Below are 54,896 nucleotides of genomic sequence, written 5' to 3'. Positions count from 1 at the left end.
CCGATACCGGCGCTATCGAGGCCGTGATCGACCAGCTGATCGCCGATAATCCCGATCAGGCCGCGTCTGTGCGGGAAAAGCCCAAGGCCATGGGCTGGTTCGTCGGTCAGGTGATGAAGGCCATGCAGGGCAAGGCCAATCCTCAGGCCGTGAACGAAATTCTGCAGAAGAAGCTGCTGGGCTAGGGTGGTACGCCGCCCCAACCGGACTGTCGTGCTCGCCGGGGGCGTGGCGGCCTGCGTCGCGCTCCTTCGGGCCGTCACAGCACTGTCCGGACCCGGGGGCGTGCCAGCAGCTATCCTGGTTGGATTGTCGGCCGGCTTTGCCGTGATCTGGATGGCGGACTTTGCCCTCTCGACCTGGTGGGCGCGAAGGCTGGACCAGCCACCAAGCATGGCGTTCAAATGGCGGCGCTTTCTCGTCGGCGGACCGGCGATCGGGCTGGCCACGCTGTGTGGGCTGAGTGGAGCACTCCTGTCGGCAAGCGCCGCCAACGGCGCCTATGACAGTGCGGCCAGCATTGTCTTTTTCTCGTTGTTCGCGACGGGTATCGCCGGGGCGTGGTACGCTTTCCTGGCCAGCCCGATCTTTGTCGGCGTTGCCCGCCGCTACTACCGAGGGCGATAGCGGCCCGGACTATTCGGCTCCGGGCCGGTCCCGGCGCCGCTTCGACAGGGCGAACAATGCCAGCCAGGTCAGGCCCGCGGCAATCACCACCCACTCGACAGCAAAGACGACAGGGCCGATCAGGCCCGGTTGGACGTATTCAGCCATCAGCGGGCTGCCGACGGCGAGAAGCAGGGCGAGGACGATAAAGGTGGCGACCGCGAAGGTGAAAAGCCGGCGCCGCCACACGGTGCGCAACTCGCGCGCATGGAGAGTGGCCATGATGACCTCCCTTGTGGCTATACGGGTTGCAACGGCTGAAACCGTCGCCCGTTCCTTTCCGCCTCTGGTCCTGCGCGCGCATCTCGTGCTAACCCTTTGATCTCACCGCACGAGCCGGAGCGACAAGGCCCATGACACAGGATGATTCCGCTCTCGACGAACTCCTGCCGCTCGAAGCGTTTCAGGGCCGTTTCGGCGATATCCTGACCTGGCTCCAGGAAACCCTGCTGGACATCAATATCGCGATCCAGATCGGGCTGGTGGCGGCGGCTTTCATCCCGGCGCTGATCTTCGGGCCGCGGCTGCGTCATCTGGTCGAGGCGCATACGCGCGAACTGATCCGCACGGGTCTGGCACGGCGGCTTCTGACCGCGGCGATTGCCCTGGCCACACCGCTGGCGCTGCTGGCTGTGCTGGCGATCGAGCGTGTGGTGCTGGGCGCGGTCGACCGGCCCTTCCATCTCATCAACGCGGCGATGAGCCTGATGACGGCCTGGCTGGTGATCCGCGCCGTGACGCTGATCATCCGCTCGCGCTTCTGGTCGCAGGTCGCTTTCTACATCGCCTGGCCGGTGGCGGCGCTCGATGTGTTCGGTCTGCTCGACGATGTCGTCATGCAGCTGCAGGCACTGGCCATCCCGCTGGGCGAGACGGAGGAGGGCGATCCTGTCGATCTCTCCCTGTTCGACGTGCTGCGCACGCTGATCTATTTCGGCGTGCTGTTCTGGGCGGCCTCCTTTGCCGGCCGCGCTATCAATACCCAGCTGGAACGTGCCGACGAGATTTCGCCGGCCTTGCGGGCGCTGATCTCCAAGGTGCTCGGCTTTGTCCTGCCGATCGTGGCGCTGCTGATCGCGCTGCAGCTGACCGGCTTCAACCTGGCCACGCTGGCGATCTTTTCCGGTGCTGTCGGTATCGGGGTCGGCCTGGGTCTGCAGAAGACCGTGGCGAACTTCGCCGCCGGCTTCACGCTGCTGGCCGACAAGTCGATCAAGCCGGGCGATGCGCTGGAAGTCGACGGCCAGTTCGGCTGGGTGACGGGGATGCAGTCGCGCTATGTCTCGATGCGCACGCGCGACGGTACCGAGCATCTCATCCCGAACGAGCATTTCATCGCCAATGGTGTGATCAACTGGTCCAAGTCCGACCGGGTGGTGCGCCAGCACGCGCCCTTCGGCGTGTCCTACGACACCCAGGACATGGAAAGGGTCCAGCGCCTGGCGATCGAGGCGGCCAAGACGGTGGATCGCGTGGTCGCCGACAAGGAACCGGTCTGCAACCTGATGGAATACGGCGACAGCGCAGTGAATTTCGATCTGCGCTTCTGGATTTCCGACCCTCAGAACGGACTCTCCAATGTCCGGTCGGATGTCTATATAGCCATCTGGAAGAGCTTCCACGAGCACGGGATCGAATTCCCGTACCCGCAGGTCGATCTGCATGTGAAGGACATGCCGAAGGCGTAGCGCAGCGATGCGCCCTGCCGCACGCGCGGGGTTTTACGTAAGCGTGTACCGGCTCATTTTTATTACAAGCAATTAATGCCGCCCAGCTGTTAGGGTTTCATAAATACAACCACAGGATATTGCCCGGCGCTGCAGTCCGGGCGGCGGCACATCCGATCCGGACACGGCGTTCAAGCGAACTTGGCGGGGTGCGGACATGGGGGCCGCGCCCCGCTTCTTCTATCCTTAAGATACTTAGGAACATGTATAAGTTTTCGCTTGACGCGCATCCCGCCGTCTGAATAGCTAGGCGTATGCCTAACTATCAAATGCATCTCGATTCCACCTTTCACGCCCTGGCCGATCCCACGCGCCGGGCGGTGATTGCGCGCCTGATCCAGGGACCCGCCTCGGTCTCGGAACTGGCAGCACCCTTCGACATGGCTTTGCCCTCGCTGATGCAGCACCTGAAAGTGCTCGAGCGCGGCGGGTTGATCCGGTCGCAGAAGGAGGGTCGGGTGCGGACCTGCCGGGTTGAGCCTGCGCGTCTCACCGAGGCCCAGGACTGGCTCGCCGAGCAGCGCGCGCTCTGGGAGCGCCGCCTCGACCGCCTCGACGACTATCTCAAGGAAATGGCTGCAAAGGAGAATTCCGATGACCCGACAGCGTGACTGGGCCGCGTTCAATCCGGAAACCGATCTACAGATCCAGCGCCGGATCGACGTACCGGTCGAGATCGTCTGGCGCGCCTGGAGCGAGCCTGAGCATCTCAAGCAGTGGTGGTGCCCGAAACCCTGGTCGACGCCGGAATGCGAGATGGACCTGCGTCCTGGCGGCGCGTTCCGCACAGTGATGCAGTCGCCCGACGGCGAACGCTTCGACAATGCGGGTGTTTTTCTCGCTGTCGAACCCGAGGCCTGGATTGTCTGGACCAGTGCGCTGGAGCCGGGCTTCCGGCCGGCGCCGCTGGATGCGCCGGATTGTCATGGCCTGGCGATGACGGCGGGGATCTCCTTCGAGCCCGACGGAGCGGGAACGCTCTATACCGCATCGGTCCTTCATCCCAGCAAGGCTTCGCGCCTGCGCCATGAGGAGATGGGCTTCCATGAGGGCTGGGGCACGGTGATCGGTCAGCTGGCCGACTATGCCGAGAGGCTCAGGGAGTTGGCGCAATGACGACAGCAATCACCCATGACGATTTCACCCTGGAGCAGGTTTACGGCGCCGCCCCGGAGCGGATTTTCGCCGCCTGGGAGAGTGTCGAGGGACGGCTGCAATGGCAAAGGCCTGCCGACCATCTCCACATGGTCTACGACGCCTCCGATTTCCGGGTCGGCGGATGCGACGTCAGCCGGTGCTGGGCCGAGGGCGACGACGCCTACGAGGCGGTCGTGTATTATCAGGATATCGTGCCGGACCGGCGGATCGTGATGTCCGAAACCGTGTCGAAGGCGGGCAGGCGCCTGTCCTGTGCGCTGGCTACCGTCGAGATCGATCCTGTCGCCTCGGGCACGCGCATGCGTCTTACTGTCCAGATCGCGGCCGAGGAGGGCTCCGAGGTCTTCGCCGGCTATCGCGAGGGCTGGGGTGCGCTGATGGAAAACCTCGTTTCACACCTGACCCGGGAGGCCGTCTCATGACCGACCTCAAGACAGTCACCACCGAACGCCATTTCGAGGCCGATGCCGCGGATGTTTTCAATGCCTGGCTGGATCCAGAACATGCCCGGCACTGGCTGTTCACCCTGTCCGACAGCACGGTCGTGCGCTGCGAGATCGATCCGCGGCCGGGCGGCCGTTTCGTGATCGTGGACCGGCGCGCCGGCGGAGATGTCCATCATGTCGGCGAATTCATCGAGATCGACCGGCCGAGGCGGATCATCTTCCGTTTCCAGGCCGGAGAGAGTGCCGATCTCGACCCCGCTGATGGCGGGCGGGTGACCGTGACCGTTCTGCCGGAAAAGACCGGGTGCCGGCTCACCCTGGTCCAGGAACTGCCGCCGCAATGGGCCGAATACGAAGACCGGACCCGCGAGGGCTGGGAATTCCTCATTTCCGCGCTCGCGGCCCATCTCGGCGTGTGGGTGGAATCGCCCACCATCAAACCCTTCGACGGAGATATGCCATGACCGCTCGCAGCGTCCAGCACGACAGTTTCAGCATCGATCGCGACTATGACTTCCCGCCGGCCCGGGTGTTTGCCGCCTGGGCCGATCCGGCCGCCAAGAAGCGCTGGTTTGCCGATACCGAGGGTTTCTCCGGGATCGAGTACGCTCTGGACTTCAAGGTCGGCGGCCTGGAAAGCGCCTCGGGCCTTCACCCCGAGGCCGGCCGCTTCACCTACGACGCCGTGATCCATGACATCGTCGAGGACAAGCGGATCGTGCTCGCCTATCGCATGACCATGGATGGCCAGCCGATCTCGGTTTCGCTCGCGACGGTCACATTCAAGCCCACCGCGTCGGGCACGCGTCTGACCTACACCGAGCAGGCCGCCTTCCTGGATGGCCTGGATAATGCCGGTCCGCGGCGGGAAGGCGTGGCGGCCCAGCTGGAGGCGTTGGCCGCCCAGCTTCAACCGTCGACGGCGCAGGCCTAGGGAGAGTCCCCTGAAACGCCTTTTCATGTCAGCCGCAGCAATCGTCCTTGCGGGCGTGGCAACAGCCCAGGATGTGGCCGTACCGCCGTTGGACCCGCCGCCGGCCTCGCTGGAAACCCACTATCCGCACGACGACATCGATTTCGACGCCGAACTGATCGGACCGCAATGGCTGGACGTTGCGGCCTATCCCGCGATCCGCTTTGCATCCACCGATGTCACGGTAACCGGCGAACGCACGGCCGTCGTTACCGGGACGCTTTCCTTCATGGGCATCGAGCGCGAGGTCGATCTCGATGTCCGCTACAACGGCGGCTATGCCGGCATGCCGGTCTACGACCCGCAAGCGCGGATCGGGTTTTCCGCTACCGCTCAGTTCGACCGTTCGGACTTCGGGCTGGACATCGGCCTTCCGCCGCCCGGCAGCGAGTTCGGCGTCGGCGACCGGGTGGAGATTGTGATCGAAGCGGAAATGCTGGGACCGCCTCTTGCGGAGACGCCTGCGGACTGACACTCTGCGCTTTGGTACAAATCGGGAACATGGAGGCGCGGTCATGGCCATCACCGGCAGCTGTCATTGCGGCAAGGTCCGTTACACACTGGATGTCGATACGGACGAGGCGATGGCGTGCAATTGTTCGATCTGCCGGCGCAAGGGCTACCTGCTGACCTTTGCTACACCGGACAAGTTTGCCTTTACCGGCGCGGCCGAGGATCTCACCGTCTACACGTTCGGCAGCCACAATATCCGCCACCAATTCTGCAAGACTTGCGGCTGTGCGCCCTTCGGCGAGGGCACGGGACCGGACGGACAGGCGATGGTGGCGGTCAATCTGCGCTGCGCCGATGTCGATCTCGATGCGCTGAAGGTCACCCGGTTCGATGGGGCAAGCCTTTAGGAAGGCCTATTTCAGCAATCCGATCTCGCGCAGGCGCTGGTTCAGGTAATCGTTCGCCCGGATCGGTTCGGGATACTTGTCCGGATTGTCCGGCCCGGCACAGCCGGGCAGTGTTTCAATCATGTAATCGGGCCGGTAGTGCAGGAAGAAGGGCATGGAATAGCGCGAGTATTCCGTGCGTGCGCCGGCCGGATTGATCACGCGGTGCTGGGTCGAGGGCAGGACGTCATTGGTCGAGCGAGCCAGCATGTCACCCATATTGACCACCAGACAGCCCGGCGGCGGGTTCATGTCGATCCACTCGCCCTCGCGCGTCTTTACCTGCAGACCCGGTTCCTCGGCGCCCAGGAGAAGGGTGATCGTATTGATATCGCCATGGGCCTCGGCGCGGATGGATCCGCCGGGATCGGACCTCACCGGCGGATAGTGCAGAAGGCGCATCACCGAATTGCCATCCTTCACCGTGTCGTCGAAAAAGGTCTCCTCAAGACCAAGATCCAGCGCGATGGCGCGCAGGATCTTGACGCCCAGCGCGTCGAAGGCGGTGTAGAGCCCGTGTACGGTTTCGCGCCAGCCCGCGATCTCGGCCGGCACGATGTTCGGCGCCATGTCCGCCTCGTATTTGTGACCGGGCGGCAGGTCGCGGCCGACATGCCAGAACTCCTTGAGGTCGACATGCCTGGCGTCCTTGGCGATCTCCTTGCCAAAGGGCGTATAGCCGCGCGCGCCGCCGCCACCCTCGACGAAATACTTCATCTTCGTCGCCTCGGGCAGGGCGAAGAAGTCCGCCGCTTTCCGGTAGGCATCGGCGATCAGCGCCTGGTCCAGTCCGTGATCCGAGATCGCGGCGAAACCGTATTCGCGAAAACTGCGGCCCAGCTCGCGTGCAAAGCCGGCCCTGTCGCTCGCCTGCAGCGACATGGATACCGGGGGAAAGCGGGAGAGGGTGTCGGACATGGTTCAGCCGTGTGTTGCGTCGTGTCGGCACAGATACGGCTTTGCCCCTTCCGTGCCAAGCGCACTAGGGTCGCACGGGGGCTGTGATCGCAGTGCCTCTTGAATCAGGTGCGCCGGCCCCCATTTGTCGGCGACGCGCATGCTGCTGGGAGAGCCGAGAATGTCCGCACCGATAGAACTTTACTATTGGCCCACGCCGAATGGCTGGAAAGTCTCCATCGCCCTGGAGGAGATGGGGCTGCCCTATGAACTCAAGCCGGTGAATATCGGGACGGGCGAACAGTTCGAGCCGGGCTTCCTCAAGATCAGCCCGAACAACCGCATGCCGGCGGTCATCGATCCTGACGGGCCGGGTGGCCAGCCGATATCGATCTTCGAGAGCGGAGCGATCCTGCAGTATCTCGGACGCAAGTCCGGACAGTTCTACCCGGAAGACCCGCGCCAGCGGGCCGAAGTCGAACAATGGCTGTTCTGGCAGATGGGCGGCCTCGGCCCGATGGCCGGCCAGGCTCACCATTTCCGCTCCTATGCCCCCAGGATCGAGCCGGACGAAAGCAAGCTGGAATACGGCAAGACCCGCTATACCAATGAAGTGAACCGGCTCTATGGCGTCCTCGAACGGGCTCTGTCCGACGGGCGCGACCATATTGCGGGCGACTATTCCATCGCCGACATGGCGATCTGGCCGTGGATCCTGCCGGAAGGACAGGGCCAGAATCTTGACGATTTCCCCGGGCTGAAGGCCTGGGTCGAACGCGTGGGCGATCGTCCGGCCGTGAAGGCCGGCCGGGCTGTGGGCAAGGAACTTCGCGGCAATCTCGGCGAGGATACCGAAGAGATGAAGAAGGCCCGTTCCGTCCTCTTCGGCCAGACCGCCAAGGTCTAGGTCCGATCTGTTGCGACCGGTTCGCGGTCGCCGTTGAAGACGGTCGTCCAACTAGAACAGCGGGTCTCCGGGGCGGGCCGCAGCCTGGCGGATCCAGTGCGTCAGGGCGGCCTCGTCGAACGCGTTTTCCTCGATATGATAATAGCGAGCTTTCGGATCCTTCGAGCCGACCGGCGGAAGCGGGTCCAGCGAGCTGCCGCGAAGGAAGGTGAGCTTGATGTATTTGTTGAAGCAATGCAGGGACAGGAACCAGCCTTGACCGGCGACTCCGTAAAAGGGTGAATTCCACCGCACGGCCTTGCGCACGCCAGGGACAAGCCGCTCGACCAGCGCGTCCAGCCGGCGGCCGGCTGCGCTCTTCCAGCCCGGCATGGCAGCGATATAGGCTTGCACAGGTGCGTCGCCATCGCCCTTGGGGATCTGCGGATTGCCGCCGGAGAGGAGGCGGGGCCTTTGTTTGGACATGGCCAGCCTCCTAGGCCCGGCTGCGCCATCTGCTCACATGCGGCCTGAAGAACAGGTACAGGCCGGTGACCAGGAGCAGGGCCAGCGGGATCAGTGTGAGCGTGCCGACCCAAAGTGCAACGGTTTCCCGGCCCGTCACCGCGATATTCGCGACAATGGCGAGTGTGAAGGCAATGGCCAGCCAGCGATGGCTCTGCCGCACCAGCAAGTTCCAGTTCATTCCTGTCTCCCTTGGAGGTTTTAGTCCAACCGGGCGAGGACGTCTTCGAGATTGCCGAAGAAGGCCTGCCAGCCGTGCCGGGCGCCGCCGAAGGCCTGTTTCTGGTCGGGCCGGAAGCCCGACTGTTCCATGCGCAAAAGCGTTCCGGTTTCCGTCGGGGTGAGTGTCCAGGTCACCACGCTTGTCAGGTTAAAGGCCGGGTCTGTGTGTTCGAAGTTCCAGGTGTAGGCGAGCGTGCGCTCCGGCTCGACAACGAGCACTTCGCAATCCAGCACGCCGCCCCATTCGCCCTTCAGGTTGAAGCGGTGACCGGTTTCGGGCCGGAAATCATTCTTCATGAGCCACTCTTCGATGAGATGTGGCTGGGTGAGGGCGCGCCAGAGCTTTTCCGGCGGGTGGGGAAATTCGCGCTCCACGACCACGGTGCGGGCCTGCGTCATTGATCCATCCTGTTCAGCAGCACTTCAAGATCGTCCAGCCGCGCATCCCAGAAGCCGGCCATTTGTGTGGTCCAGTCGATCAGCGGGGCCAGGGCGTTGAGCCGGGCGCTGTAATGAGTCTGGCGGCCCTCGTGGCGGTCGCTCACCAGTCCGGCCCGTTTGAGCACGCCGAGATGTTTCGAGACGGCGGGCTGCGAGACGCCGGCCTTGGCCGTGAGCGCACCCACCGTCAGATCCCCGTCGCGGCACAGCCGTTCGAAAAGGGCGCGCCGGGTCGGGTCTGCCAGGGTTCGAAACAGGGTGTCGTGCGGCTGTGTCATCAAACTCATAACCCATCAGTTATTTGTTAAACGCATAACTGTCGAGTTATGGGTGTGTCAACCGGCCCGGTTTGACTGAACGGCTAAAACCGCAGAATTTCTCGCCCCATACGCGCAAGCGCTTGCCTCGCACGGTGTTAGCCGTGAAGTTGTCTCCGGGAACTGGGGGGCGACATGGCGGAGACCGTCCATGCGGAGCCATCGAAACGGCCGGACGCCGATGCGTACCGGCGCGCCGGCTTGACGGCGAGAGAAGCTGCGCGCCGCGAGCGTGCCGAGCGCTGGCGCGCCGGGACCCAGTCGCCCTGGGAGGCCTCCCCTGCGGGGCTTGCCGTGTGGCTGCTCTGGCGTGCCGTGCTGAAAGGCTTTCAGCCGCTCTGGTTGCTCGCCTCGCTGCTGCTGGCCGGCTGGTTCGGCCTGCAATGGCTGGCCAGTGTCGGCGGTGTAAGTGCGGTCGCCGGTCCGCAGCCCGGTGAGGCCGAACGCGTGCGGGCCGCCATCGCCGCCGCCGTTCCGGCCGGTATCGATGCCCGGGATTTCTGGACCGACCGGCTGGAAGCCGCGCTCGACGGCGATCGCCGCCGCCGTCCGGATATCGACCGGTTCCGCGCCTGGGCGGCACTGGGGCCGGACCTGATCGGGCGCGAACGCCTGGCGCTGGAGGCACTGGCCGGTCCCGTGGGGCCGCGTGCCCTGGATGCGCGATTGCGCGCCGGACCGCCGCAGGTGCGCGAAGCCCGCCTTTCACAAGCCTTCCATGCGCGGCTGGCCGAGGGCGAAGCAGGGGGGCTTGTTCCTCCCGAACTGGTTTTTGCCGGCGACGCCCTGCAACAGCGCTATGCCCGCTCCCAGTTCGAATGGTCCGTGGCGCAGACAAGTGCGGCCGCGTTCTTTCGCGGGCGGCGCGGAGGCGAGTTCGAAATGCGCAGCCTGTCGGGTCTGGTTGCCGAGGATGTTGCCGGACCGACGCGCCTCTATGGCGGCGTTCGTCATCTCGCGATGCAGGCCTGCGCCCACGCCGCCGACCGGCTGAGCGGCTGCGAGGCCCGGATTATCCCAGGCGAGCGTCCGGATGGTCTTCGCTATGGCCTGGCGGCGCTGGAGTCCGGGCTGGTCCAGCTGCACATTCCATCCAGCGCGGTGCGCACCGGCGCGGAAGTTCTGCAGGGCGCACGCCTGGCGGGCCGATTGACCCCTGCGCTGGAAGCGGAGATCGCGGCCGTGCTGGAGACCGCCCTGCCGGCTGAAACCGTGACGGCGCGCCTGGCCGGAACCGGCGCGCGCATGGACATCGCCTTTGCCGCGCCGGACCGGGCGGAGCAGGACCTGGTCGACGCGATAGACCGGCGGACCGCGGACGGGGCTGTGGCGCTGTCGGAATTGCTGCGCGACCTTGCCCGCATTCGCGATGACACCTCGCCGGCCGTCGCGATGCGGCTTGTGGCCGGACTGGACCGCATCGGGGATGTGCAGCGCCTGCGCCAATTGGCCGGCCTCCTCGGCGAGCGCACGCTGGCGGTTCGCGAACTCATGGGGGCCGATGCCCTGGCGCTCGTCGAACGGGAACCCGAACAGCCCGCGGGAGACCCGATAGCGCAGCGCAACGCCATGCTTGCCCTGATATCTGCAGGTTTGGTGCTCCTCTTAACCCTGATCCGCTTGATGACACCCGCCCCGATCCGCCGTGCAAGCCGGCTAAGTCTTGCCGATGCGTGGATATCGCGTTTAACGCTTGGTAGGAAAACCTAACGCACGTAAGTATTTAAGGCGCATTTTTCCGGATTTCCCTTAACCTTAAAGCAATCCTCTTCGCGCAACCTCGCATTATGTTCGAAAGGCATTCGGACAGGATGGTGGAGCGAGTGACAGGTCAAAATGACGGCGCTCGCGAGTGTGTAGTTAAGGGGAAGACCCATGGCGTTTACGGACGTAGAAACGGCCCAGGCCCATAAAGCAGCGTTCGCCGATCCGACCGGCGAGGATCTCTGCAAGCTCGGTATCCTGTATTCGACGGGACAGGGCGGCGAGATCGATTATGTCGAAGCCCACAAATGGTTCAATCTGGCGGCCCTGATGGGGTCGGAGCCGGCGAAATACTATCGCCAGGAAATCTCCGACCAGATGTCGACCTCCCAGGTCGCCGCGGCCCAGCGCGCCGCGCGCGAATGGTTGTCGACCCGTCACTAGAGACGGCGCGAACAACGCCAGCCAGTCCGGTCACGCCGGCGAATGGGGGCATTCGCCGGCAGGCCGTTTGTCCGGTTGACGTTCTGGCAGGGTTGGCAAACCTGTCTCCCGGCCGGGCCGCCGGGACATGCGCGCGTCCTCCGGGGCGGCGCACGCTCGATCTCCGGTCAGTTGCTGATCGCGTCCGCGATCGCGTAGGACATCGCCTGGTCGAACGGGATGATGCCCATCACGTATTGCTCCACAAAGACATTCACCTCGGCCACGGTCGAGCGGGGCACGAAGATGATGTCGTGGCGGCGGATCTGGATTTGGTCGGCGCCGGGGCGGGCGCGTAGTGCGTCGTGAAGATTGACCGTGTGCATCATCATCTCGCCACCCGGCGAACGGCGCAGTACGACGACATCGCCGCGGGCGGCGGTATTCTTGAAACCGCCTGCCATCATCACCGCCTCCAGGGCGCCGACGGGGCCGGACATCTCGACCAGGCCGGGCGTGTTCACCTCGCCGCCCACGATGATGTTCTGCGGCCCCAGTTCTGAGCGGCGCACTTCCACGATGGGGTCCACCAGAACATTGCGCGCATAGGCGTCGGCCACGGTATTGGCGATCTCGTAGTCGGTCTGTCCGGCCACCATCACATCGGCCAGCATGGGCAGGCTGATTCGTCCGTCCGGGCCGATAAGGGCGGTGCGCGAGAGTTCCGGAGCCGAATGCACGGTCACCTCGATCGTGTCGCCGGGATAGAATCGATAGGCCGGATCGGTCTGTTCCCAGGCGGCAAAGCGCGGCTGTCCCCAGGCCTCCGGCGGGGCCGTATCGGCGCCATGGCTGGCACATCCGGACGGGCCGGAAGCCAGCAGCAGGGCTGCCAGGAAAACGCCCGTCGTCTTCGCGCGCATGAAATATCCTTCCCGCAGAACGTTCAGTGCGGATAGTCGGCCGCCTTGGATAATAAATTTTTAAGCGCACGCAGTCTCATATGCGGGCATGACTCGCGCGTTCGACAATTCCGGTCACCCGGCCGGACCGTCCGGCCTGTCCGCGGCTCCGGCCCGGCGGGAGCTGGACCTGTTCGACGTGCTTGCCCTGGCCTGGTCCGAACGCGGTTTTATTGCCCTGGTCTTTGCAGTCCTGATGGCGATCGGCGTCGCCGCGTCCCTGTTGCTCCTGAAGCCCAGCTATCAGGCAGAGGCGCGCCTTCTGGTGCTGCTTAACGAGGATCCGACCCCGGCGGCCGCCGGCTGGGGCGACGGTTTCATGCTCAACCAGGTCATGCAGTCGGAAAGCGAGCTTTTGAGCTCCAATGCGGTGCGCGAGCTGACCTACGAGACGCTGGGCGCGGCGGCGATTCTGGGTGAAGCCGTCGATGGCGATGGCCGTACGGCGGCCATGAAGGCTCTGCGCTCGGGCTTTTCCGTCTCGCGCGAACCCAACTCCTCGGCTCTCAATGCGACGTATGAAACCGGCGAGGCCGAGCGTGCCGCGCGGATTCTCAATGCCATCGTCGATGCCTATCTCGCCTATCGCGAACAGGTTCTGGTCGAGACCGGCGTGAGCGGCCTTTCGGTCCGGCGCGATCAGGCCGATGCGGCGCTTGCCGGGGCGCAGGCCGCGATGGACGCATTTCTGCGCGAACACGATCTGGCGAATTTCGAGACCGAACAGCAGACCGCGCAGAATCTCGTTTCCAATCTCACCGACCGGCTGAACAGTGCCCGGGCCGCGCGCGATTCGGCTGCGGCCGGTGTCGAGGCCCTGCGCCAGCGCCTGGAACAGATCCCGGAACAGATCGAACTCTATGTCGAGAACGGCGTCTCCGGCCGCCTGCTCGATCTGCGGGCCGAGCGTGCCAGCCTGCTCTCGCGCTATCAGCCTGGTGCGCCCGCAGTAGCCGCCGTCGAGCGTGAGATCGCGGCGCTGCAGGCCTTTATCGCCTCCGGGGCCGCCGAAGGCGAGGGACAGCGCCGTTCCGGCGCCAACCCGGTCAGGCAGTCACTCGAATCCGAACTGGCAACGCGCGAGGCCAATGCCCGTGCCGAGGCCTCCCTGGCGGCCTCTCTGGAAGCACAGTTGCGCGACACGCGGAGCGAAATTGCGCGCCTGCGCGGTCTGGAACCGGAATACACGCATCTCGCCCAGGACCTGTCCGCCGCCGAGGCGGCCGCCTCCAACATTGCCGGACTGGAAGCCAGTGCGCTGTCGCAGCGCTCGCCGGCCATGGGCGCGGCCGATTTCGTGCGTGTGGTCGACCGGGCCGTGCCGCCGCTGGACGGTTCCTCTATGAAGAAGCTGGGCCTGGTTGCCTCGACTGTCCTGGCGCTGGGCGTGGCGCTCTTTCTCGGCCTGCTGCGCGGATACTGGCGCACCTATGTGCGCGCCGGAGCCCTGCGCATTCCGCAGGGCATGTCTCACGCTGCCGATGCGCATGATATCCCGGCGCCGGCCAATGATCCCTTCGACGGTCTGCCCGTCCTGGCGCGCATCGCCGATCGCTCTGCGTAAGCGGGGCGTTAACCACAGGTTTGGCAGTTTGATCCGGTAAAGACCGAATCGCTCCGGGCGCCCTTTCAGATGAATCTCACCGCCGATCTCTCCCAGCTGATCGATCAGCTCGAACCCCGTGCCCGGCCGGGCGGTAAGGGGCGCGCGCTGATGGTCATGGGCGCGAGCCGTAATGCCGGCGCATCGACCGTTGCACGCGAACTGGCGCGGCTCGCAGCGCGGCGGTCCCAGCGCGGTGTGTGGCTTTTCGATCTGGAATTCTCCGGCAACCCCCAGGCCAGGGCGGCGCGTGTGCGCGGTCAGGCCTTCGATGCCGGTTTCGGCCGCGACCCCTTCTGGTCGATCTCCGCGGGCGGTGAACGTGCCCGCATCGTGGCGCGCGAAAGCGTGGTGGGCAATCTCTTCGTGACCGAGCTGCAGGCCAAGTCCGGCTCGGTTGAACGTATCAGCCTGCGTCCTGCACCGGACTATTGGGCCGCTGTGCGCCAGTCGGTCGATCTCGCCATTGTCGATGCGCCGGGTAACAGCCGGGCGCCCTTGTCGATGGCGGCCGACATGGACGGCGTGATCCTGGTGGCCGATGCCCGCCTGTCGCGCCTGGACGGGATTGCAGCCCGCCGCGAGGCGATCGAGGCCCGCGGCGGTGTCGTGGCAGGTGTCATTCTCAATCGGGCAGGACCGGTGCGGAGCGCGGCATGAGCCTCGCCACCGCTCCCGAACCCGCACTGATTTCCGCCTGGCGTCATGCGCCGCCGCTGAAATTCGCCGGTATCATCGAGGGCGGGCTGACCGTGCTCTGCCTCTTCCTGTTTTCCCAGGGCCTGATCGGCCCGCTTTTTGCCGATCCGGCCGATCCCGAGAGTTCCGCCGTGCTGCGGCTGATCTGGCTGCCGGTATACGCCATCACGCTGGGCCTTGCGGCCGTGCGGCCGGGTGCGATTTTGCGGACACTGGTGAGCAACGGGCTGCTGCTGGCTGTTGTCGGCCTGGCGCTGGTATCGGTGATGTGGTCGATCGATCCCGACACCACGCTGCGCCGCGCCTTTGCCCTCATCATGACGACATTGTTCGGCCTCTGGCTGGCTTCGCGCTGGCACTGGCGCGAGATGATCCTGCTGATCGCGACGACGTTCGGCATCCTGGCCGCGCTCAGTACGTTCATGGCGCTCGCCGTGCCGTCTCTGGGCGTAGACCATGCTGTCCATGCCGGGGCGTGGAAGGGATTGTGGTGGGAGAAGAACACGCTGGGCGCCGTAATGGGCTGGGGCGCGATCAGTGCCTATGCGGCCCTGCGCTTCGATCCGGAGCGGCGCTGGCTCTGGATGGGAATGGCGGTGCTTTGCACAGCGCTCATCCTGCTGTCGACATCCAAGACCGCGCTTCTCGCCTGGATCCTGGGCACGGGCAGTGCGATCGGCATTGCGCTGTGCCGCCGGGGTTTCGGCTTCGCTGCGCTGATGCTGTTCCTGGCCGTCACGGGCGGTGCCTTGTTCGCCCTGATCCTGGCCATCGCACCGGTGGAATTCCTTGCGCTTCTCGGCCGCGATGCCACGCTGACCGGGCGAACCGACATCTGGGTGATCCTGGCCGGACAGGTCGCCGAACAGCCCTGGACGGGGTATGGCTACAAGGCGTTCTGGACCGTGGACGACGGGCCGGTTTTCTGGGTCCGGCAGGGCACGTCCTGGCCGGTACCGACCGCGCACAATGGCTGGATCGAGGTGGCTTTGGCCGTGGGTCTTCCGGGCGTTGTCCTGATGGCCATCGTGTTCCTGCAGGCGGCCTTCCAGGCGGCCGGACGCCTGTTCGCCGGCCGGGAGGCCTATTGGGCGATACCCTATATCGCGCTGATCGCGGTCGTTTCGGTGTCCGAGAGTAATCTCATGCAGCAGAACTCGCTGGGCTGGCTTCTCTTCGTCGCAACCGCGGCGAAACTGGCTGACCGGCGCGCGCGGAGCTAGCTCGGAGCCGCTACGTTCTGGCCGTAGAAGCGCGGTTCGAAGGCTTGGATCCAGAACAGTTTTCCCGCCCCCTGGATGCAACGGTCGATGAGGCCTGCGGCGCGTCCGGGCGAGGCGATAGCCGCCAGCGCGGCAAGCGGTCCATAGACCAGAAACTGGGCCAGACCCACCGCCATCCAGAAGGCGATCCCGCTCCAGCTTCCGGCGTGACGGGCCGACTGGGTCGCGCCCTGGCCGAAGGCGAAGGCCCGCGCTGCGAGATAGGACCAGCTTGTACGGCTTGCGCCGACGGTCTCGACCCCGTGCGCCTTGACCGACCAGGCAAAGCAGGCGCCCTGGCGGGCGAGCATGGCGAAGAACACGTCATCCTCGCCGCCGGACGCATTCATGCGTGGATCGAACGGTGCGGCCGGCAGGTCGAAGGCGGCGCGGTCGATCAGGGAATTGCCGCAGCCATAGGGCTTGTCCAGCACGGTGTCGGCTTCGGGCCCGATGCGGGAATAGAGCCGCCGTGCCAGATCGCCGCGGATGCCGCCGACATCCAGCGCCTCGCCCCGCAGCGGTCCGAAGACGACATCGGCATCCAGCGCCCGGGCTGTTTCCATGAGTGCGGCCAGCCAGTAGCCATTGGCGATCTCGTCATCGTCGAGAAAGGCGATGAAACGGCCGCGGGCGGCGCCGAATCCGGCATTGCGGGCATTCGACACGCCCGGACGCGGCTCGTGCACATAGACCACGTCACATTTCGCGATGGCCTTCGCCGTGGCCACCATTGTCCGTGCCGATCCGTCCGGATCGTTGTCGACGACCACGATCTCGTCGGGCTGGCGCGATTGGGCGATCGCGCTTTCCAGGGCCCGGCGCAAGCCGTCCGGACGGCGGAAGGTGGGGATTACGATGGAGATGTTCATGTGTCGGCCTCCAGTGCGCATGTCGCGGCGGCCATGGTCATCACGCGCGCACCCGATGCCTCGACGGCGCGGCAGACATGTTCGAACTGTTCCGGCGTGCAGCCCCAGGGTGTCGGTTCGGCCTGGATGTCGTGGGTGTAGTAGATCAGCCAGCCGGGATGGGCCGCCAGCGTGCTGGCCGCTTCCACGGCCCGTGCGATCCCGGATTCTCCGCCATCGATGGGCACGGATTTGAGCAGCGCCCGGTCGGCGGTGCCGCGATTAATGTCGGCCTGAACGCCGCGCAGCGTGGCAAAGCGCTCGATCAACGCGTGTTTGGCCGCCGGGGTCGCCTCGCCATAGGCGAAGGCGAAATTTTCGAGATCCGATTCCAGCCCCATCGCGGCCAGGGCGCGGGCATTGCGGGCGATATCGGCCATCAGTTCGGAGGTGCGCACCTGGGCGGCATCGATATGGCCATAGGTGTGGCAGCCGATCTCGTGTCCCCGGGCTTCCAGGGCGATGATATCCCCGGCATCGAACATGCGCCCGTGATGCGTTTCGCCGCCGGCAAAGGCGGCCGAGGCATAATAGGTCCCGTTCCAGCCGCGTTCTTCCAGTGCTGCAGCACCGAAAGTCGCGGCGGATTTGGGGAAGTCGTCGAAGGTGAAGGTGACAATGGCGTGGTCGAGATCGACCCGCATCGGCGCGCGCGCGGCGAAGCGCGCCCAGCGCCGGTTGAGGCCGGCCAGAAGGCCGGAAGCGGGCATATAGGGCATCGTCATCGCAGCGCCTCCGCAGTCCAGCTGGCGCGCCAGAGTTTGAGGGCCAGTGTGCGCAGGCGCAGGGGCAGCGCGCCGGTGCAGCACAGCCCGGCCCACAGGCCGCGCAGCGCCGCCTGGAAGGGCAGGCGCGACAGGGCGCGGGCAGCGCGGGCGCCGGGTAGTGCGGCGAGCTCCGGGTGCCGGTCAATAAGACGCCGGTAATTGGTTGCGCCGATGCGGAATTTCTCCAGCAGGGCAGCTGCATCCTGCAGCCCGCCATGGCGGGCAGGATTGTCGCCATGGATCAGCGTGAAGTGTTCGGCTGCGCGCACGGCCCAGTCGACATCTTCCCAGCCCCAGCCGGCAAAGCCGGTGTCGTAGGGGACCGCCTGCATCACTTCGGCGCGCACCAGCACATTGGAGGCGCAGAAGGCCGTCGCGCCGACCGCATTGCGGGCGGCGGCGTCGTGCTGGTCGCTGGTCCGGGAGAGGGCAGCGTGCAGTTTCAGCGCGGGATCGCGGGGCCAGTCGGTCTCATACCCGCCAAAGACGGCGTCGCAGCCGCCCCGTGCCATCAATGCGCGATAGGTTTCGAGAAAGACCGGCGAGCCGGGCGTCATGTCGGCATCGAGATAAAGCAGCCAGGCCCCGCGTGCCTGTTCCGCAAGCAGATTGCGCCCCGCCGAACGGCCGCGATTGCGCGCCGAGGTCAACAGGCGCGCCGGCAGGCTCATCGCGGCGAGAATACGGGTCAGGCGGGCATTGAGGTCGGGGTCGGGTTCGCCGTCATCATGCAGGACAATCTCGACATCCCCTCCCGCCTGCTCGGCAATGGCGCGGACGAGATCGGCGGGATCGTCCCGGTAGAAGGGCACCAGCACCGACAGGCCGATCCGGCCGGCGTCCCGGCTGGCCTCGTTGGTGTATTCGCGTACCGGATTGTCGATCATGGCGTTCATGACGTGGCCTCCGCCGGGCGCAAAAGGGCGCGGGCATCGCGCACCCATTGCCGGCATCCGGCAATATCGAGCAAATAGGCTGAAATCCCGTAAACCGATGCACCGACAAGGGCTTGGGCCGCCAGGTTCAGCCATGCCAGGGGCAGGTCGGGGACGGTGAAGACCGCCGCCGCCATGATCGCGGTGGCGCTGCCGGCCTTGATCCAGTCGGTCCAGGGCAGGGGCAGGACGAAATGGCGCCGGCCCATGACGGCACAGATGCCCAGGGCGATGGCGTAGGCCACAACCGTGGCCAGCGCGGCACCCTGCAAGCCGAAGGCGGGAATAAAGAGGACGTTGAGGCCGAGATTGAGCAGCGCCGATCCACTCATGATCGCGGCCATCACGCCGGTGCGGCGTTTCAGGGTGAAGGCCTCGTGGAAATAATAGGTCATCATGCCGTTCATCAGCCCGGACAGCGCGATCCAGGGCAGGATGCCGGCGGCCTGGTCGCGCACGCCTTCGCCGACCAGCACCGTGGTCAGCGGTTCCGCAACGAGGGCGAGGCCGGCGGCGGCGGGAAAGCAGATCAGTCCCATCAGGCCGGCGGCGCGTCCGGCCATCGCCTGGGCGGCGGCGGGGCCGTCCTGTTCGAACGCCTTGATGGTCAGCGGCCAGACGGCGGCGCCGAACCAGATGAAGATCACGTCGAGAAGCCGGTCGGCCAGCCCGTAGCCCGCGGCATACATGCCCACCGCGCCCTGGCCGAGAAAGCCGGCGATCAGGAAACGGTCGCCGACGGACAGCAGATGCTCGAAGATCAGCGACATGGAGATGGGCAGGCCGTATTTGGCATAGGCCGCCGCGCGCACGGGCTGGCGTTTGCCGCCCTTCAGCCGGTTCAACATCACGGGCAGGTCGAAGACCAGCATGACGGCCGCCGCGATGGCCGTGCCCACGAAAACGCCGGCGGCGCCCAGCTGGGTTGTCAGGATGATGCCGACGCCGATGACGAAGCCGAGCAGGAGATAGCTGGCTTCCAGCGCCGAGAAGCGCGAGACGTCGCCGCGCGCGCGATGGGTTTCCATGCCGATCTGCATCAGCGCGCGCAGCAGCAGCGAGGCGGTGGCGAAGGAGAGTGCCGTTTTAAGACGGATATCGAGCGGCAGGAGCTGGAGCAGCGCTACGAGGACAATCCCGCCGGCAATGGCCGCGGCGCCGTATAGGCTGTAGGCAGTCATCAGATGATCGCGCACACGGCCGCGGCGCTCCGCGCGGGCGTGAAAGCGCGCCACGGCGGCTTCCAGCCAGGTAAAGACGAGGATATGGATGAGCGACAGTGCGGCGAGCGCGAGGGCGTAGCGCCCGTACTCTTCCGGCGGCAGAATACGTGTAAACACGGCCACTGCGCCGAAACCGACCAGGGCCTGAGAGATCTGAACCGGCAGATAGCCCAGAAGATGTCGTCCCAGCATGCAACGCTCCACTCGCCTTGCGGGGGAAGCTTGCAAGTTGGATGCCGCCCGGCAGGCGACAGGCATCATGACCGCCCTGCCGCGTTCACATGATGCTAAGGCATTGAACCTAGGTTGTATGCGGGGACTTGAAGGACGGACACAGGGTCATGCACGTCGAGTTGAAGAAGCCGAGCGACCTGTCGGAAGCAGAGCGGGACGCCTGGCGCGAATTCGTGTCAGCCGATCCGGCGCTCGGCAGCCCGTATTTCACCATCGAGTTTGCGGAATGCTGCGAGGAGGCGCGCAGCGATACGCGCGTGCTCGTGGCGCGCGAGAGAGGCGCGATTGCCGGATTCCTGCCGATGCAGACCGGGCATTTCGGCTATGTCCGGCCGCTGGCGGGCCCGCTGGGCGATACGCACGGCGTGATCGCAGCGCCGGGGCGCCAGGCCGATCTGCAGACCTGGCTGCGCCGGGCACACATCCCCGTGTTCGAATTTCACGGCGCGCTGGCCACGCAGACCCCCTTCCGCGAGCATGCCTCGCATCTGGAAGGATCCTGGGTGATGGATCTCAGCGAGGGGTTCGACGCCTGGATGGAGCGGCGGAACTCGGTCGATGTCAAAGCCATGCGCAATATCCGCACGCGTTACAACCGGCTGGACAAGGCCGGGGCCCGGCACGAATTCGTGATGAGCGACGAGGATCCCGAAGCGCTGGCGGCCATGATCCGGTGGAAGCGCGAGCAATATGCGCAGACCGGCGTATTCGACGTATTCTCGGTGCCCTGGACACGGCGGTTGCTGGACGCTGTGTTGCGACGGCGCGGCGATGAATTTTCCGGGATCTGCTCGAGCCTTCGGGTCGATGGCCGGATCGTCGCCGTTCATGTGGGTATGGCCAGTGCGCGAATGTGCCAGTTCTGGTTTCCCGCCTTCGACCGTGACTTCGCCCGGGTCAGCCCCGGCTTGTTGATGCTGGTGGAAACCGCCCGCAGTTGCGCCGGTCTGGGTCATGAAGGCATCGAGCTCGGCCAGGGGGAGTTCCGGTTCAAGAAGGAGCTGTCGAGCTATCAGATTCCCGTCGCTGCAGGGCATTTCACCAATCCCTCGATGATGGGGCTGATGCGGCGGGGTTCGGCGGCGCTGATGCGGTCGATGGAGGCTGCGCCCGAGGGAGCGGTGGCGCGCCTGACCGGCAAGGCCATGCGCAAGATCGACCGGCTTGCGGGTTTCTACGCTGCGTGATCCTTATGGGCGCGTCCGGCATAGGCCGGGCTGCGTGCTCGCGTAGCGGGGTTAGCGAATGTTGATCTTGTCGCCCAGCAGGGCGGGCAGGGTGCGCGCCATGATCCACAGATCGAACCAGAGACTGGCCCTGGCGATATAGTCCAGATCCCAGCGGACCCGTTCTCGGGCGGCTTCGGGGGAATGCAACGGACCGCGCGACCCGTTGATCTGGGCCCAGCCGGTAATACCCGGCTTGACGCGATGACGGTGCGCATATTCGGCGACGAGCTTGGATGTTTCCTTGCCGCCGGTACGCATGCCCGGCGCGTGCGGGCGCGGACCGACAAGCGACATGTCGCCCATGATCACATTCCACAGCTGGGGCAATTCGTCGAGCGACGTCTTGCGCAGGAAACCGCCGATACGGGTGACGCGCGGGTCGTCGCGCTCGACCTGGCGGATCGGCCCGTCCTGCGCCTTGGGATCGTCCCGCATGGTGCGGAACTTCAGCACTTTGATAGGGCGGCCATTGAAGCCTTCGCGGGTCTGGCGGAACAGGGCCGGGCCCGGGCTTGTCAGTTTCACGGCCAGGGCGATCAGTCCCATCAGCGGCAGGGCGGCGACAAACAGGAGCGAGCCCAGCACGAGATCCTGCATCCGTTTGGCCAGAAGATGGCCGAAACGTTCCTCGGCCCCGCTCATGCGGGCGGCCTGGACGCCGACAATGTCGTCCAGGGAGGTCTCGGCCGGATCGAAATTGTCCAGGTCCAGCAGCAGGCACACCGAATGGGGCAGGGCGCGCAGCTTGCTCAGCAGCATCTGCACACGCTGTTCCGCCTTGGGCGAAACCGTAAGGATGATGCGGTCGACCTCGTGCAGCAGGGGCCAGGAGAAGAGGTCGTTGGTGTCGCCCAGATAGGGCGCGCCGCCCAGGGCCGAGGGCGAGCGCGATTTCCGGTCATCGAAAATGCCCACGACATTGACCGTGCCCGAACCGGCATTGGACATGATCAGTTTGCGGGCGTTCGGCGTGGCTCCGACCAGGACGACATTACGGGCCAGACGGCCGGCCCTCGCCCAGTGTCGGATGAATCCGGCATAGATCACGTGCAGCAGGGTCAGCGCCCCCACGGCGGTCAGCGCGAACATGGCGACGAGATCGGTGGCGGCCGGCGCTGTGAGGTGCGCAAAGGCCGTCACCGCCGTGCCGGCCAGACCGGTGGCGATGAACGCGCTCAGCACGCGATACGCACTCACCTCGCGCGCTTCGATGCGATAGAGCCGCGCCACGACAAGCAGTCCGGGGGCCAGGGCGGCGAAGGCCAGAAGGGGCAGGAGTTCGCCGGCAGCGACTTCGGTGACCTGTCCGCCGGACAGGGCAAATGCCCCGGCGACGGTGAGAATCATCGTGGCAAAGATGTCGACGGCCTGGAGGATATGGCCCAGCGCCTTGCGGTTGACCCGGTTTTGCGGAGCCCGCGCCTGGGCCTTCAGGTGCGCGCGCGCCTGGGCAGCCGTGTCGGAGATGACAGGGCGCTGAATTTCCGAGGTGTCGTTGGCCGGTCCTGTGGTCACCGTGCGTGTCGAGTTGGAATAGTCCACGTCTCTTCCCCGTCGATATTAGGGCAAGAACACCAGATCAGGTAAAAGAATTCGTTGAGAAGCATGGTTAATACCACCCTGGCGCTCAATTTCACCGGCCGGTGCGCTCAGAGGGTGGCCAATTATTGCAATGCAGCATAAGACGCGGCTGCCCATGCTGCAATCCAGGTAGGACCTCATGATCCGGACTTCGCTCGCCGCCTTTACGGAACGCCTCGCCGCGAGCGTACGCGATCGCGGGGAACTTCCCCCACTGACGCCAAACCGGATCCGGATCGAACTCCTGGCCGGTCTCACCGTGGCGCTGGCCCTGGTGCCCGAAGCCGTGGCCTTCGCCTTCGTTGCCGGGGTGCCACCGCTGGCCGGGCTGTATGCCGCCTTCATCGTCGGTCTGATCACGGCGCTGATCGGCGGACGTCGCGGCATGATTTCCGGGGCCACGGGCGCGCTGGCCGTGGTCATGGTGCATCTGGTTGCCGAACACGGGGTCGAATACCTGTTCGCCACCGTGGTGCTGATGGGCGTGATCCAGATCGCCGCCGGCGTTTTCCGCCTGGGCAAGTTCATCCGCATGGTGCCGCACCCGGTCATGCTGGGCTTCGTCAACGGCCTGGCGATCGTGATTTTCCTGGCCCAGCTGGAGCAGTTCAAGACGGTCAACGCGGCCGGCGAGCATGTCTGGATGACCGGTTTTCCGCTCTTCCTCACCCTGGGCCTGGTGGCCTTGACCATGGGCCTGATCTGGGCGGTGCCGAAAGTGACGAAGGTCGTGCCGGCCCCGCTGGTGGCAATCGGTGTGGTGGCCGCGCTGGTGATCGGGTTCGACCTGCCAGTGCCGCGCGTGGGCGATCTGGCCTCGATCGAGGGCGGGCTGCCGCAATTCCACATCCCGATGGTGCCGCTGAATTTCCAGACGCTGGCAATCATCCTGCCCTACGCCTTCATTCTGGCCGCCATCGGACTGATCGAGAGTCTGCTCACCCTCAATCTCGTCGGCGAGATCACCGGCCGCCGCGGCGGCGCGTCCCGGGAATGCCTGGCCCAGGGGGTCGCCAATCTCGTCACCGGGTTTTTCGGCGGTATGGGCGGCTGCGCGATGATCGGCCAGTCGATGATCAATGTGAAATCCGGCGGCCGGCTGCGGCTCGCGGGGGTTTCCGCCGCGTTTTTCCTTCTGGCCTTCATCCTGGTCGGGTCCGGCATTATCGAGATGATCCCGCTCGCCGCCCTCGTCGGCGTCATGTTCATGGTGGTGATCGGCACGTTTGCCTGGCAGAGCCTGCGCATCCTGTTCCGCATTCCCCGGTCCGACGCCTTCGTGATCCTGCTGGTGACCGGTGTGACCGTCTATGCAGACCTGGCGATTGCCGTCATCGTCGGTGTCATCGTCTCCGCCCTGGTCTATGCCTGGAATGCCGCCTCGCGCATTCATGCGCGCCAGGTGGCCGGTGAGGAGGGACAGCTGGTCTACAAGATGGAGGGACCGCTCTTCTTCGGCTCATCGACAAGCTTTCTGGAACTGTTCGACGTCGACAGCGATCCCGACCGCGTGGTTGTGGACTTTGCCGACAGCCGGGTTGTCGATCAGTCGGCTCTGCAGGCCATCGAGGATCTGGCTGCCAAATACGAGGCGGCCGGCAAGCGGCTGGAGTTGCGTCATCTCAGCCGCGACTGCCACCGGCTCCTGTCCAAGGCCGGCCAGCTGATGGTCGACAGTGACGACGACCCGGCCTACGGACTGGCCGTGGATTACCGCGTGCGCCTGGGCCGGCTGGGCGGCTCGCATTGATGCGCTGCAACGTGAATCTCACGGAAAGGTAAGTTTGTCGCCAGCTGGCGCGGGACCTATTCTTCTCCCAAACCAACGATCTGGGGGGAGACCATGACCCGATTCATCGCAAGTCTGGCAGCATCGACCATTCTGGCTACCGCACCGGGCCTGGCCTTGCAGGAGGCCGAGGGCGAAGACGAGGCGGCCAGCACCGAGTGGGATGTGGCCAATCCGCCGCTGCCGACGCGCTCGATTCCGGTCAATGTGACCGAAGGGACCTGGATGTCGCTGGATGTCAGCCCCGACGGGCAGACCATCGCTTTCGACATGCTGGGCGATATCTACACCATGCCGGTCTCGGGCGGGCCCGCGACCAATATCGCCTCAGGCCTGCCCTGGGAGATCCAGCCGCGCTTTTCCCCCGACGGATCGCAGATCGCCTTCACCTCGGACCGCGGGGGCGGGGATAATATCTGGATCATGGATGTAGACGGGTCGAATGCCCGCCAGCTGACCCAGGAGAGCTTCCGCCTTCTCAACAATCCGACCTGGCATCCCTCCGGCCGCTATATCGCGGCGCGCAAGCATTTCACCACCCAGCGTTCGGCCGGCACCGGCGAGATCTGGCTCTATCATGTGCTGGGCGGAAACGGCGTGCAGCTGGTGGAACGACCCAGCGAGAATTTCCAGAAGGAGCTGGGCGAGCCGATCTTCTCGCCGGACGGGCGCTACGTCTACTACACGCAGAACGTTACCTCCGGGAACACCTTTATCTACGCCCAGGATTCCAACACGGAACTCTTCAACATCCTGCGCTACGACATGGAAACCGGCGAGACCGACACGGCCGTCGAGGGCGCGGGCGGCGCCGTGCGGCCGGCCCCGTCGCCGGACGGGCGCTACATGGCTTTCATCCGCCGCGACCGCATCCGTTCGGGCCTGTGGATCAAGGATCTCAATTCCGGCGAGGAGCGCCGGATCGTCGAGACGGTCGACCAGGACATGCAGGAAACCTGGGGCATTACGGGCATGTATCCCAACATGGACTGGATGCCCGACAGTTCGGCCATCGTCTACTGGGCCGATGGCGGCATTCACCGCGTCGATATCGGCAGCGGCGAGGTCACGGATATTCCCTTCGTCGTCGACGATACGCGCGATGTCATCGATCCGCCGCGGCCGCAGGTGGACGTGGCGCCGGACACGTTCTCCACGCAGATGCCGCGCTTTGCCACGGCGTCCCCGGATGGCAGCCGGATCGTCTTTGAAAGCCTGGGCGTCCTGTGGGTTCGCGACGCTGCCGGCGGCGAGGCCCGCCGTCTGACCCGTGCCGATCCGGGCGAGCGCCGCGAGATCACCCCCACCTGGTCGCCGGACGGGCGTACCATCGCTTTCGTGGCCTGGGACGATGAGGAACTGGGCTCGATCCGCACCGTCTCCGCCCGCGGCGGACGCGAGCGCACGGTGACCGGCGAGCCCGGCCATTATTCCAATCCGCGCTTTTCCCCGGATGGTGAGACCATCGTCTTCGAAAAGGGATCGGGCGGCTATCTCACAGCGCCGGAATGGTCGGAAACGACGGGTATTTTCCGGGTCGACGCCGATGGCGGGGACATGACGGAAGTGACGGGCAGCGGATCGCTGCCGCATTTCGGGGCCGCGAACGACCGCATCTTCTTCACCCGCAATGGCGACGGGGCCAGCCTCGTCTCTGTCGATCTCAACGGGCATGAGGAACGCACCCACATCACGTCCGACATGGTCACCGAATATCAGGTCTCGCCCGATGGCGGGCATGTTGCCTTCCGGCAGAATTACGATGTCTTCGTAATGCCGGTCCTGCCGGGGCCGCAATCGGTTGCCGGCGGATCGGGCGGTTCGGCGCTGCCGACCGTTGAGGTGTCGGGCAATGGCGCGACCTATTTCCACTGGAGTGAGGAGGGGGCCCGTCTCAACTGGACGATGGGACCGGAATTCTTCTCCGTGCCGCTGGCCGACTTCCGCCCCGACCCGTCGGGCGACAATGAGTACACGCCGCCGCAAAGCGGGACCGACATTTCCATCACGGCAACGGCCGATCGTCCCGACGGTATCACCGCGATCGTCGGCGCGCGCATCATCACCATGGCCGGCGATGACGGCGGTGTCATCGAAAGCGGCAATATCATCGTCGACGGCAACCGGATCCTGTCCGTCGGTGCGGATGCGGAGGTGCCCGAAGGGGCCCGTGTGGTGAATGCCAATGGCATGACGATCACGCCGGGCTTCATCGACGCCCATGCGCACGGACCGCAGGGCACGGGCGACCTGGTACCCGAACAGAACTGGTCGGCCATCGCTCATCTGGCCTTCGGCGTCACGACGATTTTCGACCCGTCCAGCCGGGCAAGCCATATTTTCACCGCGTCGGAATATCAGCGCGCCGGCCGGCTCCTGGCCCCGCGCACCTATTCCACCGGCGAGATCGTCTATGGCGCGCGGGCACCGTCGGTCTATGCGGAGATCAATTCCTACGAGGATGCCGAAGAGCATGTCTTCCGCCTGAACGCCCAGGGCGCACACGCCATCAAGAACTATAACCAGCCGCGGCGGAACCAGCGCCAGCAGGTTGTCGCCGCCTCGATCGAGGCGGGCCTGGCCGTCGTCGCGGAAGGCGGGTCCAACTATCACATGGACATGGCCATGGTGGCCGACGGCAATACCTCGATCGAGCACAACCTGCCCCAGGCGATGATCTATGAGGATGTGCTGCAGATGTACGCCCAGACCGAGGTCGCCTATACACCGACCATCACGGTCACCTATGGCGGTCTGGCCGGCGATCCCTACTGGCGCCAGGAAATGGATGTCTGGCTGCATCCGATCCTGTCCCGGCATGTGCCGCCGCGCATCCTGGAAGCCTCGTCCGTGCGCCGCACCACGGCGCCGGAGGAGGATTTCGTGGACGACGACAATGCCCGCACGGCTCATCTCCTGTTCGAGCGGGGCGTGCCGGTTTCCATCGGTGCACACGGCCAGCAGGAAGGCCTGGCGGCGCACTGGGAGATGTGGTCCTTCGTACGCGGCGGATTCTCGCCGCTGGAGGCCCTGCAGACGGCAACCGTAATGCCGGCGCAACATCTCGGCTTCGACGCCGATCTGGGAACGATCGAGGCGGGCAAGCTGGCCGATCTGGTGATCATGCGGGAAAATCCGCTGGAGGATATCGGTCATACCGACGAGATCGAATACGTCATGCTCAATGGCCGGCTTTACGAGGCGGAGAGCATGAACGAGGTCGTCACCGGTGACCGCCAGCGCCCGGCCTATTTCTGGGAATAGGCGGGTCCGGCCTGAAGCAGGAAAAGGAGAAGGGCGCCCGGGGGATGGGCGCCCTTCAGTCTTTCGGGGGGATCGAAAGCGGGTTCCTGAGGGGAAAGGAACCCCGGGGTCGTGCTCCGGCTGGCGCGGGGGAACGCCGCCGTCTTCGTCACGATACCACTATGCCGGAACCCGTCCGCGAACGCAGTGAATAAAAAAAACCCCGGGTCGAAACCCGGGGTTTTGCGCATTTTTAATGCATTCGCCGGACCTAGTTCAGGGTCGAGCGGAAGGACAGGCCGACGATACGCGGTGCGTTCACGAAGCCCGTATTGTTGTTGAAGTCGATACCGCCAACCAGGTTTTCCTCGTCGGTGATATTGCGCACGAACAGCGCGGCCTCGTAGTCGCGGCCCGCATCCGACGTGCCGGCATAGCCCAGGCGCAGCCCGCCCTCGAAATTGCCCTCGGAGTAGAATTCCTCGGACTCGTAGAGGAAGAGGTTCGTGCGGCCCTGGTAGAACCAGTCGGTATAGGCGAACCACTCGCCGCCACGGGCGGCCGGGATCGAGTAGCGGGCGGTGAAAGACAGGATATAGTCCGGCGCTTGCGGGAAGGGATTGCCGTCGACCTCGTGGAAGCCGTCATTGTCGGCATCGGGGTCCAGCACGGTGCACTGGGCGCACACACCCACTTCCAGCGTGTCGTCCTGAAGCTCGGTCTCGTTCCAGGACAGGCCGGCCGTCACGAAGAGGTTGTCGGTGACGAAGTATTCCGAGTCGATTTCGAAACCGTAGCCCACACCCTGATCGGCATTGACCAGCTGTACCAGATTGCCGGCGCCGCCGACGGCGGAGAGCTGGAGATCGTCGACGACATAGTAGAAGGCCGTTGCGTTGAAACGGGCGCGGCCGTTCAGCGGTTCGGACTTGTAGCCGATCTCGTAGGAGATCGAGGTCTCGCTGGTGGCGACCGAAGGCTGGCTGAAGAAGGCCACGTCGCGGCCCTGGATCGACGGACCGCGGAAGCCGCGGGCGACGCGGGCAAAGACGGCGCTGGTGTCGTCCAGATCGTAATAGGCCGAAATGTCCCAGCTGACCTGTTCGTCCTCGACTTCAACCGGGGCAACCGGGATCGAGGTGACGATGCCGGTCATGCCCTTTTCGTCATGCGTGAAGCGTACGCCGCCGGACAGTTCCAGGCGGTCGGTGGCCTGGTGGCTGGTCTGGCCGAAGACCGACCACAGCTGGTTCTTGTGGCGCACGGTGGTAGACGGCGGGAAGCCGCCGTTCGGGCCGACCGTGGTGATGTTGAACTGGCTGTCGAACCAGTATGCACCGATCTGCCAGGTCGTGGCCCGGGCATCGTCCGATGCGAGGCGGAACTCCTGGGTGAACTGGTCCAGCTCGTCGATCCCGTCCTGGGTTTCCGACGGGAAGGGGATGAAGCCCGGACCGGTGACCAGATTGCCGCCGTCGATATCGCCCAGGCTGTAGCCGTCGGCATTTTCGTAGGCCGTGATCGAGGTCAGGGTCAGATCGTCCATATAATAGTTGACGCGCGCGCTCGTGCCCCAGCTGTCATATTGCTGGGGATTGTTGAACGTGCTGTCGAACCAGACCGTGTCGCGGTCGAAATTGCCGTTCAGACTGTTGTTGCCCGGACCGATGATATTGGCACGGAACACTGCCGAGGTGCCGGCCAGCGAACGGGCGTGCACATTGAACAGGGCGTCCAGGGTCTCATTCGGCGTAAACAGGAATTGGGCCCGGCCTGCCCATTCGCGGTGACCGCCCAGGGCGTCTTCCTCGCCGGTGAAATCGTTGTCGATCCAGTCGGAGCGGTTCTGGGTCAGCACCGAGATGCGCGCCGAGAGCACATCGTCGATGAGCGCGCCGCCGATGGCGCCTTCCACATTGACCGTACCCAGCGTGCCCGCCGCGACCTGGAAATAGCCGTCGGTTTCCTGGCTGGGACGCACGCTGTCGAACTTGATCGTGCCGGCCGTCGTGTTGCGGCCGAACAGCGTGCCCTGCGGGCCGCGGGCGATTTCCACCTGCTGGATGTCGAACAGGGGGAAGGACTTCAGGATGACGTTTTCCATCACCACATCGTCCATGATCACCGAGACCGGCTGCGAGGCGGCAAGGTCGAAATCGGTATTACCCAGGCCGCGGATATAGAAGCGCGGGGCAACGCGGCCGTTCGAACTTTCCGCGTAGAGGCTGGGCACGCGGGCCGCCAGGGTCAGGATATCGGCACCGCCTTCGGTGAAGGGGGCGAGATCGGCGCCGGACTGGGCGGTCACCGAATTGGCGATGTCCTGGATGTTTTCCTCACGGCGCGTGGTCGTGACGATGATGGTTTCCACAGTCGAGCCCGAAGCGGTGCGGGTTTCGGACTGGGCGAGGGCTGAAGGAGCCAGGGCCATGCCCAGGGCAATGGCGCTAACACTCGCAAAACACAGTGTGTTTTTCGCGGAAAGAGTGGTTTTCATGGGAGTATCTTTCGAAGCCGACCTAGGGAATCCGTTTGCGGCAGCAGAGGATTGCGTTTTGCTGCAGGTGCACAATGGAGATCGATCGCTCCGTTAGCGGATATTTCCGTTTGATGACAGCCCGCGGCCGTCAAGACCTTGTCATTTGCGGCCGGGTGTTGCCTTCAGGCCACCCTTGCTGGTCCTGTGGTTCGGATCCGCCGCCGCCCGGCGGTCAGGACGTGCTTCCGGATGCCTGCCAGAGCGGGTGCTTGACCATGACGGCGGCGAAACGTTCGGACGCCAGATGCCCGGCAAGCCAGGCTTGCAGCGCATCCAGCGGCTGGGCGCGGAACCAGTCCCTGTCGGTATGGGCAAACTGGCGCACAAAAGGAAAGATGGCCGCATCGGCCAGGCTCATCCGGTCTCCGAACAGCTGCAGCCGGCCGGACAGCTGCTCATTGAGGCGTTCAAGAAAATCGAGTCCGGCAGCACGATGCTCCAGTGCGTCGGCATTCTCGTAGCGTGTGGCATATTTGTAGCGGTCGAGATGGTGCTTGAACGGGCCGTCGCACATCGCGATCAGTCCGTCCATGGCCCCGCCGGGCGCCAGCCAGTCCTCGGGATCGTGACGCTCGAGAGCCCAGCGCATCACGTCCAGGCTCTCGTCGAGCACCGGCCCGTCCGGCAGGACCAGAACCGGCACGGTTCCCTTGGGCGAGGCATTCAGCATGGCCTGGGGCTTGTCGCGCAGCAGGATTTCGCGGTGTTCGACCGCCGTGCCGCTGGCATGCAGGGCGAGCCGGGCACGCATGGCATAGGGGCAGCGGCGGAAAGAGTAGAGAATAGGCAGGCGGTCCGTCATTCCGCCGCCTTGCGGCCGACATGACGTTCGCCGCGGCGTTCGGCGAGCGTTTCCTGGCGGTGCCGCTCGGCATAGCTCGCCCGTTGTTCCTCGGACCGGGCATCGTGGCAATAGGGACAGCTCACGCCCTCCACGTAGAGCGGCGAGGTCATGTCCTGCGGCCCCAGGGGTTCGCGGCAGCCATGACAGAGCATATGCGTACCCGTCTCAAGCCCGTGTTTCACGGCCACGCGCCGGTCGAAGACAAAGCACTCGCCGCGCCACAGGCTGTCGGCCTCGTCGACGGTTTCCAGGTATTTCAGGATGCCGCCCCTGAGATGGTAGACCGCATCGATGCCTTGCGCCTTTACGAAGGCCGACGCTTTTTCGCAGCGAATGCCGCCTGTGCAGTACATGGCGATACGGGCATTGGGCCGGGTCTCGCGGAAGCGGCGGAACCAGTCCGGGAACTCCCTGAAACTTGTGGTCTGCGGATCGATGGCCCCGGCAAACTGGCCGATGCGGACTTCGTAGTCGTTGCGGGTGTCGATGGTGACCACGTCGGGGGCGGTGATGAGATCGTTCCAGTCTTCCGGTTCGACATAGGTTCCCACGATCCGTGTCGGGTCGGTATCGGGTACGCCCATGGTGACAATTTCGCGCTTCAGCCGCACTTTCAGGCGCAGGAAGGGCTGTTCGCCGGCCCAGCTTTCCTTGTGCTCCAGTCCGGCGCAGCCGGGCAGGGTTTGCAGCATCGCCAGCACGGTCCGCACGCCGGGTTCCGGCCCGGCGATCGTTCCGTTGATCCCCTCGCGGGCCAATAACAGGGTACCCGCCACTGCGTTTTCCTCGCACACGGACTGGATGCGGGCCCGCAGGGCGGGTCCGGCATCAAGCGGGGTGAACTTGTAGAGCGCGGCGATCAGGAAGCGGGACATGGGGCACCCTTGGCAACGGGCCCGGTATATCGCCACACCGCGCCGCCGTCATCGGTGGCACTGTTCAGCGGTCGTTGGAGACCGCAGCGTCCACCGCGAGCGGACCCGGTTGGCCGGAATGGACCGGGGCTGGAAGGTAGAGGTGGAACCGGCTTCCCAGGCCGGGTTCGGATTCCACCCAGATCCGGCCGCCATGAAGGTCGGCGACGCGTTTGCACAAGGCCAGCCCGATTCCGGACCCCTCATAGGCATCATTGCCGTGCAGGCGCTCGAACACGTTGAAAATGCGCTGGAAATGCTTGCGGTCGATACCAATGCCGTTGTCGGCCACGCAAATCGTCACGCTCTGGCCGTGCCGGCGTGCAGACACCTCGATGAGAGGCGGTTCCTCGCTGCGGTATTTGATCGCGTTGGCTACCAGGTTCTGCAGGGCCCGAATGAACAGGAAGCGGTCCGCGATCACGGGTTCCTCGATCTGCCATTCCAGCGTGCCGCCGCATTCCTCGATGGCTGGACCCAGTAATTCCTCGATCTCGCGGATGATCGCGTCCGGCTCGATCGGCTCCGGCTTGACCTGAGCGGCGTCGGCGCGGGTGTAGGACAGCAGGTCCTGGACCAGGCGCTGAGCCCGTTCGGCGCCGCGATTGATCCGGCGCAGCATGTCCTGACTGCGGTCGTCGAATTCCCCCCGGCGTTCGACCAGCAGGGAGGATATGCCCTTCATGGCCCGCAGGGGGGCCTGGAGGTCGTGCGAGGCGTGGGCGGCGAAACGGGCCAGTTCCTCATTCTTGGCGGCGATGACGTCTCGGCTGTACTTCAGCTCCGCCGTCTTGCGGTCCACCTCATGGCGGATGTCCTCGGCGCGTCGGGCATCCTTCAGCGCCAGGGCGCCGATCGCCATGGTCGCAAACATGGAAAAGGCCAGCACGATCCAGGGCAGAAAGCCGACACTGAGCAGGTAGGACCGGCGTGGCACCATGTCGATGCGGATGACGTCGAAGGGCGCCTGGCCGCGCCAGCTGAGTATGAAAGGCGCGGAATTGAGAACGGTCTGGACCTGAGGCATGTCCGGCGGCGGGCCGTCCGCCGAAAAACGGCGGTTGGCGAAGGCATAGGCCGGGCTGTGCCCGTTGATCCGGGCTATCGTCCAGGCCGTTTCGGCGCGCGCGCCGATCGGGCGGATCAGCGCGCCGAATCTGGAAACGACGAAGGCCCGCAAATTGTGATCGCCGCCAAGCGGGCGCACGAGAGCAAAATGAATGTCATCCTGCGGTCCGCCCGGCAGTTGAAGAATTTGCGTCCCGCCCTGTGCGGCCGGCGTACCTTCAGCAGCCGCCAGGGCGCGGGCCACCTGGCGGCCGACAGCCCTGTCGGTGGCGACCATCTCATTGTCTTCGCCGGCCAGTCCCACGCCTACCACCGGACCGGAGCGGTTGGGACCGAATATGGCAATGGCATCGTCAGCGGAGAGGCCGGCATCCATGGCGCGCGACAATTCGTCCAGTTCGGCAGCGAGAGATTCGAGGCTGACCGAGATCTCCGCGGTCCGGGCGGCGGCGTGATTGCGGAACTCGCGCTCCTTCGCCCGGCTCTGGCCGACCAGGGTGGCAAAGAAGAGGGCGAGGGACACGATCAGGCCGAACAGCAGGATCGTCACCGGCGTTCGATAGGCATTGAGGAGACCGGACAGGGTCTCGTAGCGCGCATCGGGCGGCGGTGTGGGCGGCGGGCTGTCCGGTTGCGTCGCGTTCATGCTCGGTTCCGCCTCATGCCTCTCCGATCCGTGTGAACCGGTCGATCAGTACCGGCAGAAGCGGCAGTATCAGCACCGCCGTTGCCACCGACGCTGCGGCGGTCAGCAGTTTCAGCACGCCTTCCAGATAATAGACCGGGTGCCACAGCACGACGATGTTCATGATGTGGTTGATACCGCAGAGCAGGATGAAGATGCCGAACATGACGAACGCCCAGCGAAACGGGATGGGGCGGGCCAGGCGGCGCAGGAAGATCGCGATGACAATGGGGATGGAGAAATAGGCAAGCGCAATGGCTAGGTCGGCGATGACATGCATGCCGACCAGTTCCGGCCGCCACAGGAAACACATGCCATGGGGCATGAAATTGTTGATGTCGAAATAGTCCATGATCGATCAGACCTTTCGGCTGGGCGATAGCAAGAGGGCAAACCTCAATTGCGTAACCCTAGGTCTGATTTCGCCGCGTCATGCAGCTTAAAATTATGCCTGTATAGAGTTTGCAACGGAGCCTCCCCTGCCCGAAGGGCCGTATCCAGGGAAGCATCATAGCGCCGGGCCGGCATGCCGGAGTGTGCGCTGCGTCACACTCCGGCGGTAAGCGCCAATCAGGGCAGGGTGTTGACCCGGACCTTTGCGGCATCGGCCGCGGCGACAAGAGTTTCGGCATTGCCGCCGAGCGTTTCGGGCCGCAGCGCGGCCGGGAAGGCCGCGTCCAGCTGGGTCATCGCATCGGCAAGGGCCGCCGCTGCCTGGGGGCTGACGGCCTCGATCGAATCCATGTGATTGCCGGCATAGCGCTCGGCTGCCTTGGCGAAGCCGTAGCCGTCGAGATAGGCTTCGCCGGCGGCGGCATCGCTCGCCACGACCCGGTATTGCAGGGCGCCGCGTTCGACGAGATCGGCCAGAACGCGTGCGTGAACGGCGCCGTCGGAGACCTCGCTCCGCGGCGCAAATTCCGCCGCCTCGTCGATGGCAGCGATCACGGCTTCGACCTTCGCCGCCACGGCGTCATCGCCTTCGCCGGAATAGGGTGCCACGGACGCCTCGGTCATGGTCTCGCCAAAGAGCGGGGCGCCGAGTGCTTCGAGCACGGGTTCGAAATCGATATAGATCTCGGAAATCGGGTGGGCGAACATTTCCGCACCTGCGGCACGGTCGCCGGCCTCGAAGGCGTCGATGCCGGCGAGATAGTGGGCGCGCATGACCTCCAGGGCGATCATGTAGACGACCGGGTCGCTCGCGGCCGCCTCCGGGTCGATCCCGAATTCGCCGCCACCGCCGCCGCCTTCGCCCTCACCCTCGCCTTCGGAGAAGGCGGGCGCGGCAGCCGGCTGGGTGTCCGCGGGTGCGGATGGCGTGGCGGGTTGTTCGGACCGGGCGGGGTCTTCGCTGCCGGTCTCGTCCGCCGGTTCGCTGCAACCGGCGAGAGTGCCGGCCAGGGCGGCTGTGCCGACCGTGGTCCAGATACGCGTGCGACGCTTGATGCCCATGAATTACCCCCTTGCAGTTCCGGTGACTTGTGTTGGACGCAGGAAAGGGCCTAAACCCATTTCCGGTAAATGACAATCAGTCGCAGGTGATACCATGTTCTTGTGTCTGCACAATCTGTGTTCGCACGAAGAGACCGGCCAGTTGCGGACCCTGGCATCGGAAAGCGAATACGCTGACGGACGCAGGACAGCCGGCTGGGCCGCGCGCGAGGTGAAGCGCAACGAGCAGGTCGAGGCGGGCCCGCGCATCGACACGATGCGCAATATCGTCCGCAAGGCGCTGATGAAGAATGCCCTGTTCACCAGCTTCGCCCAGCCCAGATCCATCACCCGCATGCTGGTTTCGCGCTATACGGCCGGCATGGAGTACGGACCGCATGTCGACGATGCGCTGATGGGCGGGCGCCGGGCCGATCTCTCCTTCACGCTCTTCCTGTCGGAGCCGGACAGCTATGAGGGCGGAGCCCTGGTGATGGAAGGCATCGACGGGGACACGGAAATCAGGCTCGCAGCGGGCGAGGCCGTGGTCTATCCCACCGCCGCCTTGCATCGCGTCGCTCCCGTGACAGCCGGCGAGCGTCTTGCCGTGGTGGGCTGGGTGCGCAGCCTGGTGCGCCGGCCCGACCAGCGCGAAATCCTGTTCGATCTCGACCGCGCCTGCCACGCCCTGTTCGAGCGCGAGGGCAAGACGGCGGAACTCGACCTCCTGCTCAAGACAAAGTCCAACCTGCTCAGGCAATGGGCAGAAGACTGATCGGCACCAATATCAGCCTGTCGCGGGCGCAAGTCCCTCGATCACGTCGGCCCAGTCGGGATGGCGCTCGGCCTGGGCCTTCAGGAAGGGGCAGAGCGGCACGATGGTGAAGCCCTTGGCGCGGGCTTCCGCGACCACATTGCGGGCCAGCGCCGCGCCCACGCCCATGCCCTTGAGCGTATCCGGCACGCCGGTATGGTCGACAATGACCCGTTTGGGGCCAATCCGGCTGAAGGTCATTTCGCCGGTATCCTCATGGCCGGGTATGTGCGCGATGTAGCGCCCCTTGCTGCCGGTTTCCTCGAGCGTGATCTGGATGTCCATCTTGTCCTCCCTGCCGTGGCGTCAGGCTGCCTTGCCCAATTCCGTGCCTGTCTGGGCTTCGCGTATTGTCAAAGAATGCGCTCCGCCCGGCAGCGAGGCCAGAAAAAGTGCACCGGTCAGGCCGAGCATGGCGATCGATATGATAAGTCCGGTCCAGCGCATGAGGGTCTCCTGTAGTCCTCGCGACCATATAGAGACCGGCATGTGCGCCGGTTAGATGCGAAAACGGAAAAAGACTGGCTCTGCAACGGCAAAGACCCGGCCCGCGATGCCGGGCCGGGTCTTCCTGTCCTCGCTCGCCGATACGGGCGCTGCCGCTAGCGAGGTGTCCGGACAGCCGGCAGGTCGACAAAGGGCCGGATACCGAATTCCGGATAGATCTCGGTCGGGAAATAGATCGTCCCGTCTGCGGCGACCATGGCGATGGTCTTGATGTCGCGCAGATCGGCCGTCGGATCGCCCGGCACCAGGAAGAAGTCGGCCCGTTTGCCCGGCTCGATCGAACCCAGCGTGTCGCCCACGCCAAGATATTCGGCCATGCCATGGCTGGCCCAGGCCAGGATCTCCGCCGGCGTCATGCCGATCTCCTGGTAAAGCTCCAGTTCGCGGTGATAGGCGAAAGAACCGCCCAGATCCGTACCCGGCACCATGAAGATGCCGCGCTCGTGCATCTGGCGCAGCGTCGCCAGGATCTGGTCGAAGGCTCCGCGATAGGCGGCATCGTCTTCCGGCGTCGAGATGTCAGCCCAGGCCGACCGGGCGCTGCGCTGCACGCTGACCGGCATGTGGTCGACATAGTCGACCGATCCCGGCGACAATTGCCCGTTGCGCGAGAGCAGGAGAGCCTCGTGGATGGCGAGGGTCGGATCGATCGCGACGCCATTCTCCACCATCGCATCCAGGGTCGACTGCACGGCTTCGCCCTGCAGGTCCAGGCCGGGCAGGCGCTTGAGCGCGGTCAGACGCAACAGGGTGCGCGTGTCTTCGCCCTCGTCCAGCACCCAGCCCAGCATGACCTGGTTGATATGGGTCATCTCGTCATAGCCGGCGGCAACCATCGCGTCGGCATTGGAGAAGGCCGGTACGTGGCCGGTGACGCGAAGGCCGTGCTCGCGGGCGGCGGCGATCATCGCCGGCACCCAGTCCGGATTCATCGAGTTGTAGATCTTGATCTGGAAGAACTCGCCGCTTGCGGCATAGGTCTCCACGGCGGCGACCGCCTCGTCCTCGCTCTCGACGAGAATGCCGTTGTTGGAATTGAAGGGGCTGCGGCCTTCGATGAAGCCGGAGCGGAAGACGCGCGGTCCGGCGATCTCGCCACTTTCGATCCGGTCGATCAGGGCGCTGAGCACGTCGTTGTTGTTGCCCATGTCGCGCACGCTGGTCACGCCGGCGGCGATATTCAGGATCGCGTCGTCCTCGCCCATATGGCCGTGCATTTCGAACAGGCCGGGGATCAGCGATCCGCCGGCCCCGTCGATTTCCACCTCGCCGGCGCCCGTGGGCACGTCCAGCGGGTCGATGGCCGAGATCGTGTCACCCTCGATGACCACCGAAACCGGCTCGCCCAGGGCCTGGCTTGCGGGGTCGAATACCCGCACATTGCGGATCCGGACCGGTGCCCCGTAGTCGTGGGCGAAACGGGACTGGATGTCCTCGTAGCGCTGTGCGCCATATTCGGCGGCGAGTGCGCGCAGGCGTTCGTCCTCGGCTTCGAACCCGGCTTCCAGAACCGAAAAGCGTGGCGAGATCACGCCGAAGAATGCCCGGTCCGACATCAGGAAATAGGTCGGGTCCAGACTGGTGCCGGAGAGCGCATAGGCCGTGATGCTGCGGGCCTCGCTGCCATTGGAGACATCCAGCGTGTCGATCTCGTCCAGGCGCAGCGTGCCGCCGGGCAGGGCCGGCAGGGCATTGTCCTGGGCGTTCATCAGTGCGCGTGCCGCGATGGCGAGCCAGTAGGGGCTGGCATTCTGGGGTACATAAAAGGCCGGACCGTCCGGCAGGGCCTCGCCGGAGCCGGTGGTATCGGTCCAGCGGGCCTCGCTGTCGACCAGGGCGTAGCGCTCCTCGACCGGATTGCCGAATGTCGTGTTGCCATCGATCGTCCAGCTGAGCGGCAGGCCTTCCGCGTCCAGTGCGATAGATTCGGTCAGGGTCGGGCCGCGGCCATTGTTGCGGTATTCGTAGTCGATCGCATACCCGTCCCCGGACAGGGCGATATCCAGCGCACCGATCTGCGTGCCGCCGACCATGACGGTGAAGCGTTCTGCTTCGGCGGCCTCGATTGTGTCCGTGCCGGTGTCCGGCTGCGGGCTGCAGGCAAGCAGTGCGCCCGCCAGGGCGGCCATGGCCGCGGCGTTTATCGACAACTTCATGGAACTCCCCTCATTTTCTCTTTCCGTTCGATACTATGCCGGCACCGGAAAGTCTCCCCGGGTTACTCGCCCTCTGCGGCCGGTGCGGCAAACACGGTGATGCCGTCGCGCCTCAGGCCCGCGGTCCACAATTCGCCATTCCAGACCAGCGCCGTGGTGATTCCGTCGGGTCCCTGTTCGGGGCCGCGAAGTCCGTGCACGGAGCGGCCGTCAGTGTCGACGGCAATCGCCATCGCCGGTGCGGATGGCAAAGGCGGCCAGCCGGCGATCTGGATCCAGCGCCAGGCCAGCCGCTTGACGAAGGGGCGCGGGTGGAGGGCTTCCAGGTCTACCGCCCGCGGTGAGGGAAGGGCCGCCCAGATCAGTCCGGTATCGGCGTCGAATTCCAGATTGTCCGGATAACCCGGCAGGCCCTCGACCAGCACCGTCATCTCGCCGCTGCCGGGATCGAGCTGCCAGATCCGGCCCGCCCAGGTTTCGTTGATGTAGACGAGGCCGGTCTGCGGATCGTGATCCACCCCGTTGATGAAACCGAGCCCGCCGGCCAATTCGGTGAATTCGCCGGGGCCGGTGACCCGCAGGACGCGCCCGGTCTGGTCGCCCTCCAGGAAGGAGAGGAGATGGGCGCCATAGCCGTGGCGCAGCGACGCATCGGTCATCACGACACGCCCGTCCTCCAGCACGGTGAGATCGTCGGCGAAGACGAGGGGGCCGTCGGGCGCGGCCGCAATCCAGGTCTCCCAGCCGGTCGCGGTGCGGCGCAGAAGCCCGCGCAGGGCATCGGCGACGAACAGCGTGCCGTCGGGCGCGAAGGCCAGGCCCAGCGGCCGGCCGCCGGTATCGTCAAACTCCATCCATTCGCCGTCCGGGCTGCGCGCCATGATGCGCCCGTCGGCCAGGCTGGCATAGAGGCGCCCGTCCGGACCCGGTTCCAGATCTTCCGGACCGTGCAGATCCGGGCGCTCCTGCCGCACCGGTTGCGCCCCTCGTTCGAACAGGCCGGCCAGTGCGGGGTCCGTTCCAGGCGGATCGAACCGCATGGCATCGAGGGCGCCGGGCCCGTAGGCGGCCAGGCCGAGAATGACGGCCGGTACTGCCAGGATTGCGACAAGCGTGCGCATGATCCCCTCCTGCTTTCATCGGACTGTATCCGGGAAGGCGGGCAGGGGGAACGCGGATATGGCGAGCCCGGGCGAAAACGTGTGCGCAGGTGCGACATAGGCAGGATCGATAGGAATCGAAAAACTAATCGATTGGACATATGCGCGGTCCAGGTTCACCTTGGCGACACCGGAGGAAATCCAACCATGATCGGAGTGAACCATGGATACGACCAATAAATGCCCGGTGATGCACGGCGCGCCGTTACATCCGAGCGGCGGTGGTACGTCGAACCGCGACTGGTGGCCCAATCAGATCAATCTGAAAATGCTGCACCAGAACTCCTCCCTGTCGAACCCGATGGGCGAGGCCTTCGACTATGCCGAAGCGTTCAAATCGGTCGACCTGAAGGCGCTCAAGCAGGATCTCTACGACCTGATGACGGACAGCCAGGACTGGTGGCCGGCGGATTACGGCCATTACGGCCCGCTTTTCATTCGCATGGCCTGGCACAGCGCCGGCACCTACCGCACCGGCGACGGACGTGGCGGGGCGGGGACCGGCACACAGCGCTTTGCCCCGCTGAACAGCTGGCCGGACAACGGCAATCTGGACAAGGCCCGGCGCCTGCTCTGGCCGATCAAGCAGAAATACGGAAACAAGATTTCCTGGGCCGACCTGATGATCCTGGCCGGTAATTGCGCCATCGAATCCATGGGCGGCAAGACCTTCGGGTTCGGCGGTGGCCGCGAGGATATCTGGGAGCCCGAGGAAGACATTTACTGGGGCGCCGAGTCGGAATGGCTGGCAACCAGCGACAAGGCCAATAGCCGCTATTCCGGCGAGCGCGACCTGGAAAACCCGCTGGCGGCAGTGCAGATGGGCCTGATCTACGTCAACCCGGAAGGCCCGGACGGCAATCCCGACCCGCTGGCCTCGGCCAGGGATATCCGCGAGACGTTCGCACGCATGGCGATGGACGATTACGAGACCGTCGCGCTGACCGCGGGCGGCCATACATTCGGCAAGACGCATGGCGCCGGCGATGTCTCCCATGTCGGTCCGGAACCGGAAGCCGCGCCGCTGGAAGCCATGGGTTTCGGCTGGCTCTCCACGCACAAGAGCGGCAAGGGCCGCGACGCTATCACCTCGGGACTGGAAGGCGCCTGGACGCCGACGCCGACCCGGTGGGACATGAGTTACTTCGATGTCCTGTTCGGCAATGAGTGGGAGCTGACCAAGAGCCCGGCCGGAGCCTGGCAATGGGTGCCCAAGGATCTCAAGGACGAGCACAAGGCACCCGATGCCGAGGATGCCGGCAAGAAGGTCGGCATCATGATGTCCACCGCCGATATGGCGATGCGCATGGATCCGGACTACGAGAAGATCTCGCGCCACTTCCACAAGAATCCGGATGAGTTCGCCGACGCTTTCGCCCGCGCCTGGTTCAAGCTGACCCACCGCGACATGGGGCCCAAGGCGCGCTATCTCGGCCCGGAAGTGCCGGACGAGGACCTGATCTGGCAGGACCCGGTGCCGCCTGTCGATCACCCGCTGGTCGATGGCAAGGATATTGCCGAGCTGAAGGCGAAAATCCTGGATTCGGGCCTGTCCGTGTCCGACCTGGTCTTCACCGCCTGGGCCTCGGCCTCGACCTTCCGCGGTTCGGACAAGCGCGGCGGGGCCAATGGTGCGCGTATCCGCCTGGCGCCGCAGAAGGACTGGGAGGCCAACGATCCGGCCCGCCTGGCCAAGGTGCTCGACACGCTGACCGGTATCCAGTCCGGCTTCAATGCGGCCCAGGCCGGCGGCAAGAAGGTCTCGCTGGCCGATCTGATCGTGCTGGGCGGCAGTGCGGCCATCGAACAGGCGGCCAGGGCAGCGGGCCACGATATCGACGTGCCCTTCGCGCCGGGCCGCACCGATGCCTCCGACGAGCAGACCGATGTCGAAAGCTTTGATTATCTCGAGCCGATGGCGGACGGATTCCGTAATTACGAGAAGGCCAAATACACGCTTTCCGCGGAACACCTCCTGATCGACAAGGCCCAGCTGCTCACGCTGACCGCACCGGAGATGACGGTTCTTGTGGGCGGTATGCGTGTGCTGGACGCCAACACGAAACAGTCCGGACTGGGTGTCTTCACCGACCGGCCCGGCACGCTGACCAATGATTTCTTCCGCACGATCGTGGACATGAATATCGCATGGTCGCCGGTGTCCGACGAGGCCGATGCCTTCGAGGGGCGCGACCGCAAGACCGGCACGGTGAAATGGACCGGCAGCCGGGTCGACCTGGTCTTCGGGTCCAACTCGCAATTGCGGGCGATCTCCGAAGTCTATGCCCAGAACGATGCCGAGACGAAATTCGTCAGGGATTTCGTGGCCGCCTGGACCAAGGTGATGAACGCCGACCGCTTCGACCTGGCGGCGTAACCCGCCCGACGCAGGGCTAATCAGGGGGTGAGCTGTTGATGGCTCACCCCCCCTTTTGCGAGAGCAACCGGTTGTAAACCGGGTTCGATCCGGACCGGTCGGGGGCACGCGGTCTGTGCAGGCGTCCCGTTCGAAATGGTGCTTGGTGACAATGAAGGCCGATCCTAGTCCGCCGCGGGGCGGACCGAGGCTCTCGGGCGTCGCGGCAGCCGTGCCAGGACAGACCAGACGGCGATTGCCGCCAGAGGAAAAAACACCGGTGCAAACTGCCAGACCGTCCCCCTGATCGCATCGGGCAGAAGCTGTTCCTGTCCGAGGAAGAAGGATCCGGCCGCGATAAACAGGGCGGCGCACATTCTCCACAGGTGGCGGACAATGCGGGCAGGTCCCGTCATTCTTCGCCGTAGCATCATGCCCAGATCTCCGGCGGCACCGGCCAGGCCGAATGCCGTGAAGACGATGAAGGCTTCCGGCGGGGTCTGACCGATCGTGCCCGATGCAGCCTGCGAGGCCTCGATCATGAACCAGACGCCGCCGCCGGCCACGAGAAGGGCGATGATCGCGGAGACCGCTTCGCGCCGTCCCGTCGCCGCGCCGTTCGAACGCGCGGCCAGCCAGGATGTCAACAGCAGGTAGAGCGACAAGATGCCGGCAATCGTGTTCGGTCTCTGGCCGGCCTCCAGGAAAGGCGCAACGACCGCCGCCACCAGGAAGGACGCAAACATGGCGTAGAAGAAGATCCGGCCGGCTGCCCTGTGCAGGGGACGGCCCTTGGGCGTCAGGATGGCCGCGGCTCCGGCAAGAAGCCCGATCGCGCCGCCTGCGATATGGGTGTAGAGCAGGGCGGCCGCACCCAGGTGGATGACGAGCGGCGCACCCTCGTCGACGACAAGGCGGTCGGCTGCTGCGCCGCCGCCGGCCAGCAAGGCGAGGCCCGTGGCGATGATCCAGATCCGGCAGGCGGGCTGACCCGTGCCGCGTGGCAAACCGGTCATGCGCTTGCTCCATTGCGGCGTGCTGTGGCCGCTTCCGGCGTGTGCAGCTGTGTCAGCCAGTGCCGCCAGGGGATGATGACGACAAAGGGGATGGCAAATGCGCACGCGAACAGCGTCTCGTGTACCTCTGCGTCGATGCCGCCGGCGACCCATTGCGGGGCAGCGACCGACATCACCCACAATGTCTTCCACAACACCTCGAACGCCAGGAGCGGGATCATCCGTACCGGCGCGAACAGGCCCGCAATCGCCAGGAGGCCGAGAGCGGCGAGAAGCGCGTTGACGACGCCGTCCATCAACGGGGCCTGGGACTGGCCCTGAAGCAGGGGGACAAGCGCCGTGGCCGCAAGACCGGCCGCCAGCAGCAAATAGCAGGCCCGCAGCAGTTGCGTGCGCAGGGGAGAAAGGGGCATGGCGAAAACCTGTGTTCCGTTATTGGGTTCCCACCGTGCTAGCCAGCCGGCGGTCGGCCCGCCATGATCGATCGTCCCAATCGCATGATTTTCGGTTTCACATGACCAAGATGGCAACAGAAGGCAGTGTCGCGGCCGGCCTGGTGGCGGGTCTGATCGAATACGCCGCGAGCCGCGGCGCCGGGCGCGAGCGCCTGCTGGCGGAAGCAGGTCTGGCGACCGCTCCAGGCGACGATCCGGACGCGCGCGTGCCGCTCCCGGCCTATCTGGCGTTGATCCGGTGTGCCTGCCGTCAGATATCGGATCCGGCGCTGGCGCTGCGGTGGGGAGCCGATGTGGGCATGGCGGACCTGTCCATCGTCGGCCTGATCATGGAAGCCAGTGGCACCATGGGCGAAGCCTTCCGGCAATTGCAGCGCTACAGCCGCCTGGCCGTTTCGGAAGCGGGAGGGACATCCACCGCCCCCCGGTTCGAACTCGAGGCCGAGGGCGGGACCCTGTTCATGGTCGACACATCGCCGCCGGAAACGAGTATCCCGGAACTCACCGAGATCGCCTTTGCCCGCCTGATCTGCGGACCGCGCCGGTTTTTGCCGGAACCGCATGTGCTGGGCGTTGAGGTCAGCCATCCCCGCCCGGCCCACGGCGATGTCTACGAAACCGTTTTCCAGTGCCCTGTTACATTCGGCGCCGGCCGCAATGCCCTGCATCTGCATCCGGATATCGCCGGCTGGCCTGTGGCCCGGTCGCCACGCTATGTCTTCGGCGTCCTCACCGACCGGGCCGACGCGCTGCTGCAGGCCATCGATACGCCGGAAACGATGCGCGGCCGCCTCGAGCACTGGCTGGTCAGCCGCCTTCACACCGGCAGGCTCGGCGCGGACCAGGCGGCCGGGAGCGTGGGGGTCAGCCGGCCCACACTGTACCGGCGATTGCGCGAGGAGGGCACGACCTATTCGGACGTCCTCAACGGCGTGCGACGCCGGGCAGCGGAGCTCTACCTCCGGTCCGGCCGGACCTCCGTAGCCGAGACCGCCTACCTGACCGGCTTTTCCGACGCCGCAGCCTTCTCGCGCGCCTTCAAGCGCTGGACCGGCCAAAGTCCGGCCCGGTACCGCCTCGGAACGTGCAGCGCGGACGGCTAGGCTCTGGCGGGCGGTGAGTCCCGGAAACCCGGCGGAGCGGAAGGACCCTTCCGCCAGCGCACTTGCACAGCGGTTTCCACCTGATGTCACAACGCCGCCCCGCCATCATACGGTAGAAACAGGCGGCCGCTTCATCGTCGCTTCTCGAACAGCTCGACCAGTTCCTCGAATTTCTGCCGCTGCTCGGCTTCATCACCGCTGGCGATGGCCGCGCCGATGCAGCTGGCGGCATGGTCCTTCAGCACCAGGCTTTCGACCTTGGCGAGCGCCGCCTTGATTGCCTGGATCTGGTGCAGGATGTCGATGCAATAGCGATCGTCCTCGATCATCTGCGCGACGCCACGCACCTGTCCCGCGATGCGGTTCAGCCGATTGATTTTGGTGCTGTGTGCGCGACCCATTCCGACCCGTCTTGTTCCGATACCCTGTAGGGGTATATTGAGAGGATCGGTTTGCATTGACAAGGTCTTGTTCAAGATAATGAAAATCACTCGCCGCAAATTCGCCGCCGGTGCCGCAGGCCTTGCTGCCGCGTCCTTGCCCATGCCGGCCTGGGCGAGCGGACGGTCCCTGACCCATGCCACGAAGGGATTCGCGGAGCTTTCGGGAGAGGACATCCACCTGCGGATCGCAGACCACCGCTTTGCGACAGGCGGGCGGCCGGGACACGCCGTCGCTGTCAATGGAACCGTGCCGGGGCCGCTTATCCGCTTGCGCGAAGGGCAAAGCGCACGCCTTCACGTTGCTAACGCCCTGGATGAGGACAGCTCGATCCATTGGCACGGTCTGCTCGTCCCGTTCCAGTTCGACGGCGTGCCCGGTGTCAGCTTCCCCGGCATCCGTCCGGGCGAGACCTTCACCTACGAGTTCCCGGTCCGGCAGACCGGCACCTATTGGTGGCATTCGCATTCCGGCTTGCAGGAACAGGCCGGGCACTACGGCCCGATCATCATCGAAAGCGACCGGCCGGACCGGCGCTACGATCGTGATTACGTTGTATTGCTGTCGGAGTTCACGCCGGTTCCGCCGCATGAGATCATGCGCAAGCTGAAAGTCGGCGAGCACTATTTCAACCGGCAGATGCTGACTGCGACCGAAGGCGACATGCCTCTCAGCGAGCGGATCATGTGGGGCGGCATGCGCATGAATCCCCGCGATATATCCGACGTGTCCGGTGTCACCTACACTTATCTGATCAACGGGCACGGGCCAGCCGACCGGCTGCAGTTCGCCTTCGAGCCGGGCGAACGCGTCCGGCTGCGCTTCATCAACGGTTCGGCGATGACCTTCTTCAACGTCCGCATTCCGGGCGTGCCGATGACGGTCATTCAGGCCGACGGGCAGGATGTCCAGGATGTCGAGATCGACGAGTTCCAGATCGGTGTCGCCGAGACCTACGACGTGATCGTGGCGCCGCCCGACGGAAGCCACGCCCTTGTCGCGGAGGCCATGGACCGGTCCGGCATGGGGGTTGCGAGCCTGACGAGTCGTGCCGGCCATCTCGCCGTGCCGCCGCCGCTTCGCGAAGTGCCGACCCTCTCCATGGTCGACATGGGGATGGGGGGTATGGATCACGGTGCACACGGCAGCATGGATCATTCGCGGATGAGCCATGGCATGCGCGAGACCTCGCTGCTCCCTGCGGATGTGGAGGCCGGTCCTGGCGTAGACATGGTGTCCGCGATGCCTGTCGACAGGATGGATTATGCCGGACTGGGTCTCGATTCGGTCCCGCACCGGGTGCTGCGCTACACCGATCTCAGGGCCAGACGCATGAACCCGCATCGCGAAGTCGAGCGCGAGATGGAAATCCACCTCACCGGCAATATGGAACGCTATATGTGGTCGTTCGACGGCCGGAGTTTCTCCGCTGTCACCGACGACCCGATCCGCTTCGGCTTCGACGAACGTGTCAGGGTGAGACTCGTCAACGACACGATGATGGCGCACCCGATCCACCTGCACGGGCACTTCTTCGAGCTCGTGAATGGCGCTGACCCCGCGCACCAGCCGCTCAAACACACGCTGATCGTGCAGCCGGGCGGGACGGCGACCTTCGATCTCACCGCCAACGAGCCGGGAGACTGGGCCTTTCACTGCCACCTTCTCTACCATATGCACGCCGGCATGATGCAGGTGGTGACCGTGCGTCCGTTCCAGGATCCTGTCCGATGATGCGCGCCCTGTTGCTATTGCCGGTAGCGCTGTTCGCCTCTCCTGCCGCCGCGCAGGACCATTCTGCACACCAGCGGGAGCGGCGGGCGGACGGCGTCGATGCCCGGGCGGAGATGGACCATTGCGCCATGGGGCACATGCTCCCCCATCAGTGCCCGTCTGCCGCGGAAGCGGCCGAACGCGAGTCGGAAGACCCGTTGGCTCACGGCTCGATGGGGCACGGCGTTCCGGAGCGTTCCGTGCCGACTGCCGCGCCCGAGAGTTCCGTGCCGCCGCGCGCATTCGCCGGACCGCGCCACGCCGCGGACGCGATATGGGGTGAGGAGACGATGGCGCAGAGCCGGCGCCAGCTCGCCCGCGAGAATGGTGGCATGAAAACCGGGATGGTCCTGGTTGAACGCATGGAGATGCGCTTCCCCGCCGATGGCGGCGGGGACGGCTACGTATGGGACGCGCAGGGCGGGTATGGTGGCGATCTGAGGCGTTTCGTCGTCAAGGCCGAGGGCGAGGGGGAATATGGCGGCGCACTGGAGGAGGCCGAGTTGCAGGCGCTCTATAGTCGCGCGATCAGTCCCTTCTTCGATATGCAGGCGGGGCTCCGCTTCGATCCCGAACCCGTGTCGCGCAGCCATGCCGTTATCGGCATTCAGGGTCTTGCGCCCTACATGTTCCATGTCGATGGCGCGCTGTATCTTTCGGACCGTGGCGATCTGACCGCCCGGATCGAGGGTGAATACGATCAGAGAATTACACAGCGCCTGATTCTTCAGCCCCGCATCGAAGTCGCGCTCTCCGCCCAGGACATTCCCGGGGACCACCTCGGTTCAGGAGTGACCCGGATCGAATCGGGTCTGCGCCTGCGCTACGAGTTTGCACGCGAACTGGCGCCCTATATCGGCCTTGAATACGAGGCGCGGCTGGGCGAGACCGCGAACTTTGTCCGCGCCGAGGGCGAAGACCCTGAAGGCCTGAGTATACTGGTCGGGCTGCGTGCCTGGTTCTAGGACGCTCAACATCCCGAATTGGCGAGGCTCTCATCGAGGCCCGAGGCAGAAACACGGAACGGCACGAATTTATGCGGAGTGGCGGAGAGGATGGGATTCGAACCCACGGTGCGCTTTTGACGCACACTCCCTTAGCAGGGGAGCGCCTTCGACCACTCGGCCACCTCTCCACCGGCGGGTTTAGAATGCGCGCGCGGGCGCATCAAGGGCGAGGTGCCGCAAAAACGTCATTCGATGCAGGCGGACGCCTCGCGCCCGCCTGCCCGGCGGGCGTCGACTAGAAAAACGCCTGCAGCCCGGTCTGCGCGCGGCCCAGGATCAGGGCGTGGACGTCGTGGGCGCCTTCATAGGTGTTGACGGTTTCCAGATTCACCATGTGGCGGATCACCTGGTATTCCTCGGAAATTCCGTTGCCGCCATGCATGTCGCGGGCATGGCGGGCGATCTCCAGCGCCTTGCCGCAATTATTGCGCTTGACGATGGAGATCATTTCCGGGGCGGCCTTCGCCTCGTCCATCAACCGGCCGACCCGCAGGGAGGCCTGCAGGCCGAGCGAGATTTCGGTCAGCATGTCGGCCAGCTTCTTCTGGTAGAGCTGGGTCTGGGCGAGGGGTTTGTTGAACTGTTTGCGGTCCAGCCCGTATTGCCGCGCCGCATGCCAGCAGAACTCGGCGGCGCCCATCGCGCCCCAGGAAATGCCGTAGCGCGCGCGGTTGAGGCAGCCGAACGGGCCCTTGAGGCCGGAAACATGCGGCAGCAGGGCGTCCTCGCCGACCTCCACCCCGTCCATCACGATCTCGCCGGTGATCGAGGCGCGCAGGGAGATCTTGCCGCCGATCTTGGGGGCGGACAGGCCGGGCATGCCCTTGTCCAGCACGAAGCCGCGGATCTTGCCGTCATGCGCGTCGGACTTGGCCCAGACCACGAATACGTCGGCGATGGGGGAGTTGGAGATCCAGGTCTTCGATCCGGTGAGCCTGTAGCCGCCCTCGATCTTCTCCGCCCGCGTCTTCATGCCGGCGGGATCGGACCCGGCATCCGGCTCGGTCAGGCCGAAACAGCCGATCCATTCGCCGGTTGCCAGCCTGGGCAGGTATTTGCGGCGCTGCTCCTCCGAGCCGTAGGCATAGATCGGATACATCACCAGGGAGGACTGGACCGACATCATCGAGCGATAGCCCGAATCGACCCGTTCGATCTCGCGCGCGACCAGGCCATAGGCGACATAGCCCAGACCCGCTCCGCCGTATTCCTCCGGTAGGGTACAGCCCAGGAGCCCGTTCTCGCCCATTTCCCGGAAGATGGCCGGATCGGTGTGTTCGTTGCGGAAGGCCTCGATCACGCGCGGCTGCAGCCTGTCCTGGGCATAGGCCTGCGCGGTGTCGCGCACCAGACGCTCTTCCTCGCTCAGCTGGTCGTCGAGGCGGAACGGGTCCTGCCAGTCGAAACCGGCCAGGTCCGGCGCATCCTTGGCCTTGAGTGCGGGTCTATCGCTCATTGTGTCAGTCCGTCCCCTCGCTATCGGCTTCCCTGCGCGAGAAGTCCGGTTTTCGTTTCTCCAGGAAGGCCCGGTAGCCTTCCCTGAAATCGGGCCCTGCGAACGCGTCGGCGAACCAGGTCCGGGTTTCTTCGCTGTCGCGGTCCTGGCCGTCCAGGACGCGCGCAATCATCGCCTTGGTGTATGTGGCCGAGACGGGCGACATGTCCATAAGGCGGGTGCAATAGGCGGCGATTTCGCCATCCAGGGCGTCCGGCGGCGCCAGCCGGTCGACCAGGCCGATCCGCAGGGCCTCTTCCGCCTCCACGGTCCGCGCCGAGAACAGCATGTCCCGGGCCCTGGACGCGCCGACCGTCTCGACCAGGCGCCTGGTGTCCTCGAACGGGTAGAGCAGGCCCATTTTCGCCGGCGTGATCGCCATCCTGGCCGTGGTGTCGGCAAAGCGCAGGTCGCAGGCCAGCGCCAGGCCGCAGCCGCCGCCCACGCAGGAGCCGCGCACGGCCGCGATGGCGGGATGGGGAAAGCGCGCCAGCGAATCGAGCGCCCGGGCGATGCTGGCCGAATAGGCCTCGCCGCGCGCCCGGGTGGCATAGATGTCCTCGAATTCGGAAATGTCGGCGCCCGAGGCGAAATGATCGCCTGCCCCGCGCACGACCAGCACCCGGCAGCGCTCAGCCAGCGTGTCCAGAAGGCCGGGCAGGCTGGCCCACATGGCTTCGGTGAAGGCATTGCGCCGGTCCGGCCGGTTGAGGACCAGGCTGGCGACATCGCCATCATGCCGGATCAGGAAGGGCTCGCGCTCGCTCATCGCTTTTCAAGGGATGCCTTGGTGGTTGGGTGCAAACCAGCTTAGACCTCGAGGCGAGGGCAGAAAACGCGCCCAGCTGCATTTCGCCACCGGGCCGGGGGAGGGCCGTCATGAGCGGGGATAACTGGATCGTTCTGGCAACGCTTGTCGCCTACAAGCTTGTCCTTGTCGGCGTGGGCGTGTGGGCCTCGCGGCGCAATCGCACCGAAGGCGATTTCTTCCTGGCCGGCCAGGGGCTGGGCGCCTGGGTCGCGGGCCTGTCCTATGCCGCCTCCACCTCCTCGGCCTGGGTGCTGCTGGGCTTTTCCGGCTTTGTCTATGTCAACGGGCTGCCGGCGCTGTGGATGGTGCCGGGTATCTGGGGCGGCTATGTCGCGGTCTGGCTTGTGTTCGGCAAGCGCCTGCGCGCCGAAACGGCGACCCAGGGCCATGTCACGCCGACCGATTTCCTCACGGCCGGACTCGGCGACCGCTCGCGCGCGGCGATCGGCCTGATCGCGGCGCTGATGATCCTGTTCTGCTTCATCTTCTACATTGCCGCCCAGTTCGGGGCCGCCGCCGTCGCCTTCGAGACGCAGTTCGGCCTGGGCGTGACCGAGTCGGTCCTGCTGGGGGCGGCTATCGTGCTGCTCTATTCCATTCTCGGCGGCTTCTGGGCAGTCAGCGTGACCGACATGCTGCAGGGCGCGCTGATGGCGGTGGTGGCGGTGGCGCTGCCGCTGGCGGCCCTTGTCGCCGCGGGCGGTTTCGGCGGCATTGCGCAGGCCCTGCGCGAAACCGCGCCGGCGGGCTATCTCGACATCACCGGGGGACATGCCGGTTTCGTCTTCATCGGTTTCGTGCTGGGTGTCTGGGGCGTCGGCGTCGGCGCGATGGGCCAGCCCCAGCTGATCTCGCGCCTGATGGCGGTCAGGGACGAGGCGGCCCGCATGCGCGGCTTCACCATTGCCATTATCTGGGCCGTGGCCGTGTTCACCGGCATGACCGTCCTGGCCCTGGCCGGCCGGGCTCTGGTGGGCGGCGGGGCCGACGGGGAAGCGCTGTTCTACACGCTGGCCGCCGAACTGCTGCCGCCTGTCCTGGCGGGGCTGGTGATCGCGGCCGTGCTCTCCGCCGTGATGTCGACGGTCGATTCCATCCTCCTGTCCGCTTCGGCCGCGGTCTCGCACGACATGCGCATCACGCGCCGTTTCAAGGGCCGTGAAGTTCTCGTCTCGCGCCTCGTCATGGCAGCCATTGCCAGTATCGCCGTGTGGATGACGCTCAGCCTGCCCGCCACCATCTTCGCCCGCGTCCTCTTCGCCTGGTCGGCCCTGGGCGCGGCCTTCGGCCCGATCATCGTGGTGCGTGTGCTCGGCCTCGAGCCGAAGGCCTGGGCCGTCGGCACGGCGATGTGCCTGGGCTTCGGCGTGACGGTCTTCTTCAACGCCCTCGGCCAGATCGACCCGGCCGGCCTGTCCGGTGTCACGGGCGTGCTGGCCGACTGGGCCCGCCTGCCCGGAGACCCGTTCGAACGCATGGTCCCCTGGGTGCCGGCGCTGGCGGTGCTGGTTTGGGGGGCACGGGGGCGACAAGGAGGCTGAAAGCGGAGCGTGTTCCGGTTTTTCCAAGCGGTGTAGGCCCGAGCCACGCAAAACATCAGCCATGACCGTTATAATCCGCACCCTGCAAAAGCGGTGCGCACGATGAATTGCAACTCACGAGAGTGCGCCTTTCATTCCTGAAGTTGTTACCGTTAAAATTTTATATCATGGCGTTTTCACCCCTTGATTGTATGTCGCACTCGCGTCAAGGTTCGCGTTAAGCGCGAGCTTTCGGGCGTGACGCATCCGGCGTTGTGGAGCTTGCGACGAGGAGAACCAGATGTGTAAGCGTGCGATGCTTGTGAGTGCCACCCTGAGCGGCGCGGTATTGTTCGGCGGTGCGGCCGGGGCGTCGGAGACTGTCACCTACAGCTATGACGCCCAGGGGCGTGTGGTCGAGGTGGAGCATTCCGGCGGGCCCAATGACGGCGTGAAGCGGGAATACCAATACGACGACGCCGACAACCGCACCCAGAAGAAGACGACCGGGGCTTAAGGGCGCTCAGGCGGACTTTAGGTCTTTGGGCGTGCACCCGCCCCCTCCCTTCCAACCGATCCGGCCCATTCCAACCGAACCGAGATGACGATGACGAGGCAGACGTTTTTTTCCTGGGCACTCGTATGTGTCCTGTGTGTGGCGGTGTCCGGGGTGAGCTTGGCGCAAAGCGGGGGCGGGGCCGTGCCACCGGCCTATCCGGCTATCGACGAGCAGGGCAATGATCTGCCCACAGGGCAATTCAACGGCACATCCCCGGCGATCAGTATCGGATCGGCCTCGGGCGGGCTGAGCTACTATCAGATACTTGTTGGCGGGAGCTGGCGCCACAGCCAGTGGGGCACGATCGTTTCCGACAACGGCACCTATGTGACCCTGTTCGGTTCGACCCAGCGTTTCACCTGGAATGGCAGTCAATACGTCTCCGAGCAGCTCAACGGCGCGACGCTGACCGCCGGTCCCGGCGGTAATCAGATGACTTATACGCTGGCCGACGGGACAGAGGCGGTCTTTGACCGTTACCAGCTCACATCCGTCCTTTATGGCGGGTATTCCAACGATGTTACCCACTTGATCCGCTCGGTCACCTTCCCGAATGGCGAGCTGCATGAGTACTGGCACGATGTGGAAGAAATCGTGGTCGATCCGGGATTCGGCGACCCCCAGACATATCGCTATGCCCGTCTGCAATCGGTCACGACGACACGCGGCTATCAGTTGCATTTGCGCTATGGCCGGGCCGACGCCAGCTCGCTTGCGGAGGCTGAAGACTGGAACACACTGGTCGAGGCCACGCTGGTTAACATGGCGATCGACCGCTGCGGACATGCTGCCAACACATGCTCTTTCTCGCAGGACTGGCCGCAGCTGACGATTTCCGAACCCTCGGCGGGCACACGCATCTACACTGACACGCTGGGCCGGCAGACCCGGCTTACCTATTCCAGTGGCCGGATCGACGCCATCCGCTATCCCGGCAGCTCCACGGACGATGTGAGTTACACCTATGACGGTTCTGGGCGCATCGCGACGGCCGCAGTGAACGGCCTGACGACGACCTATTCCTACTCCGATGTTTCCGGCACGCGCACGACGAGTATCGATGCGCCGGGCGGGGCGGGTGTGACCGAGGTGGAGACGGATTTGTCGACGGGCCTGGTGACCGCGGTGGAGACGCCCTCGGGCGCCCGTACAGAATACACCTATGACGGCAATTACCGGGTCACGCGGGTGGAGGCGCCGGAAGGCAACTCCGTCAACTACACCTATGACGGGCGCGGCAATGTGACCACCGTGGTCGCGCGCGACAAGAATAACGCCAACCCGATCACGACGATGACGGCGAACTACCCGTCCTCCTGCTCCAATCCGGTGACCTGCAACCAGCCCAGCTGGATCGAGGATGCGGCGGGCAACCGGACCGATTTCACGTATAACGCCACCCATGGCGGACTGTTGACGACAACCGAGCCGGCGGTGGGCGGTGTGCGGCCTCAGACGCGGGTGAGCTATGCGCTGCGCTATGCCTGGTACAAGAATTCGTCCGGCAGCGTGGTGCAGGCCCCGAGCGGGATCTATCTGCCGACCAATATCTATACCTGCCGCACGGGCCAGACGCCGTCCTGCGCGGGCACGTCGGACGAGATGCGCACCATCCTCAACTACGACACGACGGGCAGCTACGACAATCTCAACCGGACCTATGTCAGCGAACGCGGCAGCGACAATTCGCTGATTGCGATCACGACCGTCACCTATGACGCGACCGGCAATCTCACCGAAGTCGATCCGCCGCTTCACGGCAGCAGCAATCGCACGGTCTTCATCTATGACGATGCGCGCCGGCGCGTGGGGCAGATCGGGCCCGATCCGGATGCGGGCGGTTTGCTGACGCATCCGGCCCGGCGCACCACCTACAACGATCTCGATCAGGTCACCCAGGTCGAGTTCGGTACGGTCTCCGGTTATGGCAGCTGGGGCAGTTTCTCCCAGATCGAGCGCCAGACGGTGACCTATGACAGCGCCCACCGGATGACGCACGCCCGGTCGATCACGGGCTCCACCACGCATGCCCTGATCCAGCGCTCCTACGACAATGCCGGCCGGGTAGAGTGCGTGGCCCGGCGCATGAACCCGTCCGAGTTCGCCAGCCCGCCCTCATCGGCCTGCACGCTGGATACGCAGGGATCGTTCGGACCCGACCGGATCGCGCGCACCTACTACGACACGTCCAGCCGCCGCACCTCGGTGGTCATGGCTTATGGTACCTCCGCCGCCGCCACCGAGGCGGCCTGGACCTATACGGACAATGGCCAGGTGGAGACGCTCACCGACGGCGAGAACAATACCACCACCTATATCTATGACAGCCACGACCGGCTGCGCGACACCCGTTATCCGGTCACCACCCAGGGCAGCGGCACGTCCAGTTCGAGCGATTACGAGCGGCTGACCTACGACGCCTACGGGCGGGTGGCCACGCGCCGCACGCGCTCGGGCCAGAGCTTCTCCTACAGCTACGATGCGCTCAACCGGATCTCCCATGTCGACGCCCCCTCG

52 protein-coding genes, 1 tRNA gene and 2 pseudogenes (1 of these 55 running past the window's edge) are annotated in these 54,896 nt (G+C 65.2%); 27 read left to right on the top strand and 28 right to left on the bottom strand.

Annotated features, from left to right (window positions below):
- Positions 1 to 185, top strand: a pseudogene (gene gatB, locus Q1U94_RS12615) (Asp-tRNA(Asn)/Glu-tRNA(Gln) amidotransferase GatCAB subunit B) (its annotated part extends 566 nt beyond the left edge of the window); the annotation flags it as partial.
- A 100-nt stretch (positions 186 to 285) separates the two neighbouring features.
- Positions 286 to 627 (top strand): hypothetical protein, encoded by a 342-nt coding sequence (locus tag Q1U94_RS12610; RefSeq protein WP_300545240.1) that lies wholly within the window; start codon positions 286 to 288, stop codon positions 625 to 627.
- Between the two features lie 9 nt (positions 628 to 636).
- On the opposite strand, the gene Q1U94_RS12605 is transcribed toward Q1U94_RS12610, so the two are convergent.
- Complete coding sequence (locus Q1U94_RS12605; protein ID WP_300545238.1) at positions 637 to 888, bottom strand: hypothetical protein; 252 nt, start codon at positions 886 to 888, stop codon at positions 637 to 639.
- A gap of 131 nt (positions 889 to 1,019) precedes the next feature.
- Between Q1U94_RS12605 and Q1U94_RS12600 the strand changes: the two genes are divergently transcribed.
- The 8 genes from Q1U94_RS12600 to Q1U94_RS12565 all read left to right on the top strand — a co-directional run bounded on the left by Q1U94_RS12600 (position 1,020) and on the right by Q1U94_RS12565 (position 5,830).
- Positions 1,020 to 2,354 carry a mechanosensitive ion channel domain-containing protein gene (locus tag Q1U94_RS12600; RefSeq protein WP_300545236.1) on the top strand — a complete coding sequence of 445 codons (1,335 nt, stop codon included), beginning with the start codon at positions 1,020 to 1,022 and terminating at the stop codon, positions 2,352 to 2,354.
- 293 nt (positions 2,355 to 2,647) lie between these two features.
- Complete coding sequence (locus Q1U94_RS12595; protein ID WP_300545233.1) at positions 2,648 to 3,004, top strand: metalloregulator ArsR/SmtB family transcription factor; 357 nt, start codon at positions 2,648 to 2,650, stop codon at positions 3,002 to 3,004.
- On the top strand, positions 2,988 to 3,509 hold the full coding sequence (locus Q1U94_RS12590) for an SRPBCC family protein (RefSeq protein WP_300545231.1): 522 nt from the start codon (positions 2,988 to 2,990) through the stop codon (positions 3,507 to 3,509). Before Q1U94_RS12595 ends, Q1U94_RS12590 begins: the two co-directional genes overlap by 17 nt.
- Complete coding sequence (locus Q1U94_RS12585; protein WP_300545229.1) at positions 3,506 to 3,973, top strand: SRPBCC domain-containing protein; 468 nt, start codon at positions 3,506 to 3,508, stop codon at positions 3,971 to 3,973. The genes Q1U94_RS12590 and Q1U94_RS12585 overlap by 4 nt, the downstream gene beginning before the upstream one ends.
- A complete protein-coding gene (locus Q1U94_RS12580) occupies positions 3,970 to 4,461 on the top strand; it encodes an SRPBCC domain-containing protein (protein ID WP_300545227.1) in 492 nt (163 codons plus the stop codon). The genes Q1U94_RS12585 and Q1U94_RS12580 overlap by 4 nt, the downstream gene beginning before the upstream one ends.
- Entirely contained in the window at positions 4,458 to 4,931 is a 474-nt protein-coding gene (locus Q1U94_RS12575; RefSeq protein ID WP_300545224.1) for an SRPBCC family protein, read from the top strand. The genes Q1U94_RS12580 and Q1U94_RS12575 overlap by 4 nt, the downstream gene beginning before the upstream one ends.
- A gap of 25 nt (positions 4,932 to 4,956) precedes the next feature.
- On the top strand, positions 4,957 to 5,442 hold the full coding sequence (locus Q1U94_RS12570) for a YceI family protein (protein WP_300545222.1): 486 nt from the start codon (positions 4,957 to 4,959) through the stop codon (positions 5,440 to 5,442).
- 43 nt (positions 5,443 to 5,485) lie between these two features.
- On the top strand, positions 5,486 to 5,830 hold the full coding sequence (locus Q1U94_RS12565; protein WP_300545219.1) for a GFA family protein: 345 nt from the start codon (positions 5,486 to 5,488) through the stop codon (positions 5,828 to 5,830).
- Positions 5,831 to 5,836: 6 nt separating this feature from the next.
- Here Q1U94_RS12565 and Q1U94_RS12560 read toward each other — a convergent pair whose 3' ends face one another.
- Positions 5,837 to 6,787, bottom strand: a complete 951-nt coding sequence (locus Q1U94_RS12560; RefSeq protein WP_300545216.1) for a 2-oxoglutarate and iron-dependent oxygenase domain-containing protein — start codon at positions 6,785 to 6,787, stop codon at positions 5,837 to 5,839.
- Positions 6,788 to 6,947: 160 nt separating this feature from the next.
- On the opposite strand from Q1U94_RS12560, the gene Q1U94_RS12555 reads away from it, so the two are divergent.
- Complete coding sequence (locus Q1U94_RS12555; protein ID WP_300545214.1) at positions 6,948 to 7,673, top strand: glutathione S-transferase N-terminal domain-containing protein; 726 nt, start codon at positions 6,948 to 6,950, stop codon at positions 7,671 to 7,673.
- 51 nt (positions 7,674 to 7,724) lie between these two features.
- Here Q1U94_RS12555 and Q1U94_RS12550 read toward each other — a convergent pair whose 3' ends face one another.
- From Q1U94_RS12550 to Q1U94_RS12535, 4 genes are read right to left on the bottom strand one after another with little or no spacing between them, the layout of a single operon-like run.
- A complete protein-coding gene (locus Q1U94_RS12550; protein WP_300545212.1) occupies positions 7,725 to 8,138 on the bottom strand; it encodes a DUF1801 domain-containing protein in 414 nt (137 codons plus the stop codon).
- A gap of 10 nt (positions 8,139 to 8,148) precedes the next feature.
- Positions 8,149 to 8,358, bottom strand: a complete 210-nt coding sequence (locus tag Q1U94_RS12545; protein WP_300545210.1) for a hypothetical protein — start codon at positions 8,356 to 8,358, stop codon at positions 8,149 to 8,151.
- 20 nt (positions 8,359 to 8,378) lie between these two features.
- Complete coding sequence (locus tag Q1U94_RS12540) at positions 8,379 to 8,798, bottom strand: SRPBCC domain-containing protein (RefSeq protein WP_300545208.1); 420 nt, start codon at positions 8,796 to 8,798, stop codon at positions 8,379 to 8,381.
- Positions 8,795 to 9,118: a metalloregulator ArsR/SmtB family transcription factor gene (locus Q1U94_RS12535; protein ID WP_366917293.1), complete on the bottom strand. Its 324-nt coding sequence runs from the start codon at positions 9,116 to 9,118 to the stop codon at positions 8,795 to 8,797. The genes Q1U94_RS12540 and Q1U94_RS12535 overlap by 4 nt, the downstream gene beginning before the upstream one ends.
- Before the next feature lie 174 nt (positions 9,119 to 9,292).
- Between Q1U94_RS12535 and Q1U94_RS12530 the strand changes: the two genes are divergently transcribed.
- Positions 9,293 to 10,867: a hypothetical protein gene (locus Q1U94_RS12530; RefSeq protein WP_300545204.1), complete on the top strand. Its 1,575-nt coding sequence runs from the start codon at positions 9,293 to 9,295 to the stop codon at positions 10,865 to 10,867.
- 165 nt (positions 10,868 to 11,032) lie between these two features.
- Positions 11,033 to 11,305, top strand: coding sequence for a hypothetical protein (locus tag Q1U94_RS12525; protein ID WP_300545201.1), 273 nt, complete (start codon positions 11,033 to 11,035; stop codon positions 11,303 to 11,305).
- A 167-nt stretch (positions 11,306 to 11,472) separates the two neighbouring features.
- On the opposite strand, the gene Q1U94_RS12520 is transcribed toward Q1U94_RS12525, so the two are convergent.
- Positions 11,473 to 12,207 carry a polysaccharide biosynthesis/export family protein gene (locus Q1U94_RS12520; RefSeq protein WP_300545199.1) on the bottom strand — a complete coding sequence of 245 codons (735 nt, stop codon included), beginning with the start codon at positions 12,205 to 12,207 and terminating at the stop codon, positions 11,473 to 11,475.
- An 88-nt stretch (positions 12,208 to 12,295) separates the two neighbouring features.
- Here Q1U94_RS12520 and Q1U94_RS12515 point away from each other — a divergent pair, with 88 nt between their 5' ends.
- From Q1U94_RS12515 to Q1U94_RS12505, 3 genes are all read left to right on the top strand, one after another.
- Positions 12,296 to 13,810, top strand: coding sequence for a Wzz/FepE/Etk N-terminal domain-containing protein (locus tag Q1U94_RS12515; protein ID WP_300545197.1), 1,515 nt, complete (start codon positions 12,296 to 12,298; stop codon positions 13,808 to 13,810).
- A gap of 69 nt (positions 13,811 to 13,879) precedes the next feature.
- Positions 13,880 to 14,509 carry a hypothetical protein gene (locus Q1U94_RS12510; RefSeq protein ID WP_300545195.1) on the top strand — a complete coding sequence of 210 codons (630 nt, stop codon included), beginning with the start codon at positions 13,880 to 13,882 and terminating at the stop codon, positions 14,507 to 14,509.
- On the top strand, positions 14,506 to 15,771 hold the full coding sequence (locus Q1U94_RS12505; RefSeq protein WP_300545193.1) for an O-antigen ligase family protein: 1,266 nt from the start codon (positions 14,506 to 14,508) through the stop codon (positions 15,769 to 15,771). The genes Q1U94_RS12510 and Q1U94_RS12505 overlap by 4 nt, the downstream gene beginning before the upstream one ends.
- On the opposite strand, the gene Q1U94_RS12500 is transcribed toward Q1U94_RS12505, so the two are convergent.
- Genes Q1U94_RS12500 through Q1U94_RS12485 form a run of 4 tightly spaced genes read right to left on the bottom strand, consistent with a single transcriptional unit; the run spans position 15,768 to position 19,838 of the window.
- Entirely contained in the window at positions 15,768 to 16,682 is a 915-nt protein-coding gene (locus Q1U94_RS12500; protein WP_300545191.1) for a glycosyltransferase family 2 protein, read from the bottom strand. The two genes, Q1U94_RS12505 and Q1U94_RS12500, sit on opposite strands and share 4 nt — an antisense overlap.
- The gene (locus tag Q1U94_RS12495; RefSeq protein WP_300545188.1) at positions 16,679 to 17,446 is read right to left on the bottom strand and encodes a polysaccharide deacetylase family protein; all 768 of its coding nucleotides are present in this window, start codon (positions 17,444 to 17,446) and stop codon (positions 16,679 to 16,681) included. Before Q1U94_RS12495 ends, Q1U94_RS12500 begins: the two co-directional genes overlap by 4 nt.
- Entirely contained in the window at positions 17,443 to 18,384 is a 942-nt protein-coding gene (locus Q1U94_RS12490; protein WP_300545186.1) for a glycosyltransferase, read from the bottom strand. The genes Q1U94_RS12495 and Q1U94_RS12490 overlap by 4 nt, the downstream gene beginning before the upstream one ends.
- A complete protein-coding gene (locus Q1U94_RS12485; protein ID WP_300545183.1) occupies positions 18,381 to 19,838 on the bottom strand; it encodes a lipopolysaccharide biosynthesis protein in 1,458 nt (485 codons plus the stop codon). The genes Q1U94_RS12490 and Q1U94_RS12485 overlap by 4 nt, the downstream gene beginning before the upstream one ends.
- A gap of 149 nt (positions 19,839 to 19,987) precedes the next feature.
- Between Q1U94_RS12485 and Q1U94_RS12480 the strand changes: the two genes are divergently transcribed.
- Positions 19,988 to 21,067, top strand: a complete 1,080-nt coding sequence (locus Q1U94_RS12480; RefSeq protein ID WP_300545181.1) for a GNAT family N-acetyltransferase — start codon at positions 19,988 to 19,990, stop codon at positions 21,065 to 21,067.
- 51 nt (positions 21,068 to 21,118) lie between these two features.
- Here Q1U94_RS12480 and Q1U94_RS12475 read toward each other — a convergent pair whose 3' ends face one another.
- Complete coding sequence (locus Q1U94_RS12475) at positions 21,119 to 22,651, bottom strand: exopolysaccharide biosynthesis polyprenyl glycosylphosphotransferase (protein WP_300545179.1); 1,533 nt, start codon at positions 22,649 to 22,651, stop codon at positions 21,119 to 21,121.
- A gap of 178 nt (positions 22,652 to 22,829) precedes the next feature.
- Between Q1U94_RS12475 and Q1U94_RS12470 the strand changes: the two genes are divergently transcribed.
- Both Q1U94_RS12470 and Q1U94_RS12465 read left to right on the top strand, forming a co-directional pair.
- Positions 22,830 to 24,440 (top strand): SulP family inorganic anion transporter, encoded by a 1,611-nt coding sequence (locus Q1U94_RS12470; protein WP_300545177.1) that lies wholly within the window; start codon positions 22,830 to 22,832, stop codon positions 24,438 to 24,440.
- Positions 24,441 to 24,533: 93 nt separating this feature from the next.
- Positions 24,534 to 27,743, top strand: coding sequence for an amidohydrolase family protein (locus Q1U94_RS12465; RefSeq protein ID WP_300545174.1), 3,210 nt, complete (start codon positions 24,534 to 24,536; stop codon positions 27,741 to 27,743).
- 250 nt (positions 27,744 to 27,993) lie between these two features.
- Here the strand turns inward: Q1U94_RS12465 and Q1U94_RS12460 are convergent, their stop codons facing one another.
- From Q1U94_RS12460 to Q1U94_RS12435, 6 genes are all read right to left on the bottom strand, one after another.
- Positions 27,994 to 30,219 carry a TonB-dependent receptor gene (locus Q1U94_RS12460; RefSeq protein ID WP_300545172.1) on the bottom strand — a complete coding sequence of 742 codons (2,226 nt, stop codon included), beginning with the start codon at positions 30,217 to 30,219 and terminating at the stop codon, positions 27,994 to 27,996.
- Positions 30,220 to 30,433: 214 nt separating this feature from the next.
- Positions 30,434 to 31,063 (bottom strand): glutathione S-transferase, encoded by a 630-nt coding sequence (locus tag Q1U94_RS12455; RefSeq protein WP_300545170.1) that lies wholly within the window; start codon positions 31,061 to 31,063, stop codon positions 30,434 to 30,436.
- Positions 31,060 to 31,980: a rhodanese-related sulfurtransferase gene (locus Q1U94_RS12450; RefSeq protein WP_300545167.1), complete on the bottom strand. Its 921-nt coding sequence runs from the start codon at positions 31,978 to 31,980 to the stop codon at positions 31,060 to 31,062. Before Q1U94_RS12450 ends, Q1U94_RS12455 begins: the two co-directional genes overlap by 4 nt.
- Positions 31,981 to 32,044: 64 nt before the next feature.
- Positions 32,045 to 33,733: an ATP-binding protein gene (locus Q1U94_RS12445; RefSeq protein WP_300545165.1), complete on the bottom strand. Its 1,689-nt coding sequence runs from the start codon at positions 33,731 to 33,733 to the stop codon at positions 32,045 to 32,047.
- 13 nt (positions 33,734 to 33,746) lie between these two features.
- A complete protein-coding gene (locus tag Q1U94_RS12440) occupies positions 33,747 to 34,124 on the bottom strand; it encodes a hypothetical protein (protein WP_300545162.1) in 378 nt (125 codons plus the stop codon).
- 218 nt (positions 34,125 to 34,342) lie between these two features.
- Positions 34,343 to 35,227 carry a hypothetical protein gene (locus tag Q1U94_RS12435; protein ID WP_300545159.1) on the bottom strand — a complete coding sequence of 295 codons (885 nt, stop codon included), beginning with the start codon at positions 35,225 to 35,227 and terminating at the stop codon, positions 34,343 to 34,345.
- Positions 35,228 to 35,321: 94 nt separating this feature from the next.
- Between Q1U94_RS12435 and Q1U94_RS12430 the strand changes: the two genes are divergently transcribed.
- Positions 35,322 to 35,981: a Fe2+-dependent dioxygenase gene (locus tag Q1U94_RS12430; RefSeq protein WP_300545157.1), complete on the top strand. Its 660-nt coding sequence runs from the start codon at positions 35,322 to 35,324 to the stop codon at positions 35,979 to 35,981.
- 12 nt (positions 35,982 to 35,993) lie between these two features.
- Here the strand turns inward: Q1U94_RS12430 and Q1U94_RS12425 are convergent, their stop codons facing one another.
- From Q1U94_RS12425 to Q1U94_RS12410, 4 genes are all read right to left on the bottom strand, one after another.
- Complete coding sequence (locus Q1U94_RS12425; protein WP_300545154.1) at positions 35,994 to 36,305, bottom strand: GNAT family N-acetyltransferase; 312 nt, start codon at positions 36,303 to 36,305, stop codon at positions 35,994 to 35,996.
- A gap of 21 nt (positions 36,306 to 36,326) precedes the next feature.
- Complete coding sequence (locus Q1U94_RS12420; RefSeq protein WP_300545152.1) at positions 36,327 to 36,467, bottom strand: hypothetical protein; 141 nt, start codon at positions 36,465 to 36,467, stop codon at positions 36,327 to 36,329.
- Positions 36,468 to 36,622: 155 nt separating this feature from the next.
- Positions 36,623 to 38,683, bottom strand: a complete 2,061-nt coding sequence (locus Q1U94_RS12415) for an amidohydrolase family protein (protein WP_300545150.1) — start codon at positions 38,681 to 38,683, stop codon at positions 36,623 to 36,625.
- A 62-nt stretch (positions 38,684 to 38,745) separates the two neighbouring features.
- Positions 38,746 to 39,804: an SMP-30/gluconolactonase/LRE family protein gene (locus Q1U94_RS12410; protein ID WP_300545148.1), complete on the bottom strand. Its 1,059-nt coding sequence runs from the start codon at positions 39,802 to 39,804 to the stop codon at positions 38,746 to 38,748.
- A 202-nt stretch (positions 39,805 to 40,006) separates the two neighbouring features.
- Here Q1U94_RS12410 and katG point away from each other — a divergent pair, with 202 nt between their 5' ends.
- Positions 40,007 to 42,220: a catalase/peroxidase HPI gene (gene katG / locus Q1U94_RS12405; RefSeq protein ID WP_300545145.1), complete on the top strand. Its 2,214-nt coding sequence runs from the start codon at positions 40,007 to 40,009 to the stop codon at positions 42,218 to 42,220.
- Between the two features lie 164 nt (positions 42,221 to 42,384).
- On the opposite strand, the gene Q1U94_RS12400 is transcribed toward katG, so the two are convergent.
- Together Q1U94_RS12400 and Q1U94_RS12395 are read right to left on the bottom strand one after the other, a co-directional pair.
- The gene (locus tag Q1U94_RS12400) at positions 42,385 to 43,215 is read right to left on the bottom strand and encodes a DUF2306 domain-containing protein (RefSeq protein WP_300545142.1); all 831 of its coding nucleotides are present in this window, start codon (positions 43,213 to 43,215) and stop codon (positions 42,385 to 42,387) included.
- Positions 43,212 to 43,628, bottom strand: coding sequence for a hypothetical protein (locus tag Q1U94_RS12395; protein WP_300545140.1), 417 nt, complete (start codon positions 43,626 to 43,628; stop codon positions 43,212 to 43,214). The genes Q1U94_RS12400 and Q1U94_RS12395 overlap by 4 nt, the downstream gene beginning before the upstream one ends.
- 101 nt (positions 43,629 to 43,729) lie before the next feature.
- Between Q1U94_RS12395 and Q1U94_RS12390 the strand changes: the two genes are divergently transcribed.
- Positions 43,730 to 44,773, top strand: coding sequence for an AraC family transcriptional regulator (locus Q1U94_RS12390; RefSeq protein WP_300545138.1), 1,044 nt, complete (start codon positions 43,730 to 43,732; stop codon positions 44,771 to 44,773).
- 131 nt (positions 44,774 to 44,904) lie between these two features.
- Here the strand turns inward: Q1U94_RS12390 and Q1U94_RS12385 are convergent, their stop codons facing one another.
- A complete protein-coding gene (locus Q1U94_RS12385) occupies positions 44,905 to 45,174 on the bottom strand; it encodes a metal-sensitive transcriptional regulator (protein WP_300545136.1) in 270 nt (89 codons plus the stop codon).
- Positions 45,175 to 45,253: 79 nt separating this feature from the next.
- Between Q1U94_RS12385 and Q1U94_RS12380 the strand changes: the two genes are divergently transcribed.
- Positions 45,254 to 46,948, top strand: a complete 1,695-nt coding sequence (locus tag Q1U94_RS12380) for a copper resistance system multicopper oxidase (protein WP_300545134.1) — start codon at positions 45,254 to 45,256, stop codon at positions 46,946 to 46,948.
- Positions 46,945 to 47,952 carry a copper resistance protein B gene (locus Q1U94_RS12375; RefSeq protein ID WP_300545131.1) on the top strand — a complete coding sequence of 336 codons (1,008 nt, stop codon included), beginning with the start codon at positions 46,945 to 46,947 and terminating at the stop codon, positions 47,950 to 47,952. The genes Q1U94_RS12380 and Q1U94_RS12375 overlap by 4 nt, the downstream gene beginning before the upstream one ends.
- Before the next feature lie 79 nt (positions 47,953 to 48,031).
- Here Q1U94_RS12375 and Q1U94_RS12370 read toward each other — a convergent pair.
- The 3 genes from Q1U94_RS12370 to Q1U94_RS12360 all read right to left on the bottom strand — a co-directional run bounded on the left by Q1U94_RS12370 (position 48,032) and on the right by Q1U94_RS12360 (position 50,258).
- A tRNA-Ser gene (locus tag Q1U94_RS12370) sits at positions 48,032 to 48,122 on the bottom strand.
- Between the two features lie 107 nt (positions 48,123 to 48,229).
- On the bottom strand, positions 48,230 to 49,450 hold the full coding sequence (locus tag Q1U94_RS12365; RefSeq protein WP_300545129.1) for an acyl-CoA dehydrogenase: 1,221 nt from the start codon (positions 49,448 to 49,450) through the stop codon (positions 48,230 to 48,232).
- A 4-nt stretch (positions 49,451 to 49,454) separates the two neighbouring features.
- Positions 49,455 to 50,258 (bottom strand): enoyl-CoA hydratase-related protein, encoded by an 804-nt coding sequence (locus Q1U94_RS12360; protein ID WP_300545127.1) that lies wholly within the window; start codon positions 50,256 to 50,258, stop codon positions 49,455 to 49,457.
- A gap of 110 nt (positions 50,259 to 50,368) precedes the next feature.
- On the opposite strand from Q1U94_RS12360, the gene Q1U94_RS12355 reads away from it, so the two are divergent.
- The 3 genes and pseudogenes from Q1U94_RS12355 to Q1U94_RS12345 form a co-directional block, all read left to right on the top strand.
- The gene (locus tag Q1U94_RS12355) at positions 50,369 to 51,841 is read left to right on the top strand and encodes a sodium/proline symporter (protein ID WP_300545125.1); all 1,473 of its coding nucleotides are present in this window, start codon (positions 50,369 to 50,371) and stop codon (positions 51,839 to 51,841) included.
- A gap of 280 nt (positions 51,842 to 52,121) precedes the next feature.
- Positions 52,122 to 52,337 carry a hypothetical protein gene (locus tag Q1U94_RS12350; protein ID WP_300545123.1) on the top strand — a complete coding sequence of 72 codons (216 nt, stop codon included), beginning with the start codon at positions 52,122 to 52,124 and terminating at the stop codon, positions 52,335 to 52,337.
- 153 nt (positions 52,338 to 52,490) lie between these two features.
- Positions 52,491 to 54,896, top strand: a pseudogene (locus Q1U94_RS12345) (hypothetical protein); the annotation flags it as partial.

Source organism: Maricaulis sp. (genome assembly GCF_030149515.1).
Classification (GTDB): domain Bacteria; phylum Pseudomonadota; class Alphaproteobacteria; order Caulobacterales; family Maricaulaceae; genus Maricaulis.
Note: the sequence above shows the minus strand (reverse complement) of the source record. Positions and strands in the feature narration are given on the sequence as shown.

What these genes read in the sequence shown, in the direction of transcription:
- Q1U94_RS12480 (WP_300545181.1), top strand. Translation starts at nt 19,988, where the DNA reads ATGCACGTCGAGTTGAAGAAGCCGAGCGACCTGTCGGAAGCAGAGCGG.
- Q1U94_RS12590 (WP_300545231.1), top strand. Translation starts at nt 2,988, where the DNA reads ATGACCCGACAGCGTGACTGGGCCGCGTTCAATCCGGAAACCGATCTA.
- Q1U94_RS12400 (WP_300545142.1), bottom strand. Translation starts at nt 43,215, where the DNA reads ATGACCGGTTTGCCACGCGGCACGGGTCAGCCCGCCTGCCGGATCTGG.
- Q1U94_RS12510 (WP_300545195.1), top strand. Translation starts at nt 13,880, where the DNA reads ATGAATCTCACCGCCGATCTCTCCCAGCTGATCGATCAGCTCGAACCC.
- Q1U94_RS12505 (WP_300545193.1), top strand. Translation starts at nt 14,506, where the DNA reads ATGAGCCTCGCCACCGCTCCCGAACCCGCACTGATTTCCGCCTGGCGT.
- Q1U94_RS12545 (WP_300545210.1), bottom strand. Translation starts at nt 8,358, where the DNA reads ATGAACTGGAACTTGCTGGTGCGGCAGAGCCATCGCTGGCTGGCCATT.
- Q1U94_RS12465 (WP_300545174.1), top strand. Translation starts at nt 24,534, where the DNA reads ATGACCCGATTCATCGCAAGTCTGGCAGCATCGACCATTCTGGCTACC.
- Q1U94_RS12410 (WP_300545148.1), bottom strand. Translation starts at nt 39,804, where the DNA reads ATGCGCACGCTTGTCGCAATCCTGGCAGTACCGGCCGTCATTCTCGGC.
- Q1U94_RS12350 (WP_300545123.1), top strand. Translation starts at nt 52,122, where the DNA reads ATGTGTAAGCGTGCGATGCTTGTGAGTGCCACCCTGAGCGGCGCGGTA.
- Q1U94_RS12515 (WP_300545197.1), top strand. Translation starts at nt 12,296, where the DNA reads ATGACTCGCGCGTTCGACAATTCCGGTCACCCGGCCGGACCGTCCGGC.
- Q1U94_RS12560 (WP_300545216.1), bottom strand. Translation starts at nt 6,787, where the DNA reads ATGTCCGACACCCTCTCCCGCTTTCCCCCGGTATCCATGTCGCTGCAG.
- Q1U94_RS12595 (WP_300545233.1), top strand. Translation starts at nt 2,648, where the DNA reads ATGCCTAACTATCAAATGCATCTCGATTCCACCTTTCACGCCCTGGCC.
- Q1U94_RS12580 (WP_300545227.1), top strand. Translation starts at nt 3,970, where the DNA reads ATGACCGACCTCAAGACAGTCACCACCGAACGCCATTTCGAGGCCGAT.
- Q1U94_RS12605 (WP_300545238.1), bottom strand. Translation starts at nt 888, where the DNA reads ATGGCCACTCTCCATGCGCGCGAGTTGCGCACCGTGTGGCGGCGCCGG.
- Q1U94_RS12525 (WP_300545201.1), top strand. Translation starts at nt 11,033, where the DNA reads ATGGCGTTTACGGACGTAGAAACGGCCCAGGCCCATAAAGCAGCGTTC.
- Q1U94_RS12555 (WP_300545214.1), top strand. Translation starts at nt 6,948, where the DNA reads ATGTCCGCACCGATAGAACTTTACTATTGGCCCACGCCGAATGGCTGG.
- Q1U94_RS12435 (WP_300545159.1), bottom strand. Translation starts at nt 35,227, where the DNA reads ATGGGCATCAAGCGTCGCACGCGTATCTGGACCACGGTCGGCACAGCC.
- Q1U94_RS12570 (WP_300545222.1), top strand. Translation starts at nt 4,957, where the DNA reads ATGTCAGCCGCAGCAATCGTCCTTGCGGGCGTGGCAACAGCCCAGGAT.
- Q1U94_RS12485 (WP_300545183.1), bottom strand. Translation starts at nt 19,838, where the DNA reads ATGCTGGGACGACATCTTCTGGGCTATCTGCCGGTTCAGATCTCTCAG.
- Q1U94_RS12600 (WP_300545236.1), top strand. Translation starts at nt 1,020, where the DNA reads ATGACACAGGATGATTCCGCTCTCGACGAACTCCTGCCGCTCGAAGCG.
- Q1U94_RS12380 (WP_300545134.1), top strand. Translation starts at nt 45,254, where the DNA reads ATGAAAATCACTCGCCGCAAATTCGCCGCCGGTGCCGCAGGCCTTGCT.
- Q1U94_RS12460 (WP_300545172.1), bottom strand. Translation starts at nt 30,219, where the DNA reads ATGAAAACCACTCTTTCCGCGAAAAACACACTGTGTTTTGCGAGTGTT.
- Q1U94_RS12550 (WP_300545212.1), bottom strand. Translation starts at nt 8,138, where the DNA reads ATGTCCAAACAAAGGCCCCGCCTCCTCTCCGGCGGCAATCCGCAGATC.
- Q1U94_RS12425 (WP_300545154.1), bottom strand. Translation starts at nt 36,305, where the DNA reads ATGGACATCCAGATCACGCTCGAGGAAACCGGCAGCAAGGGGCGCTAC.
- Q1U94_RS12530 (WP_300545204.1), top strand. Translation starts at nt 9,293, where the DNA reads ATGGCGGAGACCGTCCATGCGGAGCCATCGAAACGGCCGGACGCCGAT.
- Q1U94_RS12490 (WP_300545186.1), bottom strand. Translation starts at nt 18,384, where the DNA reads ATGAACGCCATGATCGACAATCCGGTACGCGAATACACCAACGAGGCC.
- Q1U94_RS12420 (WP_300545152.1), bottom strand. Translation starts at nt 36,467, where the DNA reads ATGCGCTGGACCGGACTTATCATATCGATCGCCATGCTCGGCCTGACC.
- Q1U94_RS12455 (WP_300545170.1), bottom strand. Translation starts at nt 31,063, where the DNA reads ATGACGGACCGCCTGCCTATTCTCTACTCTTTCCGCCGCTGCCCCTAT.
- Q1U94_RS12535 (WP_366917293.1), bottom strand. Translation starts at nt 9,118, where the DNA reads ATGACACAGCCGCACGACACCCTGTTTCGAACCCTGGCAGACCCGACC.
- Q1U94_RS12395 (WP_300545140.1), bottom strand. Translation starts at nt 43,628, where the DNA reads ATGCCCCTTTCTCCCCTGCGCACGCAACTGCTGCGGGCCTGCTATTTG.
- Q1U94_RS12470 (WP_300545177.1), top strand. Translation starts at nt 22,830, where the DNA reads ATGATCCGGACTTCGCTCGCCGCCTTTACGGAACGCCTCGCCGCGAGC.
- Q1U94_RS12355 (WP_300545125.1), top strand. Translation starts at nt 50,369, where the DNA reads ATGAGCGGGGATAACTGGATCGTTCTGGCAACGCTTGTCGCCTACAAG.
- Q1U94_RS12430 (WP_300545157.1), top strand. Translation starts at nt 35,322, where the DNA reads ATGTTCTTGTGTCTGCACAATCTGTGTTCGCACGAAGAGACCGGCCAG.
- Q1U94_RS12415 (WP_300545150.1), bottom strand. Translation starts at nt 38,683, where the DNA reads ATGAAGTTGTCGATAAACGCCGCGGCCATGGCCGCCCTGGCGGGCGCA.
- Q1U94_RS12565 (WP_300545219.1), top strand. Translation starts at nt 5,486, where the DNA reads ATGGCCATCACCGGCAGCTGTCATTGCGGCAAGGTCCGTTACACACTG.
- Q1U94_RS12445 (WP_300545165.1), bottom strand. Translation starts at nt 33,733, where the DNA reads ATGAACGCGACGCAACCGGACAGCCCGCCGCCCACACCGCCGCCCGAT.
- Q1U94_RS12575 (WP_300545224.1), top strand. Translation starts at nt 4,458, where the DNA reads ATGACCGCTCGCAGCGTCCAGCACGACAGTTTCAGCATCGATCGCGAC.
- katG (WP_300545145.1), top strand. Translation starts at nt 40,007, where the DNA reads ATGGATACGACCAATAAATGCCCGGTGATGCACGGCGCGCCGTTACAT.
- Q1U94_RS12495 (WP_300545188.1), bottom strand. Translation starts at nt 17,446, where the DNA reads ATGACGATGCCCTATATGCCCGCTTCCGGCCTTCTGGCCGGCCTCAAC.
- Q1U94_RS12390 (WP_300545138.1), top strand. Translation starts at nt 43,730, where the DNA reads ATGACCAAGATGGCAACAGAAGGCAGTGTCGCGGCCGGCCTGGTGGCG.
- Q1U94_RS12385 (WP_300545136.1), bottom strand. Translation starts at nt 45,174, where the DNA reads ATGGGTCGCGCACACAGCACCAAAATCAATCGGCTGAACCGCATCGCG.
- Q1U94_RS12500 (WP_300545191.1), bottom strand. Translation starts at nt 16,682, where the DNA reads ATGAACATCTCCATCGTAATCCCCACCTTCCGCCGTCCGGACGGCTTG.
- Q1U94_RS12360 (WP_300545127.1), bottom strand. Translation starts at nt 50,258, where the DNA reads ATGAGCGAGCGCGAGCCCTTCCTGATCCGGCATGATGGCGATGTCGCC.
- Q1U94_RS12365 (WP_300545129.1), bottom strand. Translation starts at nt 49,450, where the DNA reads ATGAGCGATAGACCCGCACTCAAGGCCAAGGATGCGCCGGACCTGGCC.
- Q1U94_RS12440 (WP_300545162.1), bottom strand. Translation starts at nt 34,124, where the DNA reads ATGGACTATTTCGACATCAACAATTTCATGCCCCATGGCATGTGTTTC.
- Q1U94_RS12520 (WP_300545199.1), bottom strand. Translation starts at nt 12,207, where the DNA reads ATGCGCGCGAAGACGACGGGCGTTTTCCTGGCAGCCCTGCTGCTGGCT.
- Q1U94_RS12540 (WP_300545208.1), bottom strand. Translation starts at nt 8,798, where the DNA reads ATGACGCAGGCCCGCACCGTGGTCGTGGAGCGCGAATTTCCCCACCCG.
- Q1U94_RS12375 (WP_300545131.1), top strand. Translation starts at nt 46,945, where the DNA reads ATGATGCGCGCCCTGTTGCTATTGCCGGTAGCGCTGTTCGCCTCTCCT.
- Q1U94_RS12450 (WP_300545167.1), bottom strand. Translation starts at nt 31,980, where the DNA reads ATGTCCCGCTTCCTGATCGCCGCGCTCTACAAGTTCACCCCGCTTGAT.
- Q1U94_RS12585 (WP_300545229.1), top strand. Translation starts at nt 3,506, where the DNA reads ATGACGACAGCAATCACCCATGACGATTTCACCCTGGAGCAGGTTTAC.